Source organism: Streptomyces nidicola (assembly GCF_050106155.1).
Taxonomy (GTDB): Bacteria; Actinomycetota; Actinomycetes; order Streptomycetales; family Streptomycetaceae; genus Streptomyces.
Genome location: NZ_JBNBPI010000001.1, coordinates 4585835 through 4642588, shown reverse-complemented (window position 1 = coordinate 4642588; position 56754 = coordinate 4585835). Strand labels below are relative to the sequence as shown.

Genomic DNA, 56754 nt, shown 5'->3' with positions numbered 1-56754 from the left:
GATCTGCGCGGGCGACTCCACGTAGTACGCGTGGTGCACGCCCGCGTCGGTCGTGAAGTCGTAGAGCCGGTAGCCGGGCCAGTCCAGGTAGCGGTGGAAGACCCAGGAGTAGGTGGGGAAGAGCGCGACGACCCACCCGGTGGCCAGGAACGTCACGGACAGGACGAAGGACAGCACGCGCCACGGGAACATCACCGTGTGGAAGAGCAGCGCCTTCCACCCGGCGGCGTCGGCGAGCCGCCCCCGCAGCCCGGCAGCGGGAGCCGCGGGCGCCGCCACGTCCAGACCGAGGAGGGCGCGCGCCCTGCCCCGCTCGGCCGCCCCCAGCCCACGTGCCCCGCTCGTCGCCGCCGCGAGGACCGGAAGCCCGATCCACACGACGAGCGTGCTCACGCCCAGGGCGAACATCGTCACGGCGAAGACGAACCCGGCGATCGCGACGGGGAGCGACGTGAGCGTGTGGCCGATCTCGCGGTAGGTGGCACCGGCGAACGGAGCGCGCCAGAACCCGGGGCGTGCGTGCAGGCGGCCCGAGGCCCGGGGTGTGGTCGAGGTGGTGCTCGCGTACGGCAGCGTGGTCGAGGTCATGCCACCAGCCTCGCGATTCGGCGGCGCGGGGGACATGGGGCTGCGGGGTGTCTTGGGGGTGGGGTTTTCCCCAGGTCGGGCCTCCCGGGTCGGGCCTCCCGGGTCGGGCCTCCCGGGCCCGGGCTCCCGGCAGAGCTTCCCGGATACGACGAAGGCCCGGACCGATCACTCGGTCCGGGCCTTCCGCCGGCGGAGGATACGAGATTCGAACTCGTGAGGGGTTGCCCCCAACACGCTTTCCAAGCGTGCGCCCTAGGCCACTAGGCGAATCCTCCGCCGCAAACAATACAAGACGCTGAAGGGTGCTCGCGACCACGTTGATGATCAAGGTCGTCGACGGATCGGTCGACCGATCCGGGGTCGGACCTCCGGGTTCTTTCCACGGTGGGGGATCGGGTACTGTTGGCGTCAGCCCCTCACGTGGCGCTATCTGACTGAACTCCCCCAGGGCCGGAAGGCAGCAAGGGTAAGTCGGCTCTGGCGGGTGCGTGGGGGGCGTTTACGTTTCCGGGGCGCTCCCGATACCCGTGGGCGGGTCCGGTTGTCAGTGGGCACCTATAGCCTCGTATGCGTGTCGTCTCTCGCGCTCTACCGCCGTTACCGCCCGGAGTCGTTCGCCGAGGTCATCGGGCAGGAACATGTAACCGACCCGCTGCAGCAGGCGCTGCGGAACAACCGGGTCAATCACGCGTACCTGTTTTCGGGCCCGCGCGGCTGCGGCAAGACGACCAGCGCGCGCATCCTGGCCCGCTGTCTCAACTGTGAGCAGGGTCCCACCCCGAATCCGTGCGGGGAGTGCCAGTCGTGCCAGGACCTCGCGCGCAACGGGCCGGGTTCGATCGACGTCATCGAGATCGACGCCGCTTCGCACGGTGGTGTGGACGACGCCCGTGATCTGCGCGAGAAGGCCTTCTTCGGGCCCGCCTCCAGCCGCTACAAGATCTACATCATCGACGAGGCCCACATGGTCACGTCGGCGGGGTTCAACGCGCTGCTGAAGGTGGTCGAGGAGCCGCCGGAGCACCTCAAGTTCATCTTCGCGACCACCGAGCCCGAGAAGGTCATCGGGACGATCCGGTCCAGGACGCACCACTACCCCTTCCGGCTCGTGCCGCCGGGGACGCTGCGCGACTACCTGGGCGAGGTGTGCGGCAAGGAGGCCATGGCGGTCGAGGAGGGCGTGCTGCCGCTCGTCGTCCGGGCCGGCGCGGGATCCGTGCGTGACTCCATGTCCGTCATGGACCAGCTGCTCGCCGGCGCGGGTGACGACGGTGTGACGTATGCCATGGCGACCGGTCTGCTCGGGTACACGGACGGTTCGCTGCTCGACTCCGTAGTCGAGGCGTTCGCCACCGGGGACGGTGCCGCCGCCTTCGAGGTCGTGGACCGGGTCATCGAGGGTGGCAACGACCCGCGGCGCTTCGTGGCCGACCTGTTGGAGCGGCTGCGGGACCTGGTGATCCTGGCCGCCGTGCCGGACGCCGCCGACAAGGGCCTCATCGACGCCCCGGCCGATGTCGTGGAGCGGATGCAGGCGCAGGCGAGCACGTTCGGCGCCGCCGAGCTCAGCCGCGCCGCCGACCTCGTCAACGAGGGCCTGACCGAGCTGCGCGGCGCCAACGCTCCGCGGCTCCAGCTCGAGCTGATCTGCGCGCGCGTGCTGCTGCCCGCCGCGTACAACGACGAACGTTCGGTCATGGCCCGCCTCGACCGCATCGAGCGCGGCGGAGTCTTCACGCCGGGCGGGCAGGGCCCCGCGCCTTCCATGGCGTACGTTCCCGGGCCCGACGCCCATGCCGCTCCCCCCGCGCAGGCGCCCGCGCCCGTTGTCGAGCCGGGTGGCGGGCCCGCGGCGGCTCGGGCCGCGGTGCGCGGAGGCGGCGCCCCGGGAGGCGGCCCCGGCGCGGCCCAGGCCCCGGCTCAGGCGGCGCCGGTGGCTCCGCAGGCTCAGGCCCCCGCTGCCCCGGCTCCGCCCCAGGCCCCGGCCCCCGCGCCGAACCCCGCCCCGCCCGCGGAGGCCCAGCCCGCTCCGGCCGCCACCCCCGGCTCCTGGCCCACGGCTGCCCCGGCAGGCGGCGGTGGCGGTGCCGGTCGCAGGCCCGGCGGATGGCCCACTGCCGCGGCCGCCGGTTCCGGCCAGCCGCCCGCCCCGGCCGCACCGCAGGCGGCGGCCCCGGCCCCCGCGCCGCCCCCCACCCCGCAGCAGCCGTCCCCCGCGCCCATGGCGGCGGCCCCGGCCGGCGGCCCGGACCCCCGGACGCTCTGGCCGAACATCCTGGAGGCGGTCAAGAACAAGCGCCGCTTCACCTGGATCCTGCTCAGTCAGAACGCGCAGGTCACGGGCTTCGACGGCACCACACTCCAGCTCGGCTTCGTGAACGCGGGAGCCCGTGACAACTTCGTGAGCAGCGGCAGCGAGGACGTACTGAAGGCGGCGCTGTCCGAGCAGTTCGGGGCGAACTGGAAGATCGACGCCGTCGTCGACACCTCGGGCGGAGGCGGCGCACCCCCGCCGCCCGGCCCCGGCGGCGGATACGGCGGAGGTGGCTACGCTCCCGCGCCCGCCCCGGCACCGGCGCCTGCCCCCGCGCCGGCCCCGGACCGGTCCCAGTCGTCCGCAGCCCAGCCGGCTCCGCCCAGCTCGGAGCCCGCCCCGGCCCCCGCGCCCTCCGAGCCCCCCAGACGCTCGGTTTCGGTGGAGGACGACATCCCGGAGGACGACGACCCGGACCTCGACGAGAAATCCCTGTCGGGCCACGACCTGATCGTCCGCGAACTGGGCGCGACGGTGGTCGAGGAGTTCACGAACGAGTAGCGCGGGGCCCGTGCCCCCTGGCGGAACGCGGGAGGCCTGGAGGAATCCACAAACCCCCGCTCCTCCCGCCTTGGGTGGCCCGTACAAGACCACCCCGGTCGGGCGGATAGGCTGACCGGCGTGAAGGTCCTCGTCATCGGCAGCGGCGCCCGCGAACACGCCCTGTGCCGCTCAATGTCCCTCGACCCCGACGTCACCGCCCTGCACTGTGCTCCCGGCAACGCAGGCATCGCCGAGGTCGCCGAGCTGCACGCGGTCGACGCCCTCGACGGCGCGGCGGTCACCGCCCTCGCCCAGGAGCTGGAGGCCGACCTCGTTGTCGTCGGGCCCGAGGCGCCCCTGGTCGCCGGGGTCGCCGACGCGGTCCGCGCCGCCGGCATCCCCGTCTTCGGCCCGTCCGGCGAGGCCGCCCAGCTGGAGGGCTCCAAGGCGTTCGCCAAGGACGTCATGGCCGGCGCGGGCGTGCCCACCGCCCGCTCGTACGTGTGCACCAACGCGGCGGAGATCGACGAGGCGCTCGACGCGTTCGGCGCCCCGTACGTCGTGAAGGACGACGGTCTCGCCGCCGGCAAGGGCGTCGTCGTGACCGAGGACATCGAGGAGGCCCGCGCCCACGCGAAGGCCTGCGAGCGTGTCGTCATCGAGGAGTTCCTCGACGGCCCCGAGGTCTCCCTCTTCGCGATCACCGACGGCACCACCGTCGTCCCGCTGCAGCCCGCCCAGGACTTCAAGCGCGCGCTCGACAACGACGAGGGCCCCAACACCGGTGGCATGGGCGCCTATTCGCCGCTCCCGTGGGCCGACCCGAAGCTGGTCAGGGAAGTCCTCGACACGGTGCTGCAGCCGACGGTCGACGAGATGGCGCGGCGCGGCACCCCGTTCTCGGGCCTGCTCTACGCCGGTCTCGCGATCACCAGCCGCGGCGTCCGCGTCATCGAGTTCAACGCCCGCTTCGGCGACCCCGAGACGCAGGTCGTGCTGGCCCGCCTCAGGACCCCGCTCGCCGGTGTCCTGCTGGCGTCGGCGAACGGCACGCTGGCCGACCTCGAGCCGCTGCGCTGGAGCGAGGACGCGGCCGTCACCGTCGTCGTCGCCTCGCACAACTACCCGGGCACCCCGCGCACCGGCGACCCGATCACCGGGCTCGACGAGGTGGCCGCGCAGGACGCCCCGAACGCGTACGTGCTGCACGCCGGCACCAAGCGCGACGGCGAGAGCGGCGCGGTCGTCAGCGCGGGCGGCCGCGTGCTGTCCGTCACCGCGGTCGGCGGCGATCTGACGCAGGCCCGCGAGCGCGCGTACGCCGCCGTGGACCGCATCGGCCTCGACGGCTCGCAGCACCGCACGGACATCGCCGCGAAGGCCGCTACCGGCCAGTGACGCCGGGGCCGGTGGCCGGTAGCGGTCGGTGACACCGGCTCCGAAGGCCGGCGCCGGCCACTGGCACGGACCCGCCGCCGGGCAGGCCACACCCTCGCCTGCCCGGCTCCCGATGTCACCCACCTCTGCCCAAAGCCATTCCATCGAGTGACCGCTGGCCCAACCGGCTGACGAGGCCGGAACCCCCAACTAGGGTGCGGCGCACGGAGTTACGGCACCCGTGCGAGCCGCGCAGAACCAGACGGACCACCGGCATTGCGATGTCAGTGGCGGGTGCCATTGTGGGGGAGTGAGCAACGCCACCAGAGTTCTGCCGCGGGCCTCGGCCCCTGGTTGGGCAATAGGCAAGGGCAGCAGGGGGTGACATCGGTCGTGTCCGGTACGGGTGTGGAGATGGGTGCGCAGAGTGCGCGCTCCCGAGCCCTCGCCGTGCTGCGCATCCGCAGCAGGGCGACGGCCGTCGCGTTGCTTCCCGCAGCCGCCTCCGTGGTGCTGCTCGCGGGAGGCACCACCGGCCATCTGACGGGCGGTGGCTGGGACGTCGCGCGCGTCGTCGTGAGCGCGATCGCCCTCGTCGTCCTGATCGCGGCCGCCGCCGTCGCCCTCGTCGTGGCGCGCGCCCGCCCGGCCGTCAGTCCGACGGTTCCGATCGCCGAGAACACCGCCCCCGACCTGTACCGGCTGGTGCGCGACCTGGCCGACCGGCTCGACGTTCCGGCGCCGTCGGCGATAGCGCTCACCCCGGACTGCGACAGCTGGCTCGAGGACCGTACGCATCCGGCCCACGGCCCGCCCACGCGCCGCGGCCAGAGCCCCGCTCCCGGTCGGAGCGGTGCGGACGGGGCCGGTGACCCCAAGGCTCCCGCCGCGCCCGTCCTCGTCATCGGCTCCCCCTTCCTGTGGTGGATGCGGGTGGGCGAGCTGCGCGCGGTCCTGGCCCCGGTCGTCGCCGGTACGGGCCCTTCGGCGCACCCCGACATAGCGGCGGCCCGGCGCTTCATCCGCGGCCTGGACGCGGCGGTGGCGGTCTCCTCCGCCGACGGCCGCGGGCCGGTGGCCCGTGCCGTGCTCGGCGGGGTCGGCCGGGTCGCCCGGCTGCTGCTGACCGGCTGCCGGGTGCACGCCGCCGAGATGGAGCGCGGCGTCGCCGCGGCCGCGGCCGAGCGCGCCCAGGCGGTGGACTACGGGCTGCGGATCGTCGCCCAGGAGCAGGTCGGGCTCGCGTACGCGGGCTGGGACCGGCTGCTCACGCGGGTCGCGCTGCCGGCCTGGCGGATGGGCCGCTGGCCCGCTCGGCTGGACGCGGGGGTGGTCGCGGCGCTGACCGAGCTGTCCCGGCGCGATCGCCTCGCGGCGCAGGACGGCAGCTTCGCGTCCCGGCTCGGCGAGCGCCCGGCGTGCGATCTGCTCGAGGAGCCCGGGACCGTCGACGAGGCGGCGTCGCTGCTCGCCGCGCGTCTGTTCCACGGAGGGCCCGCCGAGCGTGGGCCGGACTGGGCGCCGGTGGACTGGCAGGAGTATCCGGACGAGGTCGTGGACCGGAAGTGGCGGATGGACGCGGCTCGGCTGCATCGGGTGCTGGACAGTTTGGGCGTACGGGTTCCCTCCGGGGGTGCGGAGGGGCCGACGTTGGCCCGGGTGTTGGATCACCTGGCTGCGCCTGGGGGCCCCGTTTCGGATCGGCCCTCCGCGCCCACGCCACGGGGCTCTGCCCCGGACCCCGCTGCTCAATCGCCGCAGGGGCTCGAAATGGCCGGCGGGCCTGAAGTGGCCGAGGGGTCCGATGAGGGTGACGTGGATGAGAGTCCGTATGGGGCGCTTTCTGCCGGCCTCGCCGCCGAGGTCGCCCGGGAGGAGAGTGCGCGGCCCACGGCCTCCGGGCCTCCGGCCGGGCAGGGGAGTCCGGACGGGGCGCTGTGGGACGAAGGGGCGTTGCCGCTGTTCCCGCTGCAACCGCCGCGCAGCGGGCGGGAGTTGCTGGCCGACCACGTCACCGCGATGGTCTGCTGCGCCGCCGTGGACACGGCGGGCGCGGCGCCGGGCCTGGACTGGCTGGACGGCCCGTCGCTGCTGGTCGACGGGGAGCGGACGGCCGATCTGACGCCGCGCGTGCTGAGCCTCGTGGAGGACGGTGACGTGGAGCCGCTCAAGGACTGGCTGACCCGCCGGGGCATCCGCGCCGAGAAGCCGGTGCGCCTCGTGTGATCCGTCGCCCCGGCGCCGCCCCAACTCCCGGAAATCCGGAGGGAATCGTTCCACTCTCGTCAATTCGCGACGAACGGTGACGGAGTGCGTGCGTAATGTGATGTGCTGGGACCGGTCGCGGACATGACGCCGCGGGTGAGGGCTCGGGGGAGCGAGGGAGGGGAGCGGGCATGGGGCCGGACAGGGAGGGGCACCCGAAGGACCTGGCGAGCAGCGACCTGGCGAGCAACGACGTGCCCCCGCCCCGCCCGCACACGCCCCGCTGGGAATCGGGCGCGCTGGCGCACGCGGTCACGGACCCGTTCGGACAGGGACCGCTCCCCTGGCTGCGCGGAAGTGAGCATTATTTCGACGACACCGGACATGTCGTTCCCTGGTACGTCGACCATGTGTCGCAGCCCGGCACCCGCGACATCCCGGCCCCCCGCACCAGCGGCCCCCGCACCGCCGACGACGTGCACCGCCAGATCAAGGGCTTCACCTCGACCGGCGCGGCGGCCCCCGGCGAGGCGATCGACTTCCACATCACGGTGGACCCGCCCCAGGAGTTCACCGTGGACGTCTACCGCATCGGCCACTACGGCGGCGACGGCGCCCGCAAGATCACCACGAGCCCGCGTCTGTCCGGCATCGTCCAGCCGCCCCCGCTGACCGCGGACCGCACGGTCTCCTGCCACCACTGGTGGCTCTCCTGGCGGCTGCACATCCCCTCGTACTGGAATGTCGGCGCGTACGTCGCCGTCCTCACGACGCTCGACGGGTATCGCTCGCACATCCCCTTCACGGTCCGCGACGCCGAGCCCGCCGACCTGCTGCTCCTGCTCCCGGACATCACCTGGCAGGCGTACAACCTCTACCCGGAGGACGGGCGGACGGGCGCGAGCCTGTACCACGCGTGGGACGACGACGGCCGGCTGCTCGGCGAGAGCGAGGCCGCGATCACGGTCTCCTTCGACCGCCCGTACGCGGGCGCGGGTCTCCCCCTGCACGTGGGGCACGCCTACGACTTCATCCGCTGGGCTGAGCGCTACGGCTACGACCTGGCGTACGCCGACGCCCGCGATCTGCACGCGGGCCGCATCGACCCGACCCGCTACCGGGGCCTGGTCTTCCCCGGGCACGACGAGTACTGGTCGGCGAACATGCGCCGCACGACCGAGCTGGCCCGGGAGAACGGGACATCGCTCGTCTTCCTCTCCGCCAACACCATGTACTGGCAGGTGGAGTTGGGGCCGTCCGCGTCCGGCGTACCCGACCGGCTGCTCACCTGCCGCAAGCGCAGGGGCCCCGGAAAGCCGACGCTGTGGCGGGAGATCGACAAGCCGGAGCAGCAGCTCATGGGCATCCAGTACGCGGGCCGGGTCCCCGACCCGCACCCCCTGATCGTGCGGAACGCGGACCACTGGCTGTGGGAGGCGACGGGGGCGCACGAGGGGGACGAGATAGCGGACCTGGTCGCCGGTGAGGCCGACCGCTACTTCCCTCGGACATCGTTGCCCGAGCACCAGGACCGCATCCTGCTCGCGCACTCCCCGTACCGCGACAGCGACAAGGCCCGCAGGCACCAGGAGACGTCCCTGTACCGGGCCCCGTCCGGAGCGCTGGTCTTCGCGTCCGGGACGTTCGCCTGGTCCCCGGCCCTGGACCGCCCCGGCCACGTCGACCCCCGGATCCAGCGGGCGACGGCGAATCTCCTCGACCGCATCTGCAAACGCGACTGACGAGACCGAGCCCACAGCGCGCCGGCTCACCCCATGGCCAAAACCCGCCCCCACGTACGGGAGAATCGGGGTACTCGTACAGACCCACGGGGAGGAACCATGTCCGGATTCGTCGAAAAGCCCGAGCCAGTACAGGTGCCGGGCCTGGTGCATCTCCACACCGGCAAGGTGCGGGACCTGTACCGGAACGAGGCGGGCGACCTCGTCATGGTCGCCACCGACCGCATCTCGGCCTACGACTGGGTGCTGCCCTCGCCGATCCCGGACAAGGGCAAGGTCCTCACGCAGCTGTCCCTGTGGTGGTTCGACCAGCTCCAGGACCTGATCCCGAACCACGTCATCTCGCAGGAGCTCCCCGAGGGCGCCCCCGCCGACTGGGCGGGCCGCACGCTCATCTGCAAGAGCCTGGACATGGTCCCGGTCGAGGCGGTGGCCCGCGGCTACCTCACCGGCTCGGGCCTGGTCGAGTACAACGAGTCGCGCACGGTCTGCGGCCTCGCCCTCCCCGAGGGCCTGGAGGACGGCTCCGAGCTGCCCGCCCCGATCTTCACGCCCGCCACCAAGGCCGAGGTCGGCGAGCACGACGAGAACGTGAGCTACGAGGAGGTGGCCCGCCGGATCGGCGCCGAGACGGCCGCCCAGCTGCGTCAGTCCACGCTCGCCGTCTACAGCCGCGCCCGGGACATCGCGCGCGAGCGCGGCATCATCCTGGCGGACACGAAGTTCGAGTTCGGCTTCGACAAGGACGGCGCGATGATCCTCGCCGACGAGGTGCTGACCCCGGACTCCTCGCGCTTCTGGCCGGCCGACCAGTGGCAGCCGGGCCGTGCGCAGCCGAGCTACGACAAGCAGTTCGTGCGGGACTGGCTGACCTCGCCGGCCTCCGGCTGGGACCGCAAGAGCGAGCAGCCGCCGCCTGCGCTCCCGGACGAGGTCGTGACCGCGACCCGCGCCAAGTACATCGAGGCGTACGAGCTGCTGACGGGCACGCCCTGGGACGCGTAACCGCATGACAAAGAGAAAGACCCCGGTCCTAGGACCGGGGTCTTTCTTCGATGGAGCGAACGACGAGGTTCGAACTCGCGACCTCAACCTTGGCAAGGTTGCGCTCTACCAACTGAGCTACGTTCGCAAGCGCCGCTTTCGCGGTGCTGCTGCGCCGTGGCGCGACGCCAACTATACCCAACCTCGCTCGCGCGCGAGACGCACCGCCGCGTGACGGTTCTCCACGCCGAGCTTCGAGACGGCCGACGAGAGATAGTTCCGGACCGTCCCCTGGGACAGCGCGGCCCGCTCCGCGATCTCCGATACGGGCGCGCCGTCGGCCGCGAGTTCCAGGACCTCGGCCTCGCGCGCGGTCAGCGGCGTGTCCCCCGCGGAGATCGCGTCGGCCGCCAACTCCGGGTCCACATAGCGGTTTCCGGCGTGCACGGCGCGGATGATCTCGGCGAGCCGCTGCGCGCTCACCGTCTTCGGTACGAAGCCGCGCACACCCGCGGCGAGGGCCCGCTTCAGGTGCCCCGGACGCCCGTGACTGGTCACGATCATGGTGCGGCAGCCGGGCAGTTCGTTCCGGATCGATGTGGCCACACTCACACCGTCGGCGCCGGGCATCTGAAGGTCGAGTACGGCGACGTCCGGCCGGTGCGCCCGCGCCATGGCGAGCGCCTCGGGGCCGGTGGCGGCCTCGGCGACGACGACGAGATCGTCCTCCAGCGCGAGCAACGCGGCGAGTGCGCCCCGGATCAGGTGCTCGTCGTCGGCGAGCAGTACGCGCAGGCTCATCGGGCGGCCTCCTGCTCCCGCGGCGCCGCATCGCCCACGGGCTTGGCCACCGGTACGGACACCTTCACGCGGAACACTCCCTTGCGGACCGCTCCGGACTCCAACGTCCCGTCCACCGCGGCGAGCCGCTCCCGCAGCCCCGCGAGTCCGGATCCGCGTCCGGTCACGGCGGCGTCGCCCGCCCCGTCGTTCTCCACCGTCAGCACCACACCCTCGTCCCCGGTCGCCAACTCCACCCGGCAGGCCTTCGCGTCGCCGTGCCGCAGTACGTTCGTGGTGGTCTCCCGCACCACCCAGGCGAGCGCCGCCTGGACGTCGGAGGGCAGACCGGCCGCCGAGCCCGTCACCGTGCAGGTGATCCCCGCGGCGTTCAACACGCCCTGCGCACCGGCGAGTTCGACCGCGAGGTCGGCCTGGCGATAGCCGCGTACGACATCACGCACCTCCTTCTGCGACTCCTGCGCGATGCGCTGCACCTCGATCATCTGCTCCACGGCCTCCTCGGTCTTCCCGCGCCGCGCGAGCTGCACCGCGAGCTCGCTCTTGAGCGCGACGACGGACAGATTGCGGCCCATGACGTCGTGCAGGTCACGCCCGAACCGCAGCCGCTCCTCGGCGACGGCGAGCCGGGCCTCGACCTCGCGGGAGCGTTCGGACTCCAACATGACGGAGAGGTTCCAGCCGCTGCACCGTGCGGTCATCATGCTGAAGGGGCCGGCCACGGCCAGCAGTGCGGCGGCGCCGACGGCCTGGCCCGTCGTCGCCCCGGCCAGCGCGAACACCCCGCCCATCACCACGCTCGCGGCGACCCACCGCCGCAGCGCCGTCCGCGGCGGCACCGTCAGCGTGTACGCGAACCCGAACGGCACCGGCACGAACAGCATCGGGAGCAGCAGCACCGCCGAACCGTCCTTCACCTCGCCCAGGGCGTCCACCGCGAAGAGCGCGGTGACGAGGGCCAGGCCGAGTCCCACGAGCACGGCAGCCGCGATCTGCTCGCGGCGCGGCACGGTGCCCCGCCCCAGGTACTGGTCGAGGGCGGCTCCGACGTGCCGGGGCGCCACCAGGCACTGCAGCACGCCCACCAGGAGGAGGGCGAGCCCCAGCGCGTAGGCGACGGGGTCGTGCCGGAAGGCGAAGAGCAGCGGGGTCGCCGACCAGCCGAGAAGCAGGAACCAGTGGATGAAACGCAGCGTGATCCGGCTCTGCAGCTCCACCCGTTCGATCTTGCTGCGCTCCTGCCAGCTCCCTCGCACCCGCACGTCCGCCCCTCTCAGCGCCGCGGCTCCCACCGGAACCGCTTCTGCACAGCAAACACCGCGACCAGAATCCAGGCCACCGCGATGACGATCGCCTTCAGCGACTCCCCGCCGGACAGGGTCCCGCTCCAGCCGCCCCGTACCAGCGTGAGCGCCGACGTCAGCGGCAGCAGCTCGCACACGGCCGCCATCTTGTCCGGAAGGACCTCCAGCGGCACGACGCCGCCCGAGCCGATCATCGACACGAGCAGCATCGGCATCGCGGCGACCTGCGCGCTCTCCACGCTGCGGCTGAAGACCGTGGTGAGGGCGGCCAGCGCGACACACAGCGGAATGCCCAACAGCACGCCGAGCAGGACCAGTTGAGGTGCGTCGGGCGCCCCCGCGTCCAGCGCGAACGCGCACACGACGGCCACCGCCGTGCACTGGACGAGCCCGATCACGACGGACGGCACCGCCGCCCCGCTGAGGATCTCCAGATCGCGCAGCTCCCCGGTGCGCAGCCGCTTGAGGACGAGCTCCTCGCGCCGCGACGCGTACACGCTCACCAGCGAGCTGTACACGGCGAACAGCAGCGAGAACGCGATCGCCGAGGAGACCATGACGGTGCCGATGTTCAGCCCGGCGCCCTGCAGATCGCCCTTGTCCACGGTCCGGGAGACGCTGAAGGGCAGCACGAGCGGCACGAACACCGCCGTGAACAGCACGCCCTTGCTCCGCCCGATGAGCGTGAACTCGGCCCGCGCGAGCGCCCCGAGCCGCCCCGCGGAGGTCGTCGGCGCCGCCGTACCCGTACCCGTACCCGTACTCGTAGCCGTACCCGTACTCATACCGCCATCTCCTTGCGCGCCGTCGACTTCTCCCGGTCCGGCTCCCCCGCGGAGCCCTTGGCGTCCTGCGCGATCCGCAGGAACGCCTCCTCCAGCGAGGCGCCGCGTACGTCGAGCCGCCGCAGTTCGACGCCCGCGTCCCTGGCCCACACGAGCACCCCGGTCGCGGCCCGCTGCAGATCCTCGGTACGCAGCCGGATCAGCCGGCCCTCGGCCTCGTGCGCCTCGACGCCGAGCGAGGCAAGGGGCGGCAGGTCGCCCACGAAGTACCCGTCGGGCAGTTCGAAGGAGATGTGCGAGGGCTGCGACGCGACGACCTCGTCGACGCGGCCCTCGGCCGCGATCCGCCCCTCGTGCAGGATCGCGAGCCGGTCGGCGAGCTCCTCGGCCTCTTCGAGATAGTGCGTGGTCAGCAGCACGGTGGTGCCCTCGGCGCGCAGCCGGCGCACCAACTCCCAGGTCTCGCGGCGCCCTTCGGCGTCGAGCCCGGTGGTCGGCTCGTCGAGGAAGAGCACCTCGGGCCGCCCGAGCAGCGCGAGCGCGAGGTCGAGCCGCCGCTTCTCGCCGCCGGACAGCTGCTTGACGCGCACCTTCCCCCGCTTGGCGAGCCCCACGGCCTCCAGGGCCTCGCCGAGCGGCCGGGCCCCGCTCGTGCACCCGGCCCACATCCGTACGGTCTCGGTGACGGTCAGCTCGCTGGGGAAGCCGCCGTCCTGCAGCATCACCCCGATCCGCGGCCGCACCCGGTCCCGTTCGGTGTACGGGTCGTGCCCGAGCACCCGCACCCGGCCACCGGCAGGGGCCGCGAGTCCTTCGATGAGTTCGACGGTGGAGGTCTTTCCGGCGCCGTTCGTGCCGAGGAGGGCGAAGAGCTCGCCGCGGCCCACGGAGAAGCTGACTCCGCGCACCGCCTCGAAGGAACCCTTGGTCTTGTCCCCGTACACGCGGCGCAGATCAGTGACGTCGATCACGCGCTCGTTGCTGGTCATGTGTCCAGCCTTCCGCCCGGGGCGGGAGGGCGGCAGTGCGCGCTGTCATCGGCTCGCATGACAAATGTCAGAACGCGGCCGGGAACGCCGAAGGCCCCGGTCCTAGAGGACCGGGGCCTTCGATCTCTGAGCGAACGACGAGGTTCGAACTCGCGACCTCAACCTTGGCAAGGTTGCGCTCTACCAACTGAGCTACGTTCGCACTGCTTGCATCAGCCTACCGTACCCACCGAAGTGGTCGGTACGCGATGCAGAGCGGGTGACAGGAATTGCACACTGCGCCTTCCCCCTGGAAGGGGGATGTTCTGCTACTGAACTACACCCGCATGTACTCCGTGAGGTCCGGCCCTTCGGCCTCGCCCCTCGGCGTGCTCCAGACTTTAGCCGACTGCCCGGGGTGCAACGCAAGTCCGGTCACCGAGGGGCTTCATGGGGCGGGTTCTGTGGCCCAGTCGACCTGGGGCGGGCTCAGTTGGCCTCTGAGAAGGCTTCGTAGACCCGCTTCGGGATGCGGCCGCGCGGCGGTACGTCGAAGTGGTTCGAGCGGGCCCAGGCGCGCACGGCTGCCGGGTCGGGGCTCAGGTCGGTGCGCTTGTACGCCTTGCCGGTCTTCCCGGAACGCTTGCGGCCGGCCTCCAGGTAGGGGGCCAGTGCCTCGCGGAGCTGATCCGCATTGGTTCGATTGAGGTCGATCTCGTACGACGAGCCGTCGAGACCGAATGCGACCGTCTCCGTCGCTTCCCCGCCGTCGATGTCGTCAAAGAGGGTGACCACGACACGCTGCGCCACGAATATCGGTCCCTTCGTCCAGCACCCCGCTTTGACGTGCGGTGATGCAGACTGTCCAGCTGTTGTCAGGCAATGCCCGGGCAATGCGGTGCCCCGAGTTCAGGCCGAGTGCCTGTATCTGCCAATTCCTTTTTACCCTGTCCGGCAATGCAGTGGGAAGACCAGTTAAAAGTCTCGGTGTGTCTCGCGCGGTGGTTATCCGGAGTCTTTCCCTTAATTTTCCGTGGGGATCTCATGTCGTTGCCATAACGTGATCCGCATCTCGTAGCTTCCTACTGTCTACGCGAGTAGAAAATTTGGGCAGGTACGCTGAACGGACCAGCTCAACCACACACCGGGAGTGCCAGTGGCACGCGTCGTAGTCGACGTCATGCTCAAGCCGGAGATCCTCGACCCCCAGGGCCAGGCGGTGCAGCGTGCGCTGCCGCGCCTCGGTTTCGACGGCATCTCCGACGTACGTCAGGGAAAGCGTTTCGAGCTCGAAGTGGACGGGCCGGTGGATGACGCCGCTCTTGCCCGTATCCATGAGCTGGCGGAAACCTTCCTCGCCAACACCGTGATCGAAAACTTCACCGTCAAGGTGGAAGAGCCCGCGGTGGGGGCCGAAAAGTGACCGCTCGTATTGGCGTCGTCACCTTTCCCGGTTCCCTCGATGATCGCGACACTCAGCGCGCGATCCGGCTTGCCGGTGCGGAGCCGGTCGCGCTCTGGCACAAGGACAAGGACCTGAAGCAGGTCGACGCGGTCGTCCTGCCCGGTGGTTTCTCCTACGGCGATTACCTGCGCGCGGGCGCCATTTCGCGTTTCTCGCCCGTCATGGAGACGCTGATCGAGCAGGCGAAGGCGGGCCTTCCCGTCCTCGGGATCTGCAACGGATTCCAGGTCCTCACCGAGGCCCATCTGCTCCCCGGCGCCATGCTCGGCAACGACCACCTGCACTTCATCTGCCGCGATCAGAAGCTGCGCGTGGAGAACGCCGGTACGGCCTGGACCTCCGACTACGAGGCGGGCCAGGAGATCCACATCCCGCTGAAGAACATGGACGGGCGCTACGTCGCCGACGAGCGCACGCTCGACATGTTGGAGGCGGAGGGTCGCGTCGCCTTCCGGTATCTGGACCACAATCCGAACGGTTCGCTCCGTGACATCGCCGGCATCACGAACGAGGCGGGCAACGTCGTCGGTCTGATGCCGCACCCGGAGCACGCCGTCGAGCCCCTCATCGGGTCGGGCCGCACCGACGGCCTCCCGTTCTTCACCTCGATCCTCAAGAAGCTGGTCGCCGCCTCATGAGCCTCGACACCACAGACAACGCCGCGAAGACTCCCGACGTCGAGCTGCCCTGGGCCGAACTCGGCCTGAAGAAGGACGAGTACGAGCGGGTCGTGGAGATCCTCGGCCGCCGTCCCACCGGCGCCGAGCTCGCCATGTACTCGGTCATGTGGTCCGAGCACTGCTCGTACAAGTCCTCCAAGGTGCACCTGCGCCAGTTCGGCGAGAAGGCTCCGGAGACCGACGCACTGCTCGTCGGCATCGGCGAGAACGCCGGCGTCGTCGACGTGGGCAACGGCTACGCCGTCACCTTCAAGGTCGAGTCGCACAACCACCCGTCGTACGTCGAGCCCTACCAGGGCGCGGCCACCGGCGTCGGCGGCATCGTCCGCGACATCATCGCGATGGGTGCCCGCCCGGTCGCCGTGGTCGACCCGCTGCGCATGGGCGCCGCCGACCACCCCGACACGAAGCGTGTGCTGCCCGGCGTCGTCGCCGGCATCGGCGGCTACGGCAACTGCCTGGGCCTGCCGAACATCGGCGGCGAGCTGGTCTTCGACGCCTGCTACCAGGGCAACCCGCTGGTCAACGCCGGGGCCATCGGCGTCATGCGGCACGAGGACATCCACCTCGCGAAGGCGTCCGGCGCGGGCAACAAGGTCATCATGTACGGCGCCCGCACGGGCGGCGACGGCATCGGTGGCGCCTCGATCCTGGCGAGTGAGACTTTCGACGACGCCAAGCCGAGCAAGCGTCCGGCGGTCCAGGTCGGTGACCCGTTCCAGGAGAAGCTGCTCATCGAGTGCACCCTGGAGGCCTTCGCCGAGAAGCTCGTCGTCGGCATCCAGGACCTCGGTGCGGCGGGTATCTCCTGCGCGACCTCCGAGCTGGCCTCCAACGGCTCCGGCGGTATGCGCGTCGAGCTGGACGACGTGCCGCTGCGCGACTCGACGCTCTCCCCCGAGGAGATCCTGATGTCGGAGTCGCAGGAGCGCATGTGCGCGGTGGTCGAGCCGGAGAAGGTCGACCGCTTCCTGGAGATCTGCGAGAAGTGGGACGTCATCGCCACCGTCATCGGTGAGGTGACCGACGGCGACCGCCTGGAGATCTTCTGGCACGGCGAGAAGATCGTCGACGTCGACCCGCGCACGGTCGCGCACGACGGTCCGGTCTACGAGCGTCCGCTGGCCCGCCCGGACTGGCAGGACGCGCTGCAGGCGGACGACGCGGGGAAGCTGCCGCGGCCGGCTTCGGGTGACGAGCTGAAGGACCAGGTCCTCAAGGTCGTCTCGTCGCCGAACCAGGCGTCGAAGAAGTGGGTCACCCAGCAGTACGACCACTTCGTGCAGGGCAACACGGTTCTGGCGCAGCCCGAGGACTCGGGCATGATCCGCATCGACGAGGAGACCGGGCTCGGCGTCGCCATCGCGACCGACGGCAACGGCCGCTTCGCGAAGCTCGACCCGTACACGGGTGCGCAGCTCGCGCTCGCGGAGGCGTACCGGAACGTCGCGACGACCGGTGCGAAGCCCCTCGCGGTCTCCGACTGCCTGAACTTCGGTTCGCCCGAGGACCCGGCCGTCATGTGGCAGTTCGCCGAGGCCATCCGTGGCCTCGCGGACGGCTGCCAGCAGCTCGGTACGCCGGTGACCGGCGGCAACGTCTCGCTCTACAACCAGACGGGCGAGGCGGCGATCCACCCGACGCCGGTCGTCGCGGTTCTCGGTGTCATCGACGACGTGGCGCGGCGCACGCCGGTCGCCTTCCAGGAAGAGGGCCAGCTCCTCTACCTGCTGGGCGACACCCGCGAGGAGTTCGGCGGTTCGGCCTGGTCGCAGGTCGTGCACGAGCACCTCGGCGGGCTGCCGCCGGCCGTGGACCTGGAGCGCGAGCGGCTGCTCGGCGAGATCCTGATCTCGGCCTCCCGCGACGGCATGATCGACGCCGCGCACGACCTGTCCGACGGTGGCCTGATCCAGGCCGTGGTCGAGTCGGCGCTGCTCGGGGGGAAGGGCGCGCGCCTGATCGTCCCCGAGGGTCTTGACGCGTTCACGTTCCTCTTCTCGGAGTCGGCGGGCCGTGCGGTCGTGTCGATCCCGCGCAGCGAGGAGCTCCGCTTCAACGACATGTGCGGGGCGCGGGGGCTGCCCGTCACCCGCATCGGTGTCGTGGACGGTGACGTGGTGGACGTCCAGGGTGAGTTCGCGCTCTCCCTCGACGAGCTGCGTGCGGCGTACGAGGGCACGATTCCGGCGCTGCTGGCGTAACGCGGTTGGCGTGTGGGTCGCCTGCCTGTACCGGCGGGCGACCCCTACGCGACGGGGGGCTCCGCCCTGGGCCCCGCGCCTGATCGTGCCGCACCGGCGTCCCGGCCACGGGGCTCCGCCCCCGGGGGTGCCGCTTGCCCGACCGGCACCGTCCTCCGGCCACGGGGCTCCGCCCCGGACCCCGCGCCTCAATCGCCGGCGGGGCTGATTGTGCCGAACCGGCGTTACGGCCTCGGGGCTCTGCCCCCGGGCCCCGCGAGTTTCGTCTCAGAGCGGGACTTGACGTGTCGGAGCCGGCGCCGGGCCGCACGTCACGGGGCTCCGCTCCGAGCCCAGCGTCTCAAGCGCCGACGGGTCTGATGGTGCCGAACCGGCGTTACGGCCTCGGGGCTCTGCCCCGGCCCCCGCTGCTCAATCGCCGCAGGGGCTTGAAATGCCCACCCGCCGCGAGGATCGAATTGTCCCGCCTGCAAGCAATCGCCCGGCTCCCGCCCATCTCCCACCCACCCGCCCCCTCCGGGGGCGTCGGCCCGACGGGGCACCGCACCCGACTTGGGTGATCCGCCGGCAGCCCCGGCTCCCCCGCCCATTGCGGTCAACGCCGCCCCGCCTCGGGCAACCTCCGCCAACCACGGCTCCCACCCGCCGCGTTCGGCCGCACCCGACTTGGGCAATCTGCCGCCTGGGGCGGCAGGGTGGGCAAGGCGGCCCCCGGTGCAGGCTGCACCTATGGGAGGCGCCAGCCCCGGCCCCTGGTGCGGGTCGCGTCTGCGGGAGGCTCCGGCTCCGGCGCCCCGGTGCGCGCCGCGCCTACGGAAGGCGCCGACCCCGGCCCCCCCCGGTGCAGGCCGCGCCCACGGAACGGGTCGACCCCGGCCCCCCGGTGCGGGCTGCGCCTACGGAAGGCGCCAGCCCCGGCCCCCCCGGTACAGGCCGCGCCCACGGAAGGCCCCGGCCACCGCACGGTCACGCCCCACGCAGTCGTACGCTCAGCGCATGCCACCGGCCAAGAGGAAGTCCCGCGTCTACAACCTCGACAAGACCCGCGCCGCCGTACTGGCCCAGTTCGGCAACGTGCGGAAGGCGGTCGAGGGCCTCACGCCCGAGCAGCTCGACGCCCCGACGCGGCTCGGGGACTGGACCGTGCGGGAGCTCGCCGCGCACATCACGATGGCGACGAGCGCCGTCGCCCGAGGGCTCGCCGTGCCGGGCCTGGTCAAAGCCGAACTCACGCCGCAGGACTGGCCGATGACCTCCGCCCCGTACGCGCGGGACATCGCCGAGTATGTGACAGGGCTAGCCGCGGACAACGACCTCGCCGCGCTGTACGCCGACGCCACGAGCAGCCTCGAACAGGCCCTCGCGGACCACTCCGGCGACCAACTCCTCGCCAACCGCACCGGCGTCATGACCCTCGCCGACTACCTGCCCACCCGCACCGTCGAGTTGATCGTCCACACCGACGACCTGAACGACGCCGTGCCGGGCCTCGACATCCCGTACGACCGCCAGGCCCTGGCCGCCTGCACCCGGATCCTCGCCGACGCGCTGGCGACCAAGGCCCCCGGCGCCTCCACCGAGGTGCGGATCCCACCGTTCGCCGTCGTCCAGTGCGTCGAGGGCCCCCGGCACACCCGCGGCACCCCGCCGAACGTCGTGGAGACCGACCCGCTCACCTGGATCCGCCTGGCCACAGGGCGTACCACCTGGTCGGCCGCGGTCGAGGACGCGCTGGTGAGCGCCAGCGGCGAGCGGGCGAACCTCGAAGACCTGCTGCCGATCATGGCGTGATGCGCACGGGACGCGCCGCGGGCCGGAACCGGAACGCGGCCCGCCACGTCCCATTGCCATGCTCACGACGCTACGTACATCCCGTACACGTGCCCTGATCAGCACCGCCGTCCTGCCGCTCGCCGCGCTGGCCACCGTGACCGCCTGCGGCGACGAGAAGGCCCCCGGCTCGAAGGCGGCCGGGGGAACCCCGATAACCGGCGTCCACTGGAGCGTGCAGAGCGCGACCGTGGACGGGAAGACGACGAAGGCCCCGGGCAGCGCGTACCTCGAGTTCGTCTCGGACGAGCGGGTGCGCGGCAACTACGGCTGCAACCACTTCGACGCCGAGGCACAGGTGACCGAGGACAGCGTCGACCTGGGCAAGGCGAAGCGGACCATGATGCTCTGCGAGGGCAAGGACGTGGCCGCCTTCGAGAAGACCCTGGCCCGCGTCCTCGCCGAGCGGAACAAGGTCGAGGCCAAGGGCGACGACCTGACCCTCACCGGCGAGAACGGCGACACCGTCACCCTCGCCAAGCAGCGCGACGCCAAGCTCGTCGGCACGAAGTGGAACGTCACGAGCCTGAGCGCCGACGACACCACCAGCTCCGTGCCGAAGGCCGCCCAGGGCAGGGCAGGACTCGTCTTCGACAAGGACGGACACGTCAGCGCCCGCCTGGGCTGCAACAGCGGCCGCGCCAAGGCCACCGTCAAGGGCGACGACGTCACCTTCGGCCCGCTGAGCAGCACGCGTATGGGCTGCATCGGCGAGGCCGCGAAGCTGGAGCGGACGATGCTCGACGTCCTGAAGGGCAAGGTGTCGTACGACATCCAGGGGGACTCCCTCACCCTGAAGGCACCCGGCGGCGGCAGCGGGATCGGCCTCACCGCCGCCGAGTGACGGACCCTCAGGCCCCCTCAGAACCCCTGAGGACCTCAGGGCCTCAGGACCTCAGGACCTCAGGACGGATACGGGAGCAGCTTCGCGTCCGTCCGCTCCCACGCCGCCTTCAACTCGGCCAGCACCTTCGGCTCGTCGGCCGCCCGGTCCGCCTGCTCGCGCCGGTCGGCCGCGAGGTCGAACAGCTGGTCGGTGCCGCCCTTGCCCCGGTAGTACTTCCAGTTGCCGCGCCGCACGGCCCGCTCCCCGCGCACCCGCCAGAACAGCTCGCGCTCCGTCAACTCCTCGCCGCGCAGCAGGTAGCCCGCGAGGCTGGTGCCGTCCAGCGGGTAGGCCTTGTCGGCGCGGGCCCCGCCGATCTCCAGCAGCGTCGCCGTCCAGTCGGGGGTGAACACCGGCTCGTGGCTGACCTGCCCGCCGTCGATCCGGGCGGGCCAGCGCACGATCGTCGGGACGCGGATGCCGCCCTCCTGGAGGGACGACTTGTTGCCGGACAGCGGCCAGTTGTAGGAGAAGCGCTCACCGCCGTTGTCCGAGGCGAAGAAGACGAGGGTGTCCTGCTCCTGCCCGGACTCCTTCAGCGCCTTCAGGACCTGCCCGATCGACCGGTCGAGGTCCTGCACCATCTCCGTGTACTTCTCGACCGATCCGCCGTCGTTGTGGAAGAGGGCCTGCTTGTCGCCCGCCTTGATCCTTCGTACGACCTCGGCGCTGGCCTCCTCGTCGCCGTCGGCGATCCACGGCCAGTGCGGGGTCGTGAAGTTGAGGTTGAGCAGCCACGGCCGATCCCCGTGGTCCCGCTTCACGTACTCGCTCGCCCGCTCGGTCAGGATCCGCGTGTAGTACCGCAGGTCCTTGTACTCGGCGTCGCCTTCCTTGACCTCGCCCTCGTAGAGGTCGTACTCGCCGCCGAGGCCGAGCTTCGAGTAGTACTCCAGGGCCCCGCCGAAGTTCCCGAAGAACTCGTCCCAGCCCGACTTGGTGGGCGAGTAGTCCGGCAGATAGCCGCAGTGCCACTTGCCGATCAGGGCCGTCGCGTAGCCGGCGCCGCGCAGCAGCGAGGCGAGCGTGGGGTGGTTCGGGTCGAGCCCGACGGAGCGGTCGGCGATCGGCTCCGCGAGGCCGCCCTTCGTACGGCCCGGATAGCGGCCGGTGTAGAGGCTGAAGCGGGTCGGGGAGCAGGTCGCGGAGCCGCTGTAGGCGTCGGTGAAGCGGACGCCCTGGCTGGCGAGCCGGTCCAGGTGGGGGGTCTTGATGTGCGGGGCGCCGTACGAGGACAGGTCGGCCCAGCCCAGGTCGTCGCCCAGGATGAACAGGATGTTGGGTCGCCGTGACCTGCGCCCGGTGGCGGCCCGGAAGGGCGTCTCACGGGGCGCGGCCGCCTGCGCGGAGCGGGCCGAGGCCCCCACTCCAGCGGCGGCGACGGTGGCGACGGCGGCCCCGCCGAGGGCACGACGGGACAGGCGAGAGGCATGCGAGGGCACGGGGTCTCCGGGGTGATGGGGCCGCGGTGCGGCACACGAAGCGCGCGCCCTACAGAGGCGCGGCGCAGCAGTGATGGGCGGCTCCGGCGCACGGGCAGGGGCCGACGGGCGACGTCAGACGGACGTCAGCGGCAGGAAGGAATCACGCACAGAGACAGATCGCGCTCGCGACACGGACCAGGTCGACGTGGCGGCGCTCCACAAGGGTGACCTCACGATCACGGAGTGGCTGCATGGACCGGGACTCTGCCGACACTGACGTACACCTGTCAACCACGCATCCGTACTCCGGACGACCCACGCTTCCGTACTCCGGACGACCCACGCTTCCGTACTCCGGACGACCCACGCTTCCGTACCCCGGACAACCGATGAGTTCGGTCACATCCGCCCCGGTCAACCCGCGTAGCCCCGGTCCCCAATTCGGACCACTGTGGGATCACGTCTACACTCGGTGGCGTGCCACGTGGTGACGGTCGACTCAATCACGACCTGCTTCCCGGCGAGAAGGGCCCCCAGGACGCTTGCGGCGTCTTCGGTGTCTGGGCTCCGGGTGAAGAGGTCGCAAAGCTCACTTACTTCGGGCTCTACGCCCTCCAACATCGGGGTCAGGAATCCGCGGGAATCGCGGTCAGCAATGGCTCCCAGATCCTCGTCTTCAAGGACATGGGGCTCGTTTCCCAGGTCTTCGACGAGACATCCCTAGGGTCCCTCCAAGGTCATATCGCGGTCGGTCACGCCCGCTACTCGACCACCGGGGCCTCCGTATGGGAGAACGCCCAGCCGACGTTCCGCGCCACCGCGCACGGTTCGATCGCCCTCGGGCACAACGGCAACCTGGTCAACACGGCGCACCTCGCCGAGCTGGTCGCCGAACTCCCCAAGGAGAACGGCCGCGCGACCCAGGTCGCGGCCACCAACGACACCGACCTGATCACCGCGCTGCTCGCGGGCCAGGTCGACGAGGACGGCAAGCCGCTGACCGTGGAAGAGGCGGCCGCCAAGGTGCTGCCTCAGGTCAAGGGCGCCTTCTCGCTCGTCTTCATGGACGAGAACACGCTGTACGCGGGACGTGACCCGCAGGGCATCCGCCCGCTGGTCCTCGGCCGCCTGGAGCGCGGCTGGGTCGTCGCCTCGGAGTCCGCGGCGCTCGACATCTGCGGCGCCAGCTTCGTTCGCGAGATCGAGCCGGGCGAGTTCGTCGCCATCGACGAGAACGGCCTGCGAACGTCCCGCTTCGCCGAAGCAAAGCCCAAGGGCTGCGTCTTCGAGTACGTGTACCTGGCCCGCCCGGACACGGACATCGCGGGTCGGAACGTGTACCTCTCCCGTGTGGAGATGGGCCGCAAGCTCGCCAAGGAAGCTCCGGTCGAGGCCGACCTCGTCATAGCCACCCCGGAATCCGGGACTCCGGCCGCGGTCGGCTACGCCGAGGCCTCCGGCATCCCGTTCGGCAACGGCCTGGTGAAGAACGCCTACGTCGGCCGCACGTTCATCCAGCCCTCCCAGACGATCCGCCAGCTCGGCATCCGTCTGAAGCTGAACCCGCTCAAGGAAGTCATCAAGGGCAAGCGTCTGGTCGTCGTCGACGACTCGATCGTGCGCGGCAACACGCAGCGCGCCCTCGTCCGCATGCTCCGCGAGGCCGGCGCGGCCGAGATCCACGTGCGGATCTCCTCCCCGCCCATCAAGTGGCCCTGCTTCTTCGGCATCGACTTCGCGACCCGCGCGGAGCTGATCGCCAACGGCATGACGGTCGAGGAGATCGGTACCTCGCTCGGGGTCGACTCGCTCTCGTACATCTCCATCGACGGCATGATCGAGGCGACCACCATCGCCAAGCCGAACCTCTGCCGTGCCTGCTTCGACGGCGAGTACCCGATGGACCTCCCCGACCCGGAGCTCCTCGGCAAGCAGCTCCTGGAGACGGAACTGGCCGCAGGTCCTGCGTCCACGGCTGCGTCCGACGCGATCCGTCGCCCGTAGACCCCGATTTCGCCAACCCGAAAGATCCCAGGCAATGTCTGAGACCCAGCCCTCCGGTGCCTCCTACGCGTCCGCAGGTGTCGACATCGAAGCCGGCGACCGCGCCGTGGAGCTCATGAAGGAGTGGGTGAAGAAGACGCAGCGCCCCGAGGTCCTCGGCGGCCTCGGCGGCTTCGCCGGCCTCTTCGACGCCTCCGCCCTGAAGAAGTACGAGCGTCCGCTGCTCGCCTCGGCCACCGACGGCGTCGGCACGAAGGTCGACATCGCCCGCCAGCTGGGCGTCTACGACACGATCGGCCATGACCTCGTCGCGATGGTCATGGACGACATCGTGGTGTGCGGCGCCGAGCCGCTCTTCATGACCGACTACATCTGCGTGGGCAAGGTCCACCCGGAGCGGGTCGCCGGCATCGTGAAGGGCATCGCCGAGGGCTGCGTCCTCGCGGGCTGCTCCCTCGTGGGCGGCGAGACGGCGGAGCACCCGGGCCTGCTGGGCCCGGACGACTTCGACGTCGCGGGCGCCGGTACGGGTGTCGTGGAGCACGACAACCTGCTGGGTCCCGATCGCATCCGCAAGGGTGACGCGGTGATCGCCATGGCGTCCTCCGGTCTTCACTCGAACGGGTACTCGCTGGTCCGCCACGTCCTCCTGGAGCGCGCGGGGATGGACCTGGGCGAGCACGTCGAGGAGCTCGGCCGCACGCTCGGCGAGGAGCTCCTGGAGCCGACGAAGATCTACTCGCTGGACTGCCTCTCGCTCATCAGCACCGCCGAGGTCCACGCCTTCAGCCACATCACGGGCGGCGGCCTCGCGGCGAACCTGGCCCGCGTGATCCCGGACGGCCTGCACGCCACGGTCGACCGCTCCACGTGGACCCCCGACCCGATCTTCGACCTGGTCGGTCGGAAGGGCCAGGTCGAGCGCCTGGAGCTGGAGAAGACGCTGAACATGGGCGTCGGCATGATGGCGATCGTGCCGCAGGAGTCGGTGGAGGTCGCCCTGGCGACCCTGGCCGACCGCGGAGTGGACTCCTGGGTGGCCGGCGAGATCGTCGACCGCGGCGAGCACACCACGGGCGCCGAGCTCACCGGGGACTACGCCAAGTAGTCCCCGCGGGGGCCCCCGGCGCCCCGTGCTTGGACAGCACAAAACCCGGTCCGGCGTGGTGACCACCCCGGACCGGGTGAAGTGCAGCGACGGTGAAGCCGCTGACGTGTTACGAGGTCAAGCGCCGCGGCGCTGTGACGAAGGACCGGACTGGCCGTCCTCGTCCTCGTCCTCGTCGTACGTATCCGCGTAGCGGGCGTACGGGTCGTCTTCCTCGTCGTCATCCTCGAAAGGCTCGCCGTTCGGCGGCTGATTCGAGATTGGATCCGACGTGGATGCGCCTAGCTCGTTGGCCAGACGCGACAGGTCAGTCCCGCCGCTGTTGTACTTCAGCTGGCGGGCGACCTTCGTCTGCTTGGCCTTGGCCCGGCCGCGCCCCATGGCTCGACCCCCTCGGTGATGGGGCTTCATGGCCCCAGAGTCTTGACACGCGTACATGATCTGGAACGGACTCCCCGCAGGGAGACCGGTCCGTAGGGCTTCCACGGTACCTGAGCCCACGCCCATACGGTACGTCGCCCGCAGGACGCGCCTGGGCGCAGGACCAGCCAGGAGCCCTTTCCTCGCTGGTCAGGTGCGATTTTAACCTCTTCCGGACGAGCGACCCGCCGAGGGGCGTGATGCTCGTTACGCGCCGGGCCCCATCAGCCCCGTCCGCGGGCCTCGGCCATCCGCTGCTCGGCGATCCGGTCGGCCGCGGCAGCCGGCGGAATCCCGTCGACCTTCGCACGAGCAAAGATGGAAAGCGTCGTGTCGAAGATCTTCGAGGCCTTCGCCCTGCATCGGTCGAAGTCAAAGCCGTGCAGCTCGTCGGCGACCTGGATGACGCCGCCCGCGTTCACCACGTAGTCCGGCGCGTAGAGGATCCCGCGGTCCGCGAGGTCCTTCTCGACGCCCGGGTGCGCGAGCTGGTTGTTGGCCGCGCCGCACACCACCTTCGCGGTCAGCACCGGCACGGAGTCGTCGTTCAGCGCGCCGCCCAGGGCGCAGGGCGCGTAGATGTCGAGCCCCGCCACCCGGATCAGGGCCTCGGTGTCGGCGGCGACCGCGACCTCGGGGTGCCGGTCGGTGATCTGCCGCACGGACTCCTCGCGGACATCGGTCACCACGACCTCGGCGCCGTCCTCCAGGAGGTGCTCCACGAGGTGGTGCCCCACCTTGCCCACACCGGCGATGCCGACCTTGCGGCCGCGCAGCGTGGGATCGCCCCACAGGTGCTGGGCGCTGGCCCGCATGCCCTGGAAGACACCGAAGGCGGTGAGTACGGAGGAGTCGCCCGCGCCGCCGTTCTCGGGGGAGCGTCCTGTGGTCCAGCGGCACTCGCGCGCCACGACGTCCATGTCGGCGACATACGTACCGACGTCGCACGCGGTCACGTACCGGCCGCCGAGCGAGGCCACGAACCGGCCATAGGCGAGCAGCAGCTGCTCGCTCTTCAGCGTGTGCGGATCGCCGATGATCACGGCCTTGCCGCCGCCGTGGTCGAGCCCGGCCATGGCGTTCTTGTAGGACATGCCGCGCGCGAGGTTCAGCGCGTCGGCGACCGCTTCCTCCTCGGAGGCGTACGGATAGAAGCGCGTGCCGCCGAGGGCCGGGCCCAGGGCGGTGTCGTGGAGGGCGATGACGGCCTTGAGGCCGCTAGCGCGGTCCTGGCAGAGGACGACCTGCTCGTGGCCGCCCTGTTCCGAGTGGAAGAGGGTGTGCAGGACGCCAGGGGCGCCGGAGGTGTCAGAGGTGGTGACAGCGTCGCCGGTCACATCGGTCACTGTGGTGACTCCCAAGTACATAGCGGCGGTTGGGCGGAATCCCGTGCGGGTGGCGGGCCTTCCGTCGGTGCTTGTGGGCAGAAGATTAGAGCGTGCGCGGGCCCGCCACGGCCGCGGCGCCAAGGATCACCCTCGCGCGCGCGTGGGGGCCGGAATTACGGCCGAAACCGGTCGCGTCGCCACGTGGGACGATTTGGAGTGTTTTCCAGCCGGTGGGCGGGGGAGGGAGCAGCCGTGCCCAAGGTGTCCTCGGTGACCGTCCCGTACGCGTCGTATCTGCGCGTGTACGAACCCCTCGCAGCCTTCCCGCAGCCCGAACGCGGCCATTGGGAGCGCTACGCGAAGCGCGACAGCCTCCCCTCCTATCAGGATGAATTGCGCCGTTCTTTGGCCGATCTCCTGCCCACCCCACCGGTGCCCGTGCCGGTGCACGAGAGCGACGACGCGTTCGTGATCGTGATCGACGGGGTGGTGTGCGTCTGCCCGTGGCGCACCCGGCTGCGCGGCTGGCAGGCCCTGGACGAGCTGCCGGGCGAGCTGCCGGCCCCGGTCCTGGACGCGGCGATCCCCCCGGTGGTGCGCCGGCAGTCGTCCGCCGACTACGAGCGCTGGCTGGAGCGGAACCCCGACGCCAGGCCCTGGATCCGTACGTCCACGTGGCAGGTGCCGATCAACTGGTTCGTGCTGGTGTCGGACGACGAGCGCGAGTACGAGTCGAAGAGCGACGAGGACGGGGCGGAGGGCGTAGGCGTCCCGCGGCTCCGCTACCGGACGCCGATGGTGCAGGCGAGGCGCCGGGTCGCGCGGGGTCTGAAGGCGCTGAAGGACTCGATCGAGGAGGGCCCCCTGATCGACGGCCTGGTAGATGTGGGGCGTTGGCTCGAGGAGTTCCACCCCCGTTCGTACGTCGAGCTCGACTACGGCGGGCTCGTGCACGGCCTCCCGCAGGACTTCCTCGAGGAGGACCACTCGGCGGCGGATGTCGCCGAGGGCATCGCGGCGCTGCGCGTCGGTGACGAGGACGGTGCGGGAGAGGCGTACGCGAGGCTTGTGGAACGCTGGCGGTCGGCGCGGGACAGGCAGTTCGCGAACTGAATCCCCAAGTGAGGGCGCTCACACCGACCTTCGGGACCTACGTCCTGATCCGGGCGTTTGCCTCAAGCGTGATGGACAGCACTTACCGGGACCTTGCGCCCATCACCCCTCCTCGTGGCAAAATAGGACAAGGAGTCCGGGGAGGGCTCCTTCCGTCCATCTAAGTCCAACCATGGACGGATTACTCAGCATTGCACTGCCGCTGGGGGGTCTGATGGCTCCTGATCGCTCTGTGACTGATCGTCACTGTGGCGTGACTGTCCGCTATGGCACGGTCCATCGGCTTCCGTCGCTGATGAACACCTGGGAGGGCAATTCCATCGGTTTGGCCGACGTGGCTGGACGGATGGTGTAGTTGTAGTGCCGAGGACAAGCCGTTCGTCCTATAACCGACTCGACTCGCGTCCGCCATTTCGGGCAACGCGGGTCAAGGTGCAGAATTTAGAGGAATGAACCGAGAAGGTTCGGTTCTCCGAGGAGGCCGCTCATGACCGCTCGCACCCCTGATGCCGAGCCGCTGCTGACCCCGGCTGAGGTCGCCACGATGTTCCGCGTCGACCCCAAGACGGTCACGCGCTGGGCGAAGGCTGGCAAGCTCACGTCGATTCGTACGCTCGGCGGACACCGCCGCTACCGCGAGGCCGAGGTCCGCGCTCTGCTTGCGGGTATCCCGCAGCAGCGCAGCGAGGCCTGAGGCACCGCACAACGCAGCAACACGGGCGTTTTCGGGTCCCCCAACCCGTCGGACACCCACCCATAGCTCCACTCGACGCGGGTCCTGCCCCAACAGGACTCCTTCTTATGAAGGCCGCCGAGGCGTCATCTCAACTGCCTCGCGCAAGCGTCATCCGATCGCGCTGGACTCCGCCGGGTCCAGCGCGATCTTTTTTGTGCGCGGGGGCCGGCTTCTGGCGGGGGGTCTGTGCGCGCCCTTGTCGGACCTTGATCGATCCCTGTGGGCTCCTGCCCGGGGCAGTGCAATTGCACATATTAAATTGAGCCGTTGTAGGGCGGGGGTAAGAAACGGTGTTTCCAAAACAACTTCGGTGACACCCGTCACACGCCTCTTCGCTTGTTGCAGGTGACGCCCTTGCGCTAATGGGGCGCAGGCGTCACCGGAGTGCTGCTGTCGTACCGCCGACTCTCCCCAGGCTGCCACCAGTTGAGGGCGCACAGGGGCGCCTTTGGTCACGCCGTGGGGAGTCTTTCGTCCCTACTGGGCCCACAGGCGCTCCTGTGGCGCTCCAGGGGCCTTCCCGGCGGCACCCCGGAGCATTCCCCGGGTCGCCCGCTGGGTGACGGGCAGTCAAGACGCGTACCAGGAACGCAAGAAGGCCCGCACCGAATGGTGCGGGCCTTCTTCTACTGCGGTCCTGACGGGATTTGAACCCGCGGCCTCCACCTTGACAGGGTGGCGAGCACTCCAAACTGCTCCACAGGACCAGGTTTCGCGGCGCTTCTTGCTCGTTGCGCTGCGAGACAGGACTCTACAGCAGCGCAGGCCGTGCGGTCGAACTCACCCTGTGCGGTCGGCCGATTACGGAACCTGCGCGTCGATCGCCTTCACGATCCGCTTGTCCGAGACGGGGTACGCCGTGCCCAGCGCGTGGGCGAAATAGCTGACCCGCAGCTCCTCGATCATCCAGCGGATGTCGAGCACCTCCTGCGGCACGGGCCGCCCCTGCGGCATCTGCTCGAGCAGCCACAGGTACTCGTCCCGCATCTCGTGGACCTTCTCCATGCGGGTGGTGTCCCGCTGGACGTTGGTCGGCATCTGCTGGAGCCGGCGGTCGGCCGCGACGAGATAGCGCATCAGGTCGGGCAGCCGCCGCAGGCCGGTGGCCGTGACGAAGCCCGGCTTCACCAGCTCGTCCAACTGGGCGCGCACATCCTGGAGGTTCGGCAGCAGCACCACGCTCTTCGTGGACTTCAGGCGCCGCTCGCAGGCCTGCCAGGCCGCCAGGACCTGCTGCACCTGGCCGACCGCCTTCACCGTGGTGTCGACGATCTCCGCGCGCACCTTGTCGTAGAGCTTCCGGTACGACTCCTCGTCCCAGGCGGGCCCGCCGAAGTCGCCGATGAGCTTGTCCGCCGCCGCCATCGCGCAGTCGTCGAAGAGCGCCTGGACGGAGCCGTGCGGGTTCGCGGACAGGGCGAGCTTCTGCGCGTTGCTCAGCTTGTCCGAGGCGAACTTGCCGGGGTTCACCGGGATGTTGCGCAGGATGAGCCGGCGCGTGCCCTTCCACATGGCCTGCGCCTGCTCGGCCTCGCTGTCGAAGAGGCGAACGGAGACGGTGTCGCCGTCGTCGACCAGGGCCGGGTAGGCCTTCACCGGCTGGCCGGCCCGCCGCGTCTCGAAGACCTTCGACAGCGTCCCGACACTCCAGTCGGTGAGGCCCTTGCGCTCCACGGACGGGCCGCCGGAGCGCTCGGCGGTGGCCTTGGCCGCCTGGGAGATCGCCTGCCGGGCCTTCGGCTTCAGCCGGAGCTTGAGCGCCTCCAGGTCCTTGTCCTCGGCGAGCTTGCGGCGCCGCTCGTCGACGATCCGGAAGGTGATCTTCAAGTGGTCCGGTACGCGGCTCAGGTCGAAGTCGTCCGGGCTCACCGGGACGCCGACCATCTGCTGCAACTCGCGCGCGAGCGTGACCGGCAGCGGCTCCTGAAGCGGCACCGCCCGGTCAAGGAACGCCTTCGCGTAGTTCGGCGCGGGCACGTAGTTGCGGCGGATCGGCTTGGGCAGGGACCGGATCAGCTCGATCACCACGTCCTCGCGCAGGCCGGGGATCTGCCAGTCGAAGCCCTCGTCGGTGACCTGGTTGAGCACCTGGAGCGGGATATGGACCGTCACGCCGTCCGCGTCCGCCCCCGGCTCGAACTGGTACGTCACCCGGAACTTGAGCCCGCCCTGGCGCCAGGAGTCCGGGTAGTCGGCCTTCGTGACCGCCTCCGCCGACTCGCGGATCAGCATCGAGCGCTCGAAATCGAGGAGTTCGGGCTCCCCTCCTGTTTCGAGCCTCTTCTGCTTCCACCACGAGTCGAAGTGCGCGCCGGACACCACGTGTTCGGGCACCCGCTGGTCGTAGAAGTCGAAGAGGGTCTCGTCGTCGACGACGATGTCGCGGCGGCGCGCCCGGTGCTCCAACTCCTCGACCTCGGTGAGGAGTTTGCGGTTGTCGGCGAAGAACTTGTGGTGCGTGCGCCAGTCGCCCTCGACCAGCGCGTTGCGGATGAACAGCTCGCGCGAGACCTCGGGGTCGATCCGGCCGTAGTTGATCTTCCGCTGGGCGACGAGCGGGACGCCGTACAGCGTCACCTTCTCGTACGCCATGACGGCCGCCTGGTCCTTCTCCCAATGCGGCTCGCTGTACGTGCGCTTGAGGAGGTGCTCGGCGAGCGGCTCGACCCACTCGGGCTCGATCTTCGCGTTGACGCGGGCCCAGAGCCGGCTGGTCTCCACGAGCTCCGCCGACATCACGAAGCGCGGGGGCTTCTTGAAGAGGGCCGAGCCGGGGAAGATCGCGAACTTGGCGTTGCGGGCGCCGATGTACTCGTTGCGCCCGCGGTCGCGACCCGCCTGCTTCGGGTCCTTCTGCGTGGACTCCTTGGACTCCTTGACGTCCTTCATTCCGATGTGCGAAAGCAAACCGGAGAGGAGGGAGAGGTGGACGGAGTCGTCGGCGGCATCCTGGTCGTTGAGATGGATGCCCATCTGCTTCGCGACCGTACGCAGCTGCGTGTAGATGTCCTGCCACTCACGGATGCGCAGGAAGTTCAGGTACTCGCGCTTGCACATGCGGCGGAAGGCGGAGGAGCCGAGCTCCTTCTGCTGTTCACGCACGTAACGCCACAGGTTCAGGAAGGCGAGGAAGTCGCTCGTCTCGTCCTTGAAGCGGGCGTGCTGCTGGTCGGCCTGCGCCTGCTTGTCGGAGGGGCGCTCGCGCGGGTCCTGGATGGAGAGCGCCGCGGCGATCACCATGACCTCGCGCACGCAGCCGTTCTTGTCGGCCTCCAGGACCATGCGGGCGAGGCGCGGGTCGACGGGCAGCTGGGCGAGCTTGCGGCCCTGCTCCGTGAGCCGTTTCCGTACGTCCTTCTGGGCGGGGTCCAACGCGCCCAGTTCCTGGAGGAGTTGGACACCGTCGCGGATGTTGCGGTGGTCCGGCGGGTCGATGAACGGGAACTTCTCGATGTCGCCGAGCCCCGCCGAGGTCATCTGGAGGATGACGGAGGCCAGGTTCGTACGGAGGATCTCCGCGTCCGTGAACTCCGGGCGGGCCAGGAAGTCGTCCTCGGAGTACAGGCGGATGCAGATGCCGTCGGACGTACGGCCGCAGCGGCCCTTGCGCTGGTTGGCGCTGGCCTGGCTGACCGGCTCGATGGGCAGCCGCTGCACCTTCGTACGGTGCGAATAGCGGGAGATGCGGGCCGTGCCCGGGTCGATCACGTACTTGATGCCGGGGACCGTCAGGGAGGTCTCCGCGACGTTCGTGGCGAGCACGATGCGGCGGACTGTTCCTGCACCGGGTCGCTGGAATACGCGGTGCTGCTCGGCGTGCGACAGCCGCGCGTACAGCGGCAGGACCTCTGTGAACTTGTATCTCTTCTTCTCCAGCGCGTCCGCGGTGTCGCGGATCTCGCGCTCTCCGGAGAGGAAGACGAGGATGTCGCCGTCGCCCTCGCGCATCAGCTCCTCGCACGCGTCCGTGATCGCGGTGATCTGGTCGCGGTCGGAGTCGTCGCCGTCCTCTTCGAGGAGAGGCCGATATCGCACCTCCACCGGATACGTACGCCCGCTGACCTCGACGATCGGGGCGTCCCCGAAGTGCCGCGAGAAGCGCTCGGGGTCGATGGTCGCCGAGGTGATGACGACCTTGAGGTCCGGGCGCCTCGGCAGCAGCTGGGCCAGGTAACCCAGCAGGAAGTCGATGTTCAGGGACCGCTCGTGGGCCTCGTCGATGATGATCGTGTCGTACGCGCGCAGCTCGCGGTCCGTCTGGATCTCGGCGAGCAGGATGCCGTCCGTCATCAGCTTCACGAACGTGCCGTCCTGGTCCACCTGGTCGGTGAACCTGACCTTCCAGCCGACCGCCTCGCCCAGCGGCGTGTGCAGCTCGTCGGCGACGCGCTCGGCGACCGTGCGGGCCGCGATCCGGCGGGGCTGGGTGTGCCCGATCATGCCGCGCACACCACGGCCGAGTTCGAGACAGATCTTCGGGATCTGCGTCGTCTTTCCGGAACCGGTCTCACCGGCGACGATCACGACCTGGTGGTCGCGGATCGCCTCGGCGATCTCGTCCTTCTTCTGGCTGACCGGGAGCTGCTCGGGATACGTGACGGCGAGGGCCTCGCGGCGCTCGCGACGGGTGTCCGTACGGACGGCGGCCTTCTCGGCCTCCGCGTCGATCTCCGCGACGACGGCGGCGCGCGCCTCCGGCTTACGGATCTTGCGGGCGCCTTCGAGCCTGCGCCCGAGGCGGTGCGCATCGCGCAGGGACAGCTCGGAGATCCGCCGCGCTACGGCGGCGAACTGATCGGCGGCGGGGGCAGGCTGCGTAGACATACGTCCTCAAGGATCTCACCTCGGGGAAATGTGTGGCGACCGGTTTTGTGGCCGGTGCGCCGGGGCGGCCGGGGCCCGCGTCCGGATGTAGAGCGCCGACGCTTGGCTTAACGTGCGGATATGTCGCACTTGCCCGATGAGCCCGCACCGGACGACGCGCCCCCACCGTCCCCGGAGAAGGAGCACCCGCCGCACGGCCAGCACGGGCGCCCGCTGAGCGGGGCCGAGCGCTGGTCCGGCTTCAAGAACTCACCGTTCTTCCCGGCGTGCGTGCTCGTCCTCATCCTGGCCGCGGCGGCCGCCCTGTTCGCCGGCTCGTACACGTACTCCATGGCGAACCCGACGCCGCACAACATCCCGACCGGCGTCACCGGCGCGTACGACCAGGCCCAGGGCAAGAAGTTCCTCGGCGCGATGGAGAAGGCGCTCGACGCGCAGCTGGACCTCAAGCCCTACGACTCCCGGGCCGCGGCCCGCGAAGCCCTCGACGCCCAGAAGATCTACGCGGTCCTCGATGTCCGCGGCGGCGGCTCGCGCGTCCACCTCGACGTCTCCGGCGCCTCCGGCGTCACCGTCGCCCAGGTCTTCGCCGAGGCGGCGCCCCCGGTCAGCAAGGCGACCGGGATCCCGGTGTCGGTGAAGGACGTGAACCCGCTGCAGGGCGGGGACCCGCGCGGCCTGACGATCTTCTACATCACGCTCGCCGCGGTGATCATCGGCTTCGTCGGCGCGATCCAGCTCAGCGTGCACGCGCGCGGGCTCAACCCGGCCGAGCGGATCGCCTTCACGATCGCCTACGCGCTGCTCGGCGGTTTCGCGGTGGCGGCGGTCGCGGACTGGGGGCTCGGCGCGGTCGACCTGCCGTTCGTCGAGTCCTGGCTGATCCTCGCGCTGACGATGTTCACCTGCGGCATGGTCTTCACGATGTTCAACACGTTCTTCCACCGCTGGGCGATGATCCCGACCTGGGGCCTGCTGGTCCTGCTCGGCAACCCGGCATCAGGCGGCGCGGTGGCACCCCCGCTGCTGCCCACGGTGATCGGCCGCCTCGGCCAGTGGCTGCCACCGGGCGCCTCGTACAACGCCCAGCACACGGCGGTCTACTTCCAGGGCAACCAGCACGTCTTCCCGATCCTGGTGCTTGCCGGCTGGTCCCTGGTCTCCTGCGCCCTCTTCTGGTTCTGGCGCCACCGCCACCCGGGCGGCCGGGGGACGGGACCGGTGCACGCGGCACCCGTGTAGGACGTGCGGGACGCGCAGGAACCGGGAAACGCAATAGGCCCCGTCCGGAGACGGGGCCTAGTTCCTGTGGCTGGGGCCGGGATCGAACCGGCGACCTATCGCTTTTCAGGCGATCGCTCGTACCAACTGAGCTACCCAGCCACGAAGTTCACGAGGAACTTCAGCGGTCCTGACGGGATTTGAACCCGCGGCCTCCACCTTGACAGGGTGGCGAGCACTCCAAACTGCTCCACAGGACCTAGCTGTTGTGCGAGACGAGCAAGAGCAAGTCTCTCACACGGTTGTGCGTGCCCCCAACGGGATTCGAACCCGTGCTACCGCCTTGAAAGGGCGGCGTCCTAGGCCGCTAGACGATGAGGGCTATCGGCCCGCCTGCGCGCTTTGCAGCGCGTCGGGGACGTGAGAAGCATATGGGATGCAGGGAGCTATCGCCAAAACGGTTTACGGGGAGCTCTGCCCAGAGGTCAGGGGGAGCTCTCCCCAGGGCTCGGCGAGGGGGTCGCGCCGGGCTGGTTCTCCTGTGGCAGATGGCGGCTGACCTCCGCCTTCGTCAGGCCGAGACCGCCCAGCCGGATCTCGTCCCAGGCCTGCAGGCGCTTGGTCGTGCGGTCCAGATAGAGGACCGAGGCCTCGACCGGGTCGGGCTTGCCGTCGTCCACCGCGCGCAGGCCGCTGCCGCCGGTGGAGCCCTCGGTGCGCAGCCGGGTGCCGAGCGGGAGCACCTCCATCTCCTGGTGGTGGATGTGCCCCGCAAGGACCAGCGGCACCTCGCCGTCCACCTCACGGGCCGCGGCCGGCTCATGGGCGAGCGCGATGTCGACCGGGGTGCCCGCCGCCTTCTGGTCGCGCAGCGCGGAGGCGAGCCGGATGCCGGACAGGCGCTCGGCCGGATCGCCCTGCGCCTTCACCGCGCGGTCCGGGGTGTACTGCGGGTCGCCCATGCCGGCGAAGCGCAGGCCCGCGACCGTGGCGGCCTTCCCGTCGTCGAGGACGCGGACGTTCTTGAAGCGCTTGCGGTCGGCGAGGTACTTCTGCGTCGCGTTCTTCGAGTCGTGGTTGCCACGGATCCAGACGTAGGGCACGCCGAGGTTCTTGATGGGGTCCAGGAAGGCGTTCTCGGCCTTCGAGCCGTGGTCCATCGTGTCGCCGGTGTCGACGATCGCGGAGATCTTGTACTGCTCCACGAGCGAGGCGATGATCTTCCACGACGCCGGGTTGAGGTGGATGTCCGACACGTGCAGGACGCGGATCGTCGAGGGGTCCGGCTGGTACGTGGGGAGCGTGGACGTCGCGTCGTACAGCTTGGTCACGTTGGTGACCAGGAGCGCCAACTCCTTTTGGTACGCGTCGAATTCGGTCACGATCGAGCGTGCGCTGCCGACCACGGAGGGCGCCGAGGAGAGCAGCCCGGAGAACTTCGGCTCCAGGACGGACTCCGGGTTCCACGTCGCGTACGCCGTACCGCCCGAGGCCGCGAGCAGGGTGAGCGCCAGACCGCCGGCGGCCAGGGCGCGGCGCGGGCGGCGGTAGACCACGAGGCCGAGCGTCGTGGCGCCCGCGAGCACCGCCACACAGGAGCGCAGCGCCAGGTCGACCGTGCCGTGCTCGACGTCCCGCGCCACCTCGTCCTGCAGCCCGGAGAAGCGCTCGGGGTGGTCGACGAGGGCCTGGGCGCGGGCCGGGTCGAGGCGGTCCACGTCGACGTCGAGGCGGATCGGCGCCGTGTGCGAGTGCAGCTCCAGGGCGCCGAGCGGCGACACGTTGATCTTCGTACCGCCCGAGAAGGAGGGGCGCAGCGTCATCTTCGTGTCCATGGGCCCCACCGGCGTCCGCACGCTGCCGACGATCAGCAGGCCGAGCCAGGCGCCGAGCAGCACGACGGCGACCAGGCCGAGCGCCCGTACGTAGGGGTGCGGCGGGTGGACCAGCTGGAGGACCGGGTGGGGATGGCGGTCGCGGTAGTGGCGCAGGAGCGCCGAGGGAGCCCCTCGAACCCCCCGTATGCGGCGGCGGACTCCACGTATGGCGGCGACTGGCGAGCGGGCCATTGCTCCCGTATGCCCAAGTGCACGGGTGGATATGCGGGTTGTACCGGACAATGGCCGTGTGCTGGAGATGACGCGCGAGACGTTCGAGGAACTGGTCGCCGAAGCGCTGGACCGGATCCCGCCCGAGCTGACCCGACTCATGGACAACGTGGCGGTGTTCGTGGAGGACGAGCCGCCCGCGGAGGACCCCGAGCTGCTCGGGCTCTACGAAGGGACCCCGCTGACCGAGCGGGGCGAGTGGTACGCGGGGGTGCTGCCGGACCGGATCACCATCTACCGGGGGCCGACGCTGCGGATGTGCGAGTCGACGGAGGACGTGGTCACGGAGACCGAGGTGACCGTGGTGCACGAGATCGCGCACCACTTCGGGATCGACGACGCGCGGCTGCACGCGCTCGGATACGGGTGAGGTGCGGGGGAGACACGGGTGAGGCCCCCGCGCTGATTGTGGGGGCTTTGTGCGGTGCTCGCGCGGCGCGTGTCCTCGTACGGGGGACAGGAGTTGGGAACGGTACCCACCCCCCCATGGTGACCCCGTCTCGTGCACCGGAGGTGCCCGCCCGTGCGCCAGCTGTCCGTATCGCAACGCGCCCTGTCGCTCACTGCGCTCCGTCTGGGCCGCTTGGCCGCGACCACCGTGGCCGTCGCCGCGGCCGCCGGCTGCATGAGCGTGGGCGCCGACGGCGGCGGAGCGCCCACCCACTCCCCGCCGCAGCGCGGCTCGGGCGCCGCGCCCGACGGCGGCGCCGAGGTCCCGGACGGCGGGGCGGACGTGGGGGCGCGGGTCGGGGATGCCTCGGCGATTCCCTCGCGGCGGCCCGCCTCGCCCGAGGACCCGGCCACGCCCTCGTCGGCCTCCCCCGACAAGCCCACGAAGGCGTCCACCCCGCCTCCGGCGCGCACCTCGCCGTCCCGCAGCGCCTCGCAGCGGCCCTCGCAGCGGCCGAGCCGGCCCGGCGCGACGAGCACTCCTTCGCCCACGAAGTCGTCCCCCGCGCCCTCGTCGTCACCGCCGACCGCCGAGCCCTCGTCGTCGGCGCACGAGGAGACCGCGTCGGAGCGGGCCGGTGAACCGCGGCCGCAGGCCGGGGATCCGGCGTGACCGGGGACGGTGTGTGAGCCGGGTCTCAACGATCCGGTTTGCCTCGGGGGGTGAGGGGTGCGTATGGTGGTAGATCGTTTGATCCCATTTGCCCGGCGCCGTCAAGAGAGCGCCGCGTGGCGCGTACTCTCCCTTGCCGTGGCTGGACCGCATTGAGGCGGTCGATTTGCTGAATTGCGAATACACGGAGTTGCGGGCGCGTGCCGAGACTCCGGAAGGTTTCGCATTTCGCATGTCCATTTCCACTGAGAACACCGTCGACCAGGCCGTCGAGACCGACATCGACACCGACACGATCGACACCGACGCCGTCGACATCATCGAGAACGACGAGCCCACCCTGACGTTCGCCGACCTCGGTCTCCCCGAGCCCGTCGTCCGCAAGCTCGCGCAGAACGGTGTGACCACCCCGTTCCCGATCCAGGCCGCGACCATCCCGGACGCCCTGGCCGGCAAGGACATCCTCGGCCGTGGCCGCACCGGCTCCGGCAAGACCCTCTCGTTCGGTCTGCCGACGATGGCCCGCCTGGCCGGCGCCCGCAGCGAGAAGCACAAGCCGCGCGCCGTCATCCTCACCCCGACCCGTGAGCTCGCCATGCAGGTCGCGGACGCCCTGCAGCCGTACGGCGACCAGGTCGGCCTCAAGATGAAGGTCGTCTGCGGCGGTACGTCGATGGGCAACCAGATCTACGCCCTGGAGCGCGGCGTCGACATCCTCGTCGCCACCCCGGGCCGACTGCGCGACATCATCAACCGTGGCGCCTGCTCCCTGGAGAACATCGAGGTCGCCGTCCTCGACGAGGCCGACCAGATGTCCGACCTGGGCTTCCTGCCCGAGGTCACCGAGCTGCTCGACCAGGTCCCGGCCGGCGGCCAGCGGATGCTGTTCTCCGCCACGATGGAGAACGAGATCAAGACCCTCGTCTCCCGCTACCTGAACGACCCGGTCAGCCACGAGGTCGACAGCGCCCAGGGCAACGTCACGACGATGTCGCACCACATCCTCGTCGTGAAGCCCAAGGACAAGGCGCCGGTCACCGCGGCCATCGCCTCCCGCAAGGGCCGCACGATCATCTTCGTCCGCACCCAGCTGGGCGCCGACCGCATCGCCGAGCAGCTCCGCGACGCCGGTGTCGAGGCCGACGCGCTGCACGGCGGCATGACGCAGGGCGCGCGCACCCGGGTCCTGGAGGACTTCAAGAAGGGCTACGTCAACGCGCTCGTCGCCACCGACGTCGCCGCCCGAGGCATCCACGTCGACGACATCGACCTGGTCCTGAACGTGGACCCGGCCGGCGACCACAAGGACTACCTGCACCGCGCGGGCCGCACGGCGCGTGCCGGCCGCACCGGCACGGTCGTCTCCCTGTCGCTGCCGCACCAGCGCCGCCAGATCTTCCGCCTCATGGAGGACGCGGGCGTCGACGCCGGCCGCCACATCATCCAGGGCGGCGCCGCCTTCGACCCGGAGGTCGCCGAGATCACCGGCGCCCGCTCCATGACCGAGGTCGAGGCCGAGTCCGCGGGCAACGCCGCGCAGCAGGCCGAGCGCGAGGTCACCGACCTCACCAAGCAGCTGGAGCGCGCCACCCGTCGCGCCGCCGAGCTGCGCGAGCAGGCCGACCGCCTCACCGCCCGCGCCGCCCGTGACCGCGGCGAGGACGAGGAGGGCGTGGCCGCGGCCGTCGCCGCCGCGCAGGAGGCCGCCGCCGAGCAGGTCGCCCAGGCCGCGGCTGCCGCCGAGGCGGCGCAGCGCGAGGAGCGTTCGTTCTCCGACCAGCCGCGTCAGCGCCGCGACGAGCGGGGCAACTTCGAGCGCCGTGACAACCGTGGCGGCGACAAGGGTGGCTTCCGTCGCGACAACGACCGCGGCGGTGACCGTGGCGGCTTCCGCCGCGACGACCGTCGTGACGGTGACAAGGGCGGCTTCCGCCGGGACAACGACCGTGGCGGCTTCAACCGCAACGACCGTGGTGGCCGTTCTTTCGAGCGTCGTGACGACCGCGGCGGCGACCGTGGCGGCTTCCGTCGCGACGACCGTGGCGACAAGGGCGGCTTCCGCCGCGACGACCGCCGGGACAACGACCGTGGCGGCCGTTCCTTCGAGCGTCGTGACGACCGCGGCGGCGACCGCGGCGGCGACCGTGGCGGCTTCCGCCGGGACAACGACCGTGGCGGCTTCAACCGCGACGACCGTGGCGGCCGTCCCTTCGAGCGCCGTGACAACGACCGTGGTGGCTTCCGCCGCGACGACCGTCCCTCGGGCCACCGGGGCAGCGACCGTCCGTTCAACCGCGACCGTCAGGGCGACCGCCCCTCCGGCGGCCACCGCCCCTACGGCCGTCGTGACGACCACCGTGGCGCCGGCTCCGGCTCGGGTTCGTCCTTCGGCCGCCGCGACGACAAGCCGCGCTGGAAGCGCAACGGCTGACCGTTCCTGACGTGACAAGGCCGCGGCCCCACCCCCTCACGGGGGGTGGGGCCGCGGCCTTTCTCGTCACCGGGTAACCGGCGCGCGTACGGGAGTTGGGCCTTGATCGGCCGCATGCGGTGCCCCCGGCGAGGGAATCGCTGGGGGCATGACAAGTGATGCCAGCAGAGCCACTGACGGACAGCAGCCGGCCGTGGCCGCGGGCTCCGACGAGGAGCGCCTCGCCCAGCTCGGCTACACGCAGGTCCTCGCCCGCCGCATGTCGGGCTTCTCGAACTACGCCGTCTCCTTCACGATCATCTCGGTCCTCTCGGGCTGTCTGACGCTGTATCTGTTCGGCATGAACACGGGCGGCCCCGTGCTCATCACCTGGGGCTGGGTCGCCGTCGGCCTGATGACCCTCTTCGTGGGCCTGGCGATGGCCGAGATCTGCTCGGCGTATCCGACGTCGGCGGGGTTGTACTTCTGGGCGCACCGGCTCGCTCCGGAGCGCAGCGCGGCGGCGTGGGCCTGGTTCACCGGCTGGTTCAACGTGCTCGGTCAGGTGGCGGTGACCGCCGGCATCGACTTCGGCGCGGCGTCCTTCCTGGGCGCGTACCTGAACCTGCAGTTCGACTTCGAGGTGACAGCGGGCCGCACGATCCTTCTCTTCGCCGGGATCCTGCTGCTGCACGGGCTCCTCAACACCTTCGGCGTACGCATCGTCGCCTTCCTCAACAGCGTCAGCGTGTGGTGGCACGTGCTGGGCGTCGCGCTGATCGTCGGCGCGCTGGCCTTCGCGCCGGACAGCCACCAGTCGGCGTCCTTCGTCTTCGGCGAGTTCGTGAACAACACCGGCTGGGGCAGCAGCGCGTACGTCGTCCTCATCGGTCTGCTGATGGCGCAGTACACCTTCACCGGCTACGACGCGTCGGCCCATATGACGGAGGAGACGCACGACGCGTCCACGGCGGGCCCCAAGGGCATCGTCCGCTCGATCTGGACGTCGTGGATCGCCGGCTTCGTCCTCCTGCTCGGCTTCACTTTCGCGATCCAGTCGTACGAGGGCGCGCTGAACTCGCCCACGGGCGCGCCGCCCGCCCAGATCCTTCTGGACGCCCTCGGCGCGACGGCCGGGAAGCTGCTGCTCCTGGTGGTGATCGGCGCCCAGCTGTTCTGCGGGATGGCGTCCGTGACCGCCAACAGCCGCATGATCTACGCCTTCTCGCGCGACGGCGCCCTGCCGTTCTCCCGCGTATGGCACACGGTCAGCCCGCGCACCCGCACCCCCGTCGCGGCGGTCTGGCTCGCGGCGGCCGGCGCCCTGGTCCTCGGCCTGCCCTACCTGATCAACGTCACCGCGTACGCGGCCGTGACCTCGATCGCCGTCATCGGCCTCTACATCGCGTACGTCATCCCGACGCTGCTGCGGCTGCGCAAGGGCGACGCGTTCGAGCGGGGTCCGTGGCACCTGGGCCGCTGGTCGAAGCCGATCGGGGTGGTGGCGGTTGCCTGGGTCGTCGTCATCACGATCCTCTTCATGCTGCCGCAGGTCTCCCCGGTCACCTGGGAGACCTTCAACTACGCCCCGATCGCGGTCCTCGTGGTCCTCGGTTTCGCGGGCACCTGGTGGGCGGTGTCGGCCCGGCACTGGTTCCTGCGCTGACGCTCCGTCCGGCGCGCGAGGACCGGTAAGCCGATACCCGATCGGCCTCCCGGCCTCGTCGGGCTATGCTCAGGGGTGCGTCGGCTCAGGTCGGCGTGTGGACCCTTAGCTCAATTGGCAGAGCAGTGGACTTTTAATCCATTGGTTGTGGGTTCGAGTCCCACAGGGTCTACGAGTGCGGGGGAGGGGTCGGCCCCTCCGACCTGCCGGGCGGCGCCCGGGTCGGCTTCGGTCGGCTCGGGCGCCGCCGCGTTTGCGGAGTGGGCATCCGGAGCCGGGGGTTCAGGTATCTGAACATCGGGCATGTGGGCCCGATCGACCCCCGCATGCACGAGTACGCTCGAAGGACGGCCGCCCCGGACCCGGCCCTCTCCGTGCAGTTCGTTCCGCGCAACAGAGGCTCTGCGCACGTGAAGCACCATCCTTGCCAGAGGAGATGGGGCGGATGAGCCCTCATTCCGATCTGTCCGAATCGACCGACCGGTCGGCGTTCCCCGTCCAGTTCGACGACTGCCGTGTGGTGCGCGCACACGGTGAGCTGGACGTGACCACCGTGCCCCGCTTGGAGCGCGCACTGCACCAGGTCCGTACCGGGTCCGGCCGGCTCCGTCTCATCGTGGACCTGAGCGCGGTGACCTTCGCGGACGGCAGCATCCTTGAGCCGCTGTGCGAGGCGTGGGCCGAAAGCCGGGCGCGGCACGGCTGGACCCGGGTCGTCTACACCAGGTCGGCGACCTCCCTGGTCTTCCGGGCCGGTGGCCTCGCCGACCGGTTCCCGGGGTACGCGAGCGTTCAGGACGCCCGGCACGGGGCGGGAGGGCACCGGACCCGGCACAACGGAGCGCGGTGACGGGCAACGGCATGGACGAGGTGCTGCGGTGCCTGCGCCCGGGGAGCGACAGGGACCCCGCGGCGGCCGGCGCGCGGGCCCTGGGGGTCGAGGGCGTTGCCGTGTCCGTGTTCGCCCGGTCCCCGGCGGAGGCGGACAGCGCGCGGGGGCCCGAGCCGTTGTGGTGGTTCCCCGAACTGAGCCTGCGGTTCGAGGAGTTGCAGTTCACCCTCGGCGAGGGTCCTGGGCCCGATGCCGCGCGTGCCGGGGTCCCGGTGCTCGAACCGGATCTTCAGCGGGTGCGGCCCGAACGCTGGCCCGTGCTGCTGCCCGCCGCGCGGCAACTCGGGGTGCACGGCGTGTGCTGCTTCCCATTGGCTCTGGGCGGCGCCCGGCTCGGCCTGCTGACCCTGTTGTGCGACGGGAGTGCTCTCAGCGAGAGACAGCTCAGGGACACGAACACGCTGACCGCAGCCCTGACCGCGGCGCTGCTCGGCGACCGGCTGTGGCCGCCAGAAGGGTTGCAGCGGGCCGTGGTGCACCAGGCCACGGGCATGCTCAGCGTGCAGCTGGGCACCTCGATGGGCGACGCCCTGGTGCGGCTGCGCGCCTCGGCGTACGGCAGCGAGCGTTCCCTCGGCGACGTCGCGGAGGACATCGTGGCCCGGCGGCTGCGCTTCGACGACGGAACCCAAGACGATGGCAACGGGCCTCATTTGCCCGAAAGTGGAGAGGGATGATCAGCATGGCCCGGGAACAGCGGCTCGCCGAAGTGTTCGTCGAGATCGCGGACTCGCTCATCGACGACTTCGACGTACTCGACCTCTTGCAGCGGCTCTCCGCGCGCTGCGTGGAACTCCTCGACGTCTCGGCCGCGGGCATTCTGCTCGCAGACCCACAGGGAGAACTCCAGGTCATCGCCGCGTCGGACGAGCACACCCGGCTCCTTGAGCTGTTCGCCCGGCAGTACGACCAGGGGCCGTGCGTGGAGTGCTTCCGCAGCGGCGCGGCCCGGACGAACATCGACCTGAGGCGCCCGGAGTCGGCCGCGGACTGGCCGCACTTCACGCCGCGGGCGCACGAGATCGGCTTCCGGGCGACGCACGCGATCCCACTGCGGCTGCGCGACCGGGTGGTCGGCGCGCTGAACCTCTTCCAGCGGACCGAGCGCCGCTTGGGAGGCGACGAGATCGCCCTCGCGCAGGCGCTGGCGGACGTCGCCACGATCACGATCCTGCAGCAGCGCACGCTGGAGCAGTCCCACGTCGAGAACACGCAGCTGAACACCGCGCTGACCAGCCGCATCCTGGTGGAGCAGGTCAAGGGTGTGCTCGCCGAGCGCTGGGACACCTCGGTCGACGAGGCGTTCGCCGCGTTCCGGTCCTACGCCCGCTCCCACCATCTGCGGCTCACGGAGCTGGCCAGGCGGGTCGTCGACGGCACGTTCGACACCGGGGTGATCCCGGCCCCGGACACCACCAACGCCACGTCGTGAGGGCAGGGTTGTCGCTCAGGGATCGAGGAGCAGGACCGTGCGGTGGGGCCGCACCGGGGCCCCGTACGCGCTGTCCGGGGCGTCCCGCCAGCCCCAGGACCGCAGTGCCGCATGGGTCCATACGTCGGACCTGTCGACCAGGGTGATGCCCGTGGAGTGACCGTGGTCGGCGAGGAGCCGGCGCTGCAGACGCCGGGCCAGGTTCCAGTCCTGGTGCGGCGACCGCACCCGCGCCCGGCGTGGCACCACGATCTCGCGGATCTCGAAGAGCCCGCGGTGCAGCGGGAATCCGTAGGCGTACGCAGTCATCCTGGAGTTCTCCGCGATCAGCAGGCCGAAGCCGGGGCGCCGGATGTCGCTCATCAGGCGGCGCACGAAGGCGTGTGTCACCCGGTCCCACTGCCCGGCCTCCGCACCGCAGTTGGCCGCGTACAGCGCGCCGAGTTCCCGGAGCCGGTCGTCGACCTGGCCGCGGGCCAGCGGGAGGATCCGCTCGGCCTCCAGGGGCGAGGGGCCCTGCTCCTTGTGCCGCGACGGTGCCCGGTCGGCGGCGGGCCGCACCGTACGCCCGCTCATGAGGCGGACCCGCACCTTCCGTACGGGACCGGCCGCGGAACGGCCCCCGGCGGGAATCCGAAGAACATCGCCAGGGGCCGATCCGGCGAGAGAACGCCCTCCCCCTTCGGCGTCTCCTCGCCTGCCTCGTCCCCTGCGACTCCTGAACGCGGGAGTGCCCCGGTGATGGCTGTCCGGAGGGACGCGGCGCCGGAGCCGCGGGTGTCGACATCGCGGGTCCGGCCGTTTTCATGACCGCACCCGGGGTCGCGGGGTACGTAGAAGAGGAACCTACCCGTCATCAGGCTCGACATGCGGCTGCTTTCCTTCTGGATCGAGGAGTTGCGGGCGACCGGTGCGGTGCGAGGGTCATGGGTGGTCCGGGGTCTGCCGGTGCATGTCGTCTCCCCGCCGGACACGCGGCGTCGGGGGCTGCCCCTGAGTGGACGGCGAGGAAGGGAGCGGGTGTTCCGGGGTGATCGGGCACCGGCGTACGGATGTCCTCGTCTCCTTCACCGTACTCCTGCCCTACGGGAAACGGGCCGGACGTACGCTGGGGCCACCGGGTGCTCCTCGTATGCCGACTCCGTTCGGCGTCGCTTCCGGTGCACCACGACACCGGGCTCTGCCGTCATGCCGGCCCGCAGAAGGGTGTGCGTCATGAACGCACCCACCGCTCACCGCAGTTCGGCCACCCACGGTGGACTCGACGCGTACCCGCCCGCCCGTCTCGCCCTGCGCCCGCCGACCTTCCCGCCGGGTCCCGTGTGCGGAGCCTGGTGGCCCCGCAGCGACGATCTGGCCGCCGAACTGGCCGCGCTCACCGATGTGTTCGACGCCTCACGCGGGCTCGTGACCCGGATCGCGTCCAGCCGGGGCAGCTGGCCGAAGGAGCCGCGCATCCTGCCGGTGACGGGGCACACGGTCACGGCCACCTGGTGCGTGTCCGGCATCGACCCGCACACGATCCGGCTCTTCTCGCAAGGTGTCGGCCGCTGGGACCTGCTCGTCGTCCCACCGCGCAGTACGCCCGAAGAGGCCGCCCGGCTGATGATCGCGGCGGCCGACCCCGCCCTCCGCCTCACCGGGAGCGCGCTGATGGCGAGCGAGGGCTGCTCCTCCGGTTGAGGAACCTTCGGCGAGGTCGATGAAGGGTGGCCCGGAATCGTCTTCGGCCCCGGCCGTAGGAGTAGCGTTGGGGGTACCCAGGGCATTTCGTACTCCGGCATCCACGCAGGTCTCGTCCTCGGTGAGCCATTGGCATCGGGGACGGCCGCCGTGCCGCTCCGAAGACGGGTCCGCATCATGACCGCGACCACCACGTCCGTCCGCACCGCCCCATCACCTCCGCCCTCCGCCGCACGTGTGGCGCTCAAGTCCCCTGCCGGCCGCGGCCTGCTCGACGGCGCCTGGTGGCCCCGTTCACGCGACCTGGCCGCCGAACTCCCCGGCCTGGTGGACGTACTCGATCCGTTGTGGGGCCGGATCACGCGCGTCGCCGTCAACCCGATGCTGTGGCCCGTCGTCCCGCGGAAGGTGACCCTCCAAAGGCGCGTCCTGAAGGTCGGCTGGTTCACCCCCGAACTCGACCCGCACAAGCTGCTGTTGCTGTCCTACGGGACCGGCCGCTTCGACCTGTTGGTGATCCCGCCCGAGACGGACGACGCGAGCGCCGAGCGGCTCATGGCCGCCGCCTGCGCCCCGGGCGGCCCGCCGCTGACCGCCACCGATCTCATCAACGCACAGCAGGCGGGAGGGACCGCCCTCGGGGCGCGCCGCCGCCACGACCGAACCGCGCACGAGCAGGCCCACTGAGCGGGCCCGCGGCGAAGGGACCGGGAGGGGAGTCCGGATGGACGAGGTGTATCTGCGCAGGCTCAGCCGCTGGCAGGCCGAACAGCAGCGGGAGGAGGTTGCCGATGTGTACGTCGCGGCGTACCGCGCCGCGGCCGGGTCCGAGTACCGGGACCGGACGAGTTTCCTGCGCCGCTTCGAGCAGCATGTGCGGCACGACGGGTTCGACATGGTCGTCGCCGACTCGCCCGGCGTCGTCGGCTGCGCCTACGGGTACCGCATGGAGCGCGACGGGGCGTGGTGGGCCGACTTCCCCGTCGAGGTGACACGGCAGACGGAGGAACTCACCGCGTCCGGGCGGGTGTTCGTGCTCACCCAGCTGATGGTGCTGCCCGCGCACCGCCACCGCGGCGTCGCGACCCGCCTCGGGGACCTGCTGTTCTCCCGTCACACCCAGGACCTCGTGGTGGCCGGTGTGGACGCGGACAGGCGTGCGGCCGGGGTCGGGCAGCTGCTCCGGGCGTGGGGCTGGAAGGCGCTGCCCGCCTCGGGTCCTGGCGCGGAGGAATCGGGCCGGGAGGTGTGGACGCGGGGGCCCCTGCGGTAGGCGGGCCGGCGCTCAACTCGGGTCCTGCCAAAGCGTGTTGCGCAACGCTCAGGGGTTGGTGGCCTCGCGGGTGGTCTCGCCCACCAGGCTGGCGATCTGGGCCCGGGAGGAGAAGCCGAGCTTGGTCAGGATGTGTTCGACGTGCGCGTCGGCGGTGCGCTTGGAGATGACGAGGCGCTGCGCGATCTGCCGGTTCGACAGGCCCTCGGCGACCAGCGTGGCGACCTCCCGCTCCCGGCGGGTCAGCACGCCCAGCGGTGTGACCTGCTCGTCGGGCTCGGGGATGGCGACGGGCGGCTCGTCGCCGGTGGCGCGGGCGATCACCTGGTCCAGCGGCGCGGTGGCGCCGCCGCGGAACGCCGCGTCGTACGCGGTCTCGCCGAGGACCTGCCTGGCCTTCCGCTCGGCCGCGTACTGGAATTCCTGGAGCATGCTCACGCCGAACATCGGCACGGCACCGCACCTGCGGTAGAGGCCGGCGACGGCGCCCAGCAGCCAGGCCGCCCGCACGCAGTGCTCCGGCTCCTCGGCGGCGATCCAGGCCAGCGGTTCCAGGCAGTGCGCGATGCAGAGGTAGTCCTCCAGGTCGTACTTGCAGCGGGCACCGACGCGGGCGAGCCGCGCGCACTCCTCGTGGTCGCCCATCAGCCACAGGGCGACCGCCTTGTGGCAGGCGGCCCAGCCCCGGTTCCAGCGCTCCTCCGGGCCGGCCATGGACAGCGTGACGTCGTAGTTGTCGCAGGCGGCTTGCAGGTCGCCCAGCAGCATGTGCAGGAAGCCCAGGTGGTACCCGTACATGAGGATGCCGACCTGGTCGTCGAGTTCGCGCAGCGTGACGTGCGCGGCCTCGTACAGCTCCACCGCCGCCTCGGGCCGGCCCATCGCCATGTGGACGCAGCCCAGGATGGCCCGCGCGTGCGCGTGCAGCCGCTCGTCCCCGAGCTGTACGGCGATGTCGCAGGCCTCCTCCAGCATCCGCGGCAGCTCCGGGGAGTGGTCGCCCTGGATGGCGGCGTACCAGCCGGCGTACCGCAGGGCCATGGAGCGCTCGGCGACCGGTTCGGGTACGAGTTCGAGCCCCTTGTGCAGCCAGTACCGGCCCTCCGACAGGCGTGAGGCGCAGAACCAGTACGCCCACAGCGTCGTGGCGAGCGTCAGGCCGGTGTGGGCCTCCCGCGGCGAGGAGTAGGAGAACTCCAGCGCCACCCGCAGGTTCGCGCGCTCGCGCAGCAGCCGGTGGAAGCGCGGCATCTGTTCGTCGCCGGACCATTCGGCCTCGAACCACCGGGCCAGCTCCAGGTAGTGGTCGCGGTGGCGCACCTGCACGGCGTGCCCGTCGGCGCACTCGGCCAACTGCTCCGCCCCGTACTCGCGCAGGGTGTCGAGCAGCCGGTAGCGGACGCCGTCCGCGTCGTCGGCCCGCAGGACCACCGACTTGTCGACGAGCCCGATCAGCTGCTCGACGACCTCGTCGGCGGGCAGCGCTTCGTCGGCGCAGACGTCCTCCACGGACGGCAGGTCGAAGTCGCCCGCGAAGACCGAGAGCCGGGCCCACAGCAGCCGTTCCTGCGGAGAGCACAGATCGTGGCTCCAGTCGATGGCCGTCCGCAGGGTCTTGTGCCGCGGCAGGGCCACCTTGCTGCCGCCGGTGAGCACGCGGAACCGGCTGCTGAGGCGGTCCACGATCTGTTCGAGGGACAGGGCGCGCAGCCGCACCGCCGCCAGCTCGATGGCCAGCGGGATCCCGTCGAGCCGCCGGCACAGGGCGGCGACGGCCCCGCGGTTGCCGTCGTTCAGCGCGAACCCGGGCACCACGGCCGAGGCGCGGTCGGCGAAGAGCCGCATGGCGTCGGTGGTGGTGGGCTGCCCGTCCTGTGCGGAGGGCACGGCCAGCGGCATGAGGGGGAACGTGTGCTCACCGGGTACGTCGAGGGGTTCGCGGCTGGTCGCCAGGATCCGCACCGAGGGCGCGCTGCGCAGCAGGACGTCGGCGAGCATCCCGCAGGCGTCCACGATGTGCTCGCAGGTGTCGAGCACCAGCAGCAGCTCCTGGTCCTCCAGGTGGTCCACGAGGACGTCGAGCTGCGAGCGGTTCGGCTGTTCCGGCAGGCCGAGCGCGGCCGACACCGAGTGCGCCAGCAGGTCTGGGTCCTTCAGGGAGGACAGCGGCACCATGCAGACGCCGTCGTCGAGTGCTCCTGCCAGCTGGGCGGCGACGCGCAGCGCCGTCCTGGTCTTGCCGACACCGCCGGGCCCGAGAAAGGTCACCAGGCGGACCCTGCCCAGGAGTTGGGTGGCCGCCCCGATCTCCTTGGACCGGCCGACGAAGCTCGTCACCTCGATCGGAAGATCACCTGGGCGCCGCTCAGCATTCACTGCGATCGCCTCTTCCCGGTGAACAGGTCGGCAGGGAGGAGCAGCACCGTAGTCGGCGCGGCCCGGCACCGGCTCCCGTAGTCCGAAAGAGTCCGGAAGAGTCCGAAAGAGTCAGAAGAAGTTCGAAGACCCCAAGAAGGGTGCAAGAAGGGCACAAGAGGAGTGCAAGAGGAGCGAGGAAGGCGACACGTGGCCCGAGCGAGGGAGGCCGCACGCGCCCCCTTCCCGACCGGCGCAACAGATCCTGCGGACATCGCCCGCACGCGTCAGGCTGCCAATGATCCGACCGGAGGTGTTCATGGCAGCGGGCGCACGGACGCGACGCGTTCTTCTGGGGAGCCTCGTCCCCTTCCTTGTGGTGGCCGCGACGGCGTGCGGCGGGACCACACGGACCGACTCCGACGTGGGCGCGCACCCCGAACACCGGCCCTCCGGCGGCCCCTTCGCGCACCCGGGCGTCCTGGTCGGCAAGGGCCAACTGGCCGCGGTCCGCGACCACGTGGCCCGTAAACAGGAGCCGTGGATCTCCGCGTACAAGGAGATGAGCGACAGCAAGTACGCCGACCTCGACTACAAGGCCAAGCCGTACGCGACCGTGGAGTGCCCCTTCGACGCCGAGGCGGGACAGGGCTGCGTCGAGGAGCGCGAGGACGCCATCGCCGCCTATACGCAGGCCCTGCTGTGGAACATCACCCGCGACAGGGCGCACGCCGCCAAGGCCGTCGAGATCATGGACGCCTGGTCGGACAAGGTCACCGGGCACACCGCGGACAACGCGGGGCTTCAGGCCGCCTGGGCCGGCGCCTCCTGGGCGAAGGCCGGCGAGCTGATGCAGTACACGTACAAGGACTGGCCGGACGGGCAGGAGCTGAAGTTCCAGCGAATGCTGCGCGAGGCCTATCTGCCCGAAGTGCGGGGCGGCTCCGCCGACTTCAACGGCAACTGGGACCTGGTGATGGCCGACGCGACGATGAGCATGGGCGTCTACCTGAACGACCAGCGCGCCTTCGACCAGGCCGTCGGGCACTTCCGCAACCGCGTCCCCGCGTACTTCTATCTGTCCTCCGACGGGCCGCTCCCGGTGAAACCGAAGGGCAGCGACATCAACACTCCGAAGGAACTTCAGACGTACTGGTTCGGGCAGAAGACCTTCAAGGACGGGCTCGCCCAGGAGACCTGCCGCAACTTCAAGCACGCCAGCTACTCCCTCGCCGCCACCTCCCACATGGCGGAGACCGCCTGGCACCAGGGCGTCGACCTGTACGGGGAGGTGAAGGACCGGCTCGCCGCCGCGCTCGAACTGCACTCCAAGTACCAGCTGGGCACCAAGGCCCCGTCCTGGCTGTGCGGCGGGAAGGTGCAGCGGGACATGGGCCCCGACACGGAGGTGGGCCTTCAGCACCTGAAGGGACGGCTGAAGATGGACCTCCCGCAGACCGAGAAGCTCACCCGCAAGCAGCGACCCGAGGGAACGGACGACCTGTTCGTGGCGTGGGAGACGCTCACACACGCCGCCGCGTGAGCCGTCACGCGAAGCGATTCGCGTTCACTCCCCCTGATGGCGTAGAGTTGTGAACACAACGGCGCGGGGTGGAGCAGCTCGGTAGCTCGCTGGGCTCATAACCCAGAGGTCGCAGGTTCAAATCCTGTCCCCGCTACTGAAGACCGAGGCCGGAATCTCATCGAGATTCCGGCCTCGGTTTTTTTGTGCCGCGATGCCGTCGCGGCGCCCCGTGTCGCCCCTGTGCCGCCGGTGTTGCGCACGTCACTTTCCCCACCCGTACGGCCCACTCCTGCTCGCCCCCGCGTCCCCGTGCAGGAACTCTTGGTGAGACGCCGGAAGCTGGCAGGGAACGGCAGGAGACAAGTGGTGGGGCAGCGAACAGGAGGTACCGGCGGGAGACGGAGGCGGCACGGCTCAGAGAACGTGAGCGTGCGGCTCTTCCTGCGGCTGCTGCCCCTGCTGCTCGTCATCGGCGGCGCGATCTACGAGTACGTCACTCCCAGCGGTTTCCCCGGCGCCCCCTTGTTCAGCGCGGCGCCGCTGGTGGCCGCCCCGTTCTTCTCGCTCCGCGCGACGATGCTGGTCGGCGTCGTGTCGATCGGCGCGATCGTCGCCGTGCACCTGCGTTTCACGGGGCACCTCGACTCGGTGTTCGTCACCGAGATCGCCACCGTGGCCACCGTCTGCCTGCTGGCCTGTCTGCTCAACCGGATCGTCTACCGAAGTTACGAGCAGCTGGCCTCCGCCCGTGAGATCGCGCAGGCCGCGCAGCTGGCGGTGCTGCCCGAACCGGCCCGGCGGCTCGGCGGTTTCGTCATCGCGGCGCGCTACGAGGCGGCGCAGGCCGACGCGTTCATCGGCGGCGATCTGTACGCGGTCCAGGACACCCCGCACGGTATCCGGATCATCGTCGGCGACGTGCGCGGCAAGGGGATGGGCGCGGTCGCCGCGGTCGCCGTCGTCATCGGCGCGTTCCGGGAGGCCGCCGAGCAGGAGGGTTCCCTGGAAGCGGTCGCCCAGCGTCTTGAGCGGGCCCTGGCACGCGAGGGCACCCGGCGCAGCGGCATCGACGACTTCGAGGGCTTCACCACCGCGGTGCTCGCCGAGATCCCGCACGGCGTCGAGCTCGTCCGCGTCCTCAACCGGGGCCACCCCAGCCCCCTGTTACTGCTCGGCGACGGCACCGTACGCGCACTCGATCCGTGCCAGGCGGCGCTGCCGCTCGGCATGAGCGAACTCGGCAGCTGGCCCGACCGGGCCGTCGAGGCGGCGTTCCCGTCCGCGGCCACGCTGTTGCTCTACACCGACGGGCTCTCCGAGGCGCGCGACCCGAGCGGCCGCTTCTACGATCCGGCGGCCCGGCTCTCCGGACGCGTCTTCCCGGGGCCCGAGGAACTCCTCGCGTCCCTCGCCGCGGAGGTGCGCGCGCACACCGGTGACGGGACGAAGGACGACATGGCGCTGCTCGCCGTGCGACGCGGCTGAGTTCCTTGATCGTTATTACCAGAGGTAGTCGAACGGCGTCGCTCCGCATAACAATTGACGCACCATCAGTTGCATGGACGTTTGCGGAGTGCGATCAACTCGCCCGATTCCGCCCACTCCTGTCCCGATAAGTCCTGGCCAGAGTCGTGAACGATCAGTGGGAAGCGCTTGGAATTACTGTCTGCTGTCTATTAACGTTCGATAACGCAGCGCGGTCGTCCCAGCCGTCACAAGAGACGGCTCCGTGCGCACACGCTCAATCCCGCAAGGGAACCGGGGAACCACCAACTTGGGGTGAATCGGACGCTGTTCCTGTCCAAGGAGGCGTCCGTAGGAGACCTTCCTGCTCCGAACCCGTCAGCTAACCCGGTAGGCGAGAAGGAAGGAAAGGAGAGCGCCCCCGTGGCGTCGAACCGGCCTGCCCCCGACTTCTTCTACGGCCCCGAAGACGACTTCGGCGTCGAGCAGGAGACCTGGGAGGAGTGGAACCCCACCGAGGAGTCCGTCGCTCCCGTCCGCGGCAGGCATCGCGTAGCCCGCCGCCGTGGTGGATTCGCTCGCAGCTCCACTGTTCTCGGCGTCGGCGTGGTCGCCGCCGTCGGTGCGGGCGGCATCGCCACCGCACAGGGCGGCAAGCCGCCGGTCCACATCTCCATGCCCGACCTGTCGGCGGTCAAGGACTCGCTGCCCGAGGCCAAGTCGCTGCCGGGCGTGGGCTCGCTGATATCCGACGGCTCGGACTCCGATTCCGACTCCGGCGCCACGGCCTCCCCGCTGAGCGGCGCCGGTATCACCCAGGCCGAGGCCGCCGACGGGCAGACCGGCGCCGGCGAGGCGCTGCGGGCCCGCATCATGCAGCAGGCCGAGACGCAGCAGGACGCGGCCGACGCCACCGCGAAGCAGGCCGCCGAGGAGGCCGCCGCCAAGCAGGCGGCAGCCGAGGCCGCCGCCAAGCAGGACGCGGCCAGGGCCAAGGAACTCGCCGACAAGAAGAAGGCCGAGGCGGAGGCCCGCCGCAAGGCCGAGGAAGAGCGCCTCGCCAAGCTCGCCAAGAGCTTCAAGCTCCCGGTCGCCTCGTACACGCTCTCCGGCACCTTCGGTCAGCCCGGCTCCATGTGGTCCTCCGGCTACCACACGGGCCTCGACTTCGCGGCCTCCACCGGTACGCCGATCCGCGCCGTCCACGGCGGCACGATCACGGAGGCCGGCTGGGCGGGCGCGTACGGCTACCGCACGATCCTCACCCTCGACGACGGCACCGAGCTGTGGTTCTGCCACCAGTCCTCGCTCAACGTCAGCGCGGGCCAGAAGGTCTCGACGGGCGATGTCATCGGCCGCGTGGGCGCCACGGGCAATGTCACCGGGCCGCACCTCCACCTGGAGGTCCACCCCGACGGGCAGTCCACCGGGGTCGACCCGGCGACCTGGCTGCGCGGCAAGGGCCTCACCCCCTGAGCGACTGAACCCCGGCGGTCCTGGCGCACACCCCCCGACGTCAGGGCTGCCGGTTTGCCCATTCTTGGGGCGGTTTCCGGTGCGATCCCGGAATACCGTATTCCGTACGGGTGTTGGGTAGGGGCATGACTTCCTCTCGCTCTCTGCGCAAGCTCGGCACCTCCGACCTCGAGGTCTTCCCGCTGTCCCTCGGGGGCAACGTGTTCGGCTGGACCGCCGACGAAGCCACGTCCTTCGAGGTGCTCGACGCGTACGTCGCCGCGGGCGGCAACTTCATCGACACCGCCGATGTGTACTCGGCGTGGGTGGACGGCAACCGGGGCGGTGAGTCGGAGACCGTCATCGGCAAGTGGCTGGCCTCGCGCGGCCGCCGCGACGACGTCGTCATCGCCACCAAGGGCAGCCAGCACCCCGAGTTCCAGGGCCTGTCCGCCGCCAACATCAAGGCCGCGGCCGACGCCTCCCTGAAGCGCCTGGGCACCGACCACATCGACCTCTACTACACGCACTACGACAAGCCCGAGGTGCCGGTCGAGGAGATCATCGGCGCCCTCGACGAGCTGGTGAAGGCGGGCAAGGTGCGGCACATCGCCGCCTCCAACATCTCCGCCGAGCGCCTCCAGGAATCCCTCGACTTCTCCGACCGCGAGGGCCTCGCCCGCTACGTCGCGCTCCAGCCGCACTACAACCTCGTCTCCCGCGACACGTACGAGGGCGAGCTGCAGGACGTCGCCGCCCGCGCGGGCCTCGGGGCCGTGCCGTACTACGCGCTCGCGTCCGGCTTCCTGACCGGCAAGTACCGGCCGGGACAGCAGGTGGACAGCGCCCGCGCCGCGAAGGCCGGCGCGTACCTGGAGACGGAGCGCGGCCAGAAGGTCCTGACCGCCCTCGACGAGACCGCGCAGGCGCACGACGCCGAGATCGCCACGGTCGCCCTCGCCTGGCTCGCCGCGCAGCCCACGGTGACGGCGCCGATCGCCTCCGCACGCATCGTCGAGCAGCTCCCGGCGCTGCTCGCGGTGGCGGACGTGGAGCTGACGCGGGCGGAGCTCGACCGGCTGACGTCCGCGTCTCAGTAGGCGGCGGCTCAGTAGCGGTACGGGTTGTCGTAGAGGTACGCGGGGCCCTGGGTGTACGCGGGGCCCTGCGCGAGTGGGCCCGCGTACACCGGGGGCAGCCACATCGGCGCTGCGATCTGGGAGCCGTACGCGAGCGCCGGGCGCGCGTAGTCGCGCCGCGCCCACAGCGCTTCAAGGAGGTCCCGCTCCCGTTCGACGAAGTCCGCGCCTGCCTTGCCCCTGCGGCCGCGGTGGCGAAGGAGCGCGAGGGACGTCGCGAAGTCCTCGTACTCGGCGACCGCGGTCGTGGCGGCCCGGCCGCCGTAGTGCGTCGCGAACTCGCGGGCGAGGCGCCGTGCCTTGAGCGAGCCGAGTGCGAACGGCTCGGGCGGGGCGAGCCAGCCCGCGGCGACGTAGGCGGGCAGCTCCTGGCGGATGGTGCGCAGCTCGCGCTGGCGTACGTACACCGAGAGCCAGGTGAGCACGCCGAACACCGGCACCATGAACGCGGCGTACACCGCGAAGAAGCCGTACTCGCCGAACGAGGACGAGCCGTTCCAGAACGCGTGCATGCCCATCGCGGCGAGCAGTCCGGCGAGCGGGAGCAGCATCCGGCGCAGTCGGCCGCGGCCCGGCGCCATGGCGGCCGCGATGCCGAAGCCGATGCCGGTGAGCACGGTGAACAGCGGGTGCGCGAACGGGGACATCACGATGCGCACGAAGAAGGTGGCGGCGGTGACCGAGGTCAGGCCGGCTCCGGTGCCGGAGAGCTGGTCGGTGCCGAAGGCGTTGCCGAGATAGAGGATGTTCTCGGTGAACGCGAAGCCGGTGGCGGTGACCCCGGCGATGACGACGCCGTCGACGATTCCGGTGAAGTCCCGTCTGCGGAACAGGAAGACGAGCAGCACGGCCGCCGCCTTCGCGGACTCCTCGACGATCGGGGCTATGACGGTGGCGCCGAGGGTGTCGGCGCTGGACGGGTCGGCGGTCGCGGTCTCTATCCAGCGGGTCGCGAAGCTGTTGGCGACGATCGCTATCAGTGCCGCCGCGCACGCGCCCCACGCGAACGAGAAGATCAGGTTCCGCCAGGGGCCCGGCTGTACGCGGTCCAGCCAGCGGAACGCGGATATGAGGAGGGGAACGGGCAGCACGGCGAGCCCGAGCCCGACCAGGAACCCCTCCGTGCCGGTCTGCTCGCGTACGAGGGCGAGGATCACGACCCCGGAGACCGCGAGCAGCGCCGCGAGCGCGGTGGCCCGCACGCCCTTCCGCTCCCACCAGCGCGGATGCGGAACCGCACCGTGCGGGACCGCGCCGCTCGGGTGTGCGCCGAGGACGTCGTCCTGCCGGTGCGGATGGACGGGATACGAGGCCACCAATTGACCCTAACGAGGGATGCGGCCCGCCGCGACGGGGCCGAGGGGATCCGGCCCGGGTCCGGCCCTGAATCGGGGAAGGGCCCTATCGGCGCCGGAAGAGCAGGTCGTGGACCACATGGCTCTTGTCCAGGCCCTTGCCCTCGAAGCGGGTGAGCGGGCGGAAGTCGGGGCGGGGC

General features: G+C 70.7%; 45 protein-coding genes, 10 tRNA genes, 1 other RNA gene and 1 riboswitch (2 of these 57 only partly in view). Of the genes, 32 read left to right on the top strand and 24 right to left on the bottom strand.

What is annotated here, in order from left to right; genetic code table 11:
* Positions 1–588 carry the 5' portion of a sensor domain-containing protein gene (locus ACOKM3_RS21165; RefSeq protein WP_426902621.1) on the bottom strand. The gene continues 114 nt to the left of window position 1, outside the view, so only the first 588 of its 702 coding nucleotides appear in the window; its start codon is at positions 586–588; the stop codon falls past the left edge of the window.
* Between the two features lie 190 nt (positions 589–778).
* Positions 779–863, bottom strand: a tRNA-Ser gene (locus ACOKM3_RS21160).
* A 133-nt stretch (positions 864–996) separates the two neighbouring features.
* Between ACOKM3_RS21160 and ffs the strand changes: the two genes are divergently transcribed.
* The 6 genes from ffs (at position 997) to ACOKM3_RS21130 (ending at position 9714) form a co-directional block, all read left to right on the top strand.
* An RNA gene (ffs, locus tag ACOKM3_RS21155) (signal recognition particle sRNA small type) lies at positions 997–1091 on the top strand.
* A gap of 68 nt (positions 1092–1159) precedes the next feature.
* Positions 1160–3403 carry a DNA polymerase III subunit gamma and tau gene (locus ACOKM3_RS21150; RefSeq protein WP_426902619.1) on the top strand — a complete coding sequence of 748 codons (2244 nt, stop codon included), beginning with the start codon at positions 1160–1162 and terminating at the stop codon, positions 3401–3403.
* A gap of 120 nt (positions 3404–3523) precedes the next feature.
* Positions 3524–4783, top strand: a complete 1260-nt coding sequence (gene purD, locus ACOKM3_RS21145) for a phosphoribosylamine--glycine ligase (RefSeq protein ID WP_426902617.1) — start codon at positions 3524–3526, stop codon at positions 4781–4783.
* A 393-nt stretch (positions 4784–5176) separates the two neighbouring features.
* Complete coding sequence (locus ACOKM3_RS21140) at positions 5177–6988, top strand: hypothetical protein (RefSeq protein ID WP_426902615.1); 1812 nt, start codon at positions 5177–5179, stop codon at positions 6986–6988.
* Positions 6989–7158: 170 nt separating this feature from the next.
* Positions 7159–8709, top strand: coding sequence for a N,N-dimethylformamidase beta subunit family domain-containing protein (locus ACOKM3_RS21135; RefSeq protein ID WP_426902613.1), 1551 nt, complete (start codon positions 7159–7161; stop codon positions 8707–8709).
* A 99-nt stretch (positions 8710–8808) separates the two neighbouring features.
* Positions 8809–9714, top strand: a complete 906-nt coding sequence (locus tag ACOKM3_RS21130) for a phosphoribosylaminoimidazolesuccinocarboxamide synthase (RefSeq protein ID WP_426902612.1) — start codon at positions 8809–8811, stop codon at positions 9712–9714.
* Positions 9715–9765: 51 nt separating this feature from the next.
* Here the strand turns inward: ACOKM3_RS21130 and ACOKM3_RS21125 are convergent.
* The 8 genes from ACOKM3_RS21125 to ACOKM3_RS21090 form a co-directional block, all read right to left on the bottom strand.
* Positions 9766–9841, bottom strand: a tRNA-Gly gene (locus ACOKM3_RS21125).
* A 44-nt stretch (positions 9842–9885) separates the two neighbouring features.
* Positions 9886–10494 carry a response regulator gene (locus tag ACOKM3_RS21120; protein WP_426902610.1) on the bottom strand — a complete coding sequence of 203 codons (609 nt, stop codon included), beginning with the start codon at positions 10492–10494 and terminating at the stop codon, positions 9886–9888.
* A complete protein-coding gene (locus tag ACOKM3_RS21115; protein WP_426902608.1) occupies positions 10491–11756 on the bottom strand; it encodes a sensor histidine kinase in 1266 nt (421 codons plus the stop codon). The genes ACOKM3_RS21120 and ACOKM3_RS21115 overlap by 4 nt, the downstream gene beginning before the upstream one ends.
* An 11-nt stretch (positions 11757–11767) precedes the next feature.
* Positions 11768–12583 (bottom strand): ABC transporter permease, encoded by an 816-nt coding sequence (locus tag ACOKM3_RS21110; RefSeq protein ID WP_426902606.1) that lies wholly within the window; start codon positions 12581–12583, stop codon positions 11768–11770.
* Positions 12580–13572, bottom strand: a complete 993-nt coding sequence (locus ACOKM3_RS21105; RefSeq protein ID WP_426902604.1) for an ABC transporter ATP-binding protein — start codon at positions 13570–13572, stop codon at positions 12580–12582. The genes ACOKM3_RS21110 and ACOKM3_RS21105 overlap by 4 nt, the downstream gene beginning before the upstream one ends.
* Before the next feature lie 129 nt (positions 13573–13701).
* A tRNA-Gly gene (locus ACOKM3_RS21100) sits at positions 13702–13774 on the bottom strand.
* Between the two features lie 52 nt (positions 13775–13826).
* Positions 13827–13898: transfer RNA gene (locus tag ACOKM3_RS21095), tRNA-Gly, on the bottom strand.
* Between the two features lie 142 nt (positions 13899–14040).
* A complete protein-coding gene (locus ACOKM3_RS21090; protein WP_426902602.1) occupies positions 14041–14361 on the bottom strand; it encodes a histone-like nucleoid-structuring protein Lsr2 in 321 nt (106 codons plus the stop codon).
* A gap of 340 nt (positions 14362–14701) precedes the next feature.
* Between ACOKM3_RS21090 and purS the strand changes: the two genes are divergently transcribed.
* The 5 genes from purS to ACOKM3_RS21065 all read left to right on the top strand — a co-directional run bounded on the left by purS (position 14702) and on the right by ACOKM3_RS21065 (position 20574).
* Positions 14702–14974: a phosphoribosylformylglycinamidine synthase subunit PurS gene (purS, locus tag ACOKM3_RS21085; RefSeq protein ID WP_266712288.1), complete on the top strand. Its 273-nt coding sequence runs from the start codon at positions 14702–14704 to the stop codon at positions 14972–14974.
* Complete coding sequence (gene purQ / locus ACOKM3_RS21080) at positions 14971–15654, top strand: phosphoribosylformylglycinamidine synthase subunit PurQ (protein WP_426902600.1); 684 nt, start codon at positions 14971–14973, stop codon at positions 15652–15654. The genes purS and purQ overlap by 4 nt, the downstream gene beginning before the upstream one ends.
* On the top strand, positions 15651–17900 hold the full coding sequence (gene purL, locus ACOKM3_RS21075) for a phosphoribosylformylglycinamidine synthase subunit PurL (RefSeq protein ID WP_426902598.1): 2250 nt from the start codon (positions 15651–15653) through the stop codon (positions 17898–17900). Before purQ ends, purL begins: the two co-directional genes overlap by 4 nt.
* A gap of 996 nt (positions 17901–18896) precedes the next feature.
* Positions 18897–19691 carry a maleylpyruvate isomerase family mycothiol-dependent enzyme gene (locus ACOKM3_RS21070; protein WP_426902596.1) on the top strand — a complete coding sequence of 265 codons (795 nt, stop codon included), beginning with the start codon at positions 18897–18899 and terminating at the stop codon, positions 19689–19691.
* 58 nt (positions 19692–19749) lie between these two features.
* Complete coding sequence (locus ACOKM3_RS21065) at positions 19750–20574, top strand: META domain-containing protein (RefSeq protein ID WP_426902594.1); 825 nt, start codon at positions 19750–19752, stop codon at positions 20572–20574.
* Between the two features lie 59 nt (positions 20575–20633).
* On the opposite strand, the gene ACOKM3_RS21060 is transcribed toward ACOKM3_RS21065, so the two are convergent.
* Together ACOKM3_RS21060 and ACOKM3_RS21055 are read right to left on the bottom strand one after the other, a co-directional pair.
* Entirely contained in the window at positions 20634–22058 is a 1425-nt protein-coding gene (locus ACOKM3_RS21060) for a sulfatase family protein (RefSeq protein ID WP_426902592.1), read from the bottom strand.
* 142 nt (positions 22059–22200) lie between these two features.
* Complete coding sequence (locus tag ACOKM3_RS21055; RefSeq protein ID WP_353962549.1) at positions 22201–22293, bottom strand: putative leader peptide; 93 nt, start codon at positions 22291–22293, stop codon at positions 22201–22203.
* Between the two features lie 224 nt (positions 22294–22517).
* Between ACOKM3_RS21055 and purF the strand changes: the two genes are divergently transcribed.
* Positions 22518–24044, top strand: a complete 1527-nt coding sequence (gene purF / locus ACOKM3_RS21050; protein WP_426902590.1) for an amidophosphoribosyltransferase — start codon at positions 22518–22520, stop codon at positions 24042–24044.
* A gap of 34 nt (positions 24045–24078) precedes the next feature.
* Positions 24079–25152 (top strand): phosphoribosylformylglycinamidine cyclo-ligase, encoded by a 1074-nt coding sequence (gene purM, locus ACOKM3_RS21045; RefSeq protein WP_426902588.1) that lies wholly within the window; start codon positions 24079–24081, stop codon positions 25150–25152.
* Positions 25153–25269: 117 nt separating this feature from the next.
* Here purM and ACOKM3_RS21040 read toward each other — a convergent pair whose 3' ends face one another.
* A complete protein-coding gene (locus tag ACOKM3_RS21040) occupies positions 25270–25533 on the bottom strand; it encodes a DUF3073 domain-containing protein (RefSeq protein WP_426902586.1) in 264 nt (87 codons plus the stop codon).
* 263 nt (positions 25534–25796) lie between these two features.
* Positions 25797–26939 (bottom strand): Leu/Phe/Val dehydrogenase, encoded by a 1143-nt coding sequence (locus tag ACOKM3_RS21035; RefSeq protein WP_426902584.1) that lies wholly within the window; start codon positions 26937–26939, stop codon positions 25797–25799.
* A 213-nt stretch (positions 26940–27152) separates the two neighbouring features.
* Here ACOKM3_RS21035 and ACOKM3_RS21030 point away from each other — a divergent pair, with 213 nt between their 5' ends.
* Entirely contained in the window at positions 27153–28013 is an 861-nt protein-coding gene (locus ACOKM3_RS21030; RefSeq protein WP_426902582.1) for a hypothetical protein, read from the top strand.
* 487 nt (positions 28014–28500) lie between these two features.
* Entirely contained in the window at positions 28501–28707 is a 207-nt protein-coding gene (bldC, locus tag ACOKM3_RS21025) for a developmental transcriptional regulator BldC (protein WP_003949541.1), read from the top strand.
* Between the two features lie 674 nt (positions 28708–29381).
* On the opposite strand, the gene ACOKM3_RS21020 is transcribed toward bldC, so the two are convergent.
* Together ACOKM3_RS21020 and hrpA are read right to left on the bottom strand one after the other, a co-directional pair.
* Positions 29382–29456 (bottom strand) — tRNA-Asp (locus ACOKM3_RS21020).
* A 94-nt stretch (positions 29457–29550) separates the two neighbouring features.
* Positions 29551–33573, bottom strand: a complete 4023-nt coding sequence (gene hrpA / locus ACOKM3_RS21015; RefSeq protein ID WP_426902580.1) for an ATP-dependent RNA helicase HrpA — start codon at positions 33571–33573, stop codon at positions 29551–29553.
* 120 nt (positions 33574–33693) lie between these two features.
* On the opposite strand from hrpA, the gene ACOKM3_RS21010 reads away from it, so the two are divergent.
* A complete protein-coding gene (locus ACOKM3_RS21010) occupies positions 33694–34815 on the top strand; it encodes an ABC transporter permease (protein ID WP_426902578.1) in 1122 nt (373 codons plus the stop codon).
* Between the two features lie 67 nt (positions 34816–34882).
* On the opposite strand, the gene ACOKM3_RS21005 is transcribed toward ACOKM3_RS21010, so the two are convergent.
* The 4 genes from ACOKM3_RS21005 to ACOKM3_RS20990 form a co-directional block, all read right to left on the bottom strand.
* Positions 34883–34956 (bottom strand) — tRNA-Phe (locus ACOKM3_RS21005).
* A gap of 23 nt (positions 34957–34979) precedes the next feature.
* Positions 34980–35054: transfer RNA gene (locus ACOKM3_RS21000), tRNA-Asp, on the bottom strand.
* A gap of 49 nt (positions 35055–35103) precedes the next feature.
* Positions 35104–35176 (bottom strand) — tRNA-Glu (locus tag ACOKM3_RS20995).
* Between the two features lie 103 nt (positions 35177–35279).
* Positions 35280–36863, bottom strand: coding sequence for a metallophosphoesterase family protein (locus ACOKM3_RS20990; protein WP_426902576.1), 1584 nt, complete (start codon positions 36861–36863; stop codon positions 35280–35282).
* Between the two features lie 58 nt (positions 36864–36921).
* Here ACOKM3_RS20990 and ACOKM3_RS20985 point away from each other — a divergent pair, with 58 nt between their 5' ends.
* The 8 genes from ACOKM3_RS20985 (at position 36922) to ACOKM3_RS20950 (ending at position 44365) form a co-directional block, all read left to right on the top strand.
* Positions 36922–37272: a metallopeptidase family protein gene (locus tag ACOKM3_RS20985; protein ID WP_266712316.1), complete on the top strand. Its 351-nt coding sequence runs from the start codon at positions 36922–36924 to the stop codon at positions 37270–37272.
* A 153-nt stretch (positions 37273–37425) separates the two neighbouring features.
* Entirely contained in the window at positions 37426–37965 is a 540-nt protein-coding gene (locus tag ACOKM3_RS20980; protein ID WP_426902574.1) for a hypothetical protein, read from the top strand.
* 232 nt (positions 37966–38197) lie between these two features.
* Positions 38198–40396: a DEAD/DEAH box helicase gene (locus ACOKM3_RS20975; protein WP_426902572.1), complete on the top strand. Its 2199-nt coding sequence runs from the start codon at positions 38198–38200 to the stop codon at positions 40394–40396.
* 148 nt (positions 40397–40544) lie between these two features.
* The gene (locus tag ACOKM3_RS20970; protein ID WP_426902570.1) at positions 40545–42041 is read left to right on the top strand and encodes an amino acid permease; all 1497 of its coding nucleotides are present in this window, start codon (positions 40545–40547) and stop codon (positions 42039–42041) included.
* Between the two features lie 99 nt (positions 42042–42140).
* Positions 42141–42213, top strand: a tRNA-Lys gene (locus ACOKM3_RS20965).
* Between the two features lie 273 nt (positions 42214–42486).
* Positions 42487–42891, top strand: coding sequence for an STAS domain-containing protein (locus ACOKM3_RS20960; RefSeq protein WP_426902568.1), 405 nt, complete (start codon positions 42487–42489; stop codon positions 42889–42891).
* Entirely contained in the window at positions 42888–43610 is a 723-nt protein-coding gene (locus ACOKM3_RS20955; protein WP_426902566.1) for an ANTAR domain-containing protein, read from the top strand. Before ACOKM3_RS20960 ends, ACOKM3_RS20955 begins: the two co-directional genes overlap by 4 nt.
* Positions 43607–44365 carry a GAF domain-containing protein gene (locus ACOKM3_RS20950; RefSeq protein WP_426902564.1) on the top strand — a complete coding sequence of 253 codons (759 nt, stop codon included), beginning with the start codon at positions 43607–43609 and terminating at the stop codon, positions 44363–44365. Before ACOKM3_RS20955 ends, ACOKM3_RS20950 begins: the two co-directional genes overlap by 4 nt.
* A gap of 15 nt (positions 44366–44380) precedes the next feature.
* Here ACOKM3_RS20950 and ACOKM3_RS20945 read toward each other — a convergent pair whose 3' ends face one another.
* A complete protein-coding gene (locus ACOKM3_RS20945) occupies positions 44381–44941 on the bottom strand; it encodes a hypothetical protein (RefSeq protein ID WP_426902562.1) in 561 nt (186 codons plus the stop codon).
* Positions 44942–45580: 639 nt separating this feature from the next.
* On the opposite strand from ACOKM3_RS20945, the gene ACOKM3_RS20940 reads away from it, so the two are divergent.
* From ACOKM3_RS20940 to ACOKM3_RS20930, 3 genes are all read left to right on the top strand, one after another.
* Positions 45581–46048: a DUF5994 family protein gene (locus tag ACOKM3_RS20940; protein ID WP_426902561.1), complete on the top strand. Its 468-nt coding sequence runs from the start codon at positions 45581–45583 to the stop codon at positions 46046–46048.
* A gap of 177 nt (positions 46049–46225) precedes the next feature.
* Positions 46226–46735, top strand: a complete 510-nt coding sequence (locus tag ACOKM3_RS20935) for a DUF5994 family protein (RefSeq protein WP_426902559.1) — start codon at positions 46226–46228, stop codon at positions 46733–46735.
* A gap of 37 nt (positions 46736–46772) precedes the next feature.
* A complete protein-coding gene (locus ACOKM3_RS20930; RefSeq protein ID WP_426902557.1) occupies positions 46773–47321 on the top strand; it encodes a GNAT family N-acetyltransferase in 549 nt (182 codons plus the stop codon).
* Between the two features lie 48 nt (positions 47322–47369).
* On the opposite strand, the gene ACOKM3_RS20925 is transcribed toward ACOKM3_RS20930, so the two are convergent.
* Positions 47370–49658 (bottom strand): ATP-binding protein, encoded by a 2289-nt coding sequence (locus tag ACOKM3_RS20925; protein ID WP_426902555.1) that lies wholly within the window; start codon positions 49656–49658, stop codon positions 47370–47372.
* Positions 49659–49995: 337 nt separating this feature from the next.
* On the opposite strand from ACOKM3_RS20925, the gene ACOKM3_RS20920 reads away from it, so the two are divergent.
* The 5 genes from ACOKM3_RS20920 (at position 49996) to ACOKM3_RS20900 (ending at position 55220) form a co-directional block, all read left to right on the top strand.
* On the top strand, positions 49996–51219 hold the full coding sequence (locus ACOKM3_RS20920) for an alginate lyase family protein (protein WP_426902553.1): 1224 nt from the start codon (positions 49996–49998) through the stop codon (positions 51217–51219).
* Between the two features lie 62 nt (positions 51220–51281).
* Positions 51282–51355: transfer RNA gene (locus ACOKM3_RS20915), tRNA-Met, on the top strand.
* Between the two features lie 275 nt (positions 51356–51630).
* A complete protein-coding gene (locus tag ACOKM3_RS20910) occupies positions 51631–52686 on the top strand; it encodes a PP2C family protein-serine/threonine phosphatase (protein ID WP_426902551.1) in 1056 nt (351 codons plus the stop codon).
* Positions 52687–52929: 243 nt separating this feature from the next.
* Positions 52930–53077, top strand: a riboswitch (cyclic di-AMP (ydaO/yuaA leader).
* Between the two features lie 11 nt (positions 53078–53088).
* Positions 53089–54141, top strand: coding sequence for a M23 family metallopeptidase (locus tag ACOKM3_RS20905; RefSeq protein WP_426902549.1), 1053 nt, complete (start codon positions 53089–53091; stop codon positions 54139–54141).
* A 125-nt stretch (positions 54142–54266) separates the two neighbouring features.
* Positions 54267–55220 (top strand): aldo/keto reductase, encoded by a 954-nt coding sequence (locus ACOKM3_RS20900; protein ID WP_426902547.1) that lies wholly within the window; start codon positions 54267–54269, stop codon positions 55218–55220.
* An 8-nt stretch (positions 55221–55228) separates the two neighbouring features.
* Here the strand turns inward: ACOKM3_RS20900 and ACOKM3_RS20895 are convergent, their stop codons facing one another.
* Together ACOKM3_RS20895 and trmB are read right to left on the bottom strand one after the other, a co-directional pair.
* The gene (locus ACOKM3_RS20895; RefSeq protein ID WP_426902546.1) at positions 55229–56575 is read right to left on the bottom strand and encodes a PrsW family intramembrane metalloprotease; all 1347 of its coding nucleotides are present in this window, start codon (positions 56573–56575) and stop codon (positions 55229–55231) included.
* 85 nt (positions 56576–56660) lie between these two features.
* Positions 56661–56754 carry the 3' portion of a tRNA (guanosine(46)-N7)-methyltransferase TrmB gene (trmB, locus tag ACOKM3_RS20890; protein ID WP_426902544.1) on the bottom strand. Its footprint extends 674 nt past the window's final position, so 94 of the gene's 768 nt are visible here — the last part of the coding sequence; its start codon lies beyond the right edge, outside the window; it ends in the stop codon at positions 56661–56663.

What these genes read in the sequence shown, in the direction of transcription:
- ACOKM3_RS21035 (WP_426902584.1), bottom strand. Translation starts at nt 26,939, where the DNA reads ATGTACTTGGGAGTCACCACAGTGACCGATGTGACCGGCGACGCTGTC.
- ACOKM3_RS21070 (WP_426902596.1), top strand. Translation starts at nt 18,897, where the DNA reads ATGCCACCGGCCAAGAGGAAGTCCCGCGTCTACAACCTCGACAAGACC.
- ACOKM3_RS21105 (WP_426902604.1), bottom strand. Translation starts at nt 13,572, where the DNA reads ATGACCAGCAACGAGCGCGTGATCGACGTCACTGATCTGCGCCGCGTG.
- ACOKM3_RS20920 (WP_426902553.1), top strand. Translation starts at nt 49,996, where the DNA reads ATGGCAGCGGGCGCACGGACGCGACGCGTTCTTCTGGGGAGCCTCGTC.
- ACOKM3_RS21110 (WP_426902606.1), bottom strand. Translation starts at nt 12,583, where the DNA reads ATGAGTACGGGTACGGCTACGAGTACGGGTACGGGTACGGGTACGGCG.
- ACOKM3_RS21120 (WP_426902610.1), bottom strand. Translation starts at nt 10,494, where the DNA reads ATGAGCCTGCGCGTACTGCTCGCCGACGACGAGCACCTGATCCGGGGC.
- ACOKM3_RS20930 (WP_426902557.1), top strand. Translation starts at nt 46,773, where the DNA reads ATGGACGAGGTGTATCTGCGCAGGCTCAGCCGCTGGCAGGCCGAACAG.
- ACOKM3_RS21130 (WP_426902612.1), top strand. Translation starts at nt 8,809, where the DNA reads ATGTCCGGATTCGTCGAAAAGCCCGAGCCAGTACAGGTGCCGGGCCTG.
- ACOKM3_RS20900 (WP_426902547.1), top strand. Translation starts at nt 54,267, where the DNA reads ATGACTTCCTCTCGCTCTCTGCGCAAGCTCGGCACCTCCGACCTCGAG.
- purM (WP_426902588.1), top strand. Translation starts at nt 24,079, where the DNA reads ATGTCTGAGACCCAGCCCTCCGGTGCCTCCTACGCGTCCGCAGGTGTC.
- ACOKM3_RS20975 (WP_426902572.1), top strand. Translation starts at nt 38,198, where the DNA reads ATGTCCATTTCCACTGAGAACACCGTCGACCAGGCCGTCGAGACCGAC.
- ACOKM3_RS20935 (WP_426902559.1), top strand. Translation starts at nt 46,226, where the DNA reads ATGACCGCGACCACCACGTCCGTCCGCACCGCCCCATCACCTCCGCCC.
- ACOKM3_RS20960 (WP_426902568.1), top strand. Translation starts at nt 42,487, where the DNA reads ATGAGCCCTCATTCCGATCTGTCCGAATCGACCGACCGGTCGGCGTTC.
- bldC (WP_003949541.1), top strand. Translation starts at nt 28,501, where the DNA reads ATGACCGCTCGCACCCCTGATGCCGAGCCGCTGCTGACCCCGGCTGAG.
- ACOKM3_RS20940 (WP_426902561.1), top strand. Translation starts at nt 45,581, where the DNA reads ATGAACGCACCCACCGCTCACCGCAGTTCGGCCACCCACGGTGGACTC.
- ACOKM3_RS21140 (WP_426902615.1), top strand. Translation starts at nt 5,177, where the DNA reads ATGGGTGCGCAGAGTGCGCGCTCCCGAGCCCTCGCCGTGCTGCGCATC.
- ACOKM3_RS21065 (WP_426902594.1), top strand. Translation starts at nt 19,750, where the DNA reads ATGCTCACGACGCTACGTACATCCCGTACACGTGCCCTGATCAGCACC.
- purL (WP_426902598.1), top strand. Translation starts at nt 15,651, where the DNA reads ATGAGCCTCGACACCACAGACAACGCCGCGAAGACTCCCGACGTCGAG.
- ACOKM3_RS20990 (WP_426902576.1), bottom strand. Translation starts at nt 36,863, where the DNA reads ATGGCCCGCTCGCCAGTCGCCGCCATACGTGGAGTCCGCCGCCGCATA.
- ACOKM3_RS21040 (WP_426902586.1), bottom strand. Translation starts at nt 25,533, where the DNA reads ATGGGGCGCGGCCGGGCCAAGGCCAAGCAGACGAAGGTCGCCCGCCAG.
- ACOKM3_RS21055 (WP_353962549.1), bottom strand. Translation starts at nt 22,293, where the DNA reads ATGCAGCCACTCCGTGATCGTGAGGTCACCCTTGTGGAGCGCCGCCAC.
- ACOKM3_RS21010 (WP_426902578.1), top strand. Translation starts at nt 33,694, where the DNA reads ATGTCGCACTTGCCCGATGAGCCCGCACCGGACGACGCGCCCCCACCG.
- ACOKM3_RS20945 (WP_426902562.1), bottom strand. Translation starts at nt 44,941, where the DNA reads ATGAGCGGGCGTACGGTGCGGCCCGCCGCCGACCGGGCACCGTCGCGG.
- hrpA (WP_426902580.1), bottom strand. Translation starts at nt 33,573, where the DNA reads ATGTCTACGCAGCCTGCCCCCGCCGCCGATCAGTTCGCCGCCGTAGCG.
- ACOKM3_RS20970 (WP_426902570.1), top strand. Translation starts at nt 40,545, where the DNA reads ATGACAAGTGATGCCAGCAGAGCCACTGACGGACAGCAGCCGGCCGTG.
- ACOKM3_RS20950 (WP_426902564.1), top strand. Translation starts at nt 43,607, where the DNA reads ATGATCAGCATGGCCCGGGAACAGCGGCTCGCCGAAGTGTTCGTCGAG.
- ACOKM3_RS21135 (WP_426902613.1), top strand. Translation starts at nt 7,159, where the DNA reads ATGGGGCCGGACAGGGAGGGGCACCCGAAGGACCTGGCGAGCAGCGAC.